Annotated in this window: 53 protein-coding genes, 1 other RNA gene and 1 pseudogene; 31 read left to right on the forward strand and 24 right to left on the reverse strand. The window is 51.9% G+C overall.

The window, feature by feature from the left end:
• From HMPREF9370_RS02315 to HMPREF9370_RS11580, 7 genes are all read left to right on the forward strand, one after another.
• Positions 1–1,653, forward strand: a 1,653-nt coding sequence (locus tag HMPREF9370_RS02315) for an SPM autocatalytic domain-containing protein (protein ID WP_040666811.1), incomplete at its 5' end; no start/stop codon positions are given.
• Positions 1,654–1,795: 142 nt separating this feature from the next.
• The gene (recJ, locus tag HMPREF9370_RS02320; protein ID WP_009115675.1) at positions 1,796–3,490 is read left to right on the forward strand and encodes a single-stranded-DNA-specific exonuclease RecJ; all 1,695 of its coding nucleotides are present in this window, start codon (positions 1,796–1,798) and stop codon (positions 3,488–3,490) included.
• A 150-nt stretch (positions 3,491–3,640) separates the two neighbouring features.
• Entirely contained in the window at positions 3,641–4,315 is a 675-nt protein-coding gene (locus HMPREF9370_RS02325; protein ID WP_009115676.1) for a histidine phosphatase family protein, read from the forward strand.
• A gap of 204 nt (positions 4,316–4,519) precedes the next feature.
• Positions 4,520–5,113 carry a Csu type fimbrial protein gene (locus tag HMPREF9370_RS02330; RefSeq protein WP_009115677.1) on the forward strand — a complete coding sequence of 198 codons (594 nt, stop codon included), beginning with the start codon at positions 4,520–4,522 and terminating at the stop codon, positions 5,111–5,113.
• A 35-nt stretch (positions 5,114–5,148) separates the two neighbouring features.
• The gene (locus tag HMPREF9370_RS02335; RefSeq protein ID WP_009115678.1) at positions 5,149–5,874 is read left to right on the forward strand and encodes a fimbrial biogenesis chaperone; all 726 of its coding nucleotides are present in this window, start codon (positions 5,149–5,151) and stop codon (positions 5,872–5,874) included.
• The gene (locus tag HMPREF9370_RS02340) at positions 5,861–8,443 is read left to right on the forward strand and encodes a fimbria/pilus outer membrane usher protein (RefSeq protein ID WP_009115679.1); all 2,583 of its coding nucleotides are present in this window, start codon (positions 5,861–5,863) and stop codon (positions 8,441–8,443) included. Before HMPREF9370_RS02335 ends, HMPREF9370_RS02340 begins: the two co-directional genes overlap by 14 nt.
• A complete protein-coding gene (locus HMPREF9370_RS11580) occupies positions 8,422–9,477 on the forward strand; it encodes a Csu type fimbrial protein (protein WP_009115680.1) in 1,056 nt (351 codons plus the stop codon). The genes HMPREF9370_RS02340 and HMPREF9370_RS11580 overlap by 22 nt, the downstream gene beginning before the upstream one ends.
• A gap of 225 nt (positions 9,478–9,702) precedes the next feature.
• Here the strand turns inward: HMPREF9370_RS11580 and dmpE are convergent, their stop codons facing one another.
• From dmpE to HMPREF9370_RS02415, 14 genes are all read right to left on the reverse strand, one after another.
• Positions 9,703–10,488: a 2-oxopent-4-enoate hydratase gene (gene dmpE, locus HMPREF9370_RS02350; RefSeq protein ID WP_009115681.1), complete on the reverse strand. Its 786-nt coding sequence runs from the start codon at positions 10,486–10,488 to the stop codon at positions 9,703–9,705.
• Between the two features lie 132 nt (positions 10,489–10,620).
• Entirely contained in the window at positions 10,621–12,081 is a 1,461-nt protein-coding gene (locus tag HMPREF9370_RS02355) for a 2-hydroxymuconic semialdehyde dehydrogenase (RefSeq protein WP_009115682.1), read from the reverse strand.
• A 316-nt stretch (positions 12,082–12,397) separates the two neighbouring features.
• On the reverse strand, positions 12,398–13,324 hold the full coding sequence (locus HMPREF9370_RS02360) for a catechol 2,3-dioxygenase (protein ID WP_009115683.1): 927 nt from the start codon (positions 13,322–13,324) through the stop codon (positions 12,398–12,400).
• Positions 13,325–13,373: 49 nt separating this feature from the next.
• On the reverse strand, positions 13,374–13,697 hold the full coding sequence (locus HMPREF9370_RS02365) for a 2Fe-2S iron-sulfur cluster-binding protein (RefSeq protein WP_009115684.1): 324 nt from the start codon (positions 13,695–13,697) through the stop codon (positions 13,374–13,376).
• Between the two features lie 82 nt (positions 13,698–13,779).
• On the reverse strand, positions 13,780–13,971 hold the full coding sequence (locus tag HMPREF9370_RS02370; protein WP_009115685.1) for a 4-oxalocrotonate tautomerase: 192 nt from the start codon (positions 13,969–13,971) through the stop codon (positions 13,780–13,782).
• 183 nt (positions 13,972–14,154) lie between these two features.
• The gene (dmpH, locus tag HMPREF9370_RS02375) at positions 14,155–14,946 is read right to left on the reverse strand and encodes a 2-oxo-3-hexenedioate decarboxylase (RefSeq protein WP_009115686.1); all 792 of its coding nucleotides are present in this window, start codon (positions 14,944–14,946) and stop codon (positions 14,155–14,157) included.
• Complete coding sequence (gene dmpG, locus HMPREF9370_RS02380; RefSeq protein WP_009115687.1) at positions 14,943–15,974, reverse strand: 4-hydroxy-2-oxovalerate aldolase; 1,032 nt, start codon at positions 15,972–15,974, stop codon at positions 14,943–14,945. The genes dmpH and dmpG overlap by 4 nt, the downstream gene beginning before the upstream one ends.
• Positions 15,975–15,984: 10 nt before the next feature.
• Complete coding sequence (locus tag HMPREF9370_RS02385) at positions 15,985–16,893, reverse strand: acetaldehyde dehydrogenase (acetylating) (protein WP_009115688.1); 909 nt, start codon at positions 16,891–16,893, stop codon at positions 15,985–15,987.
• A gap of 64 nt (positions 16,894–16,957) precedes the next feature.
• Entirely contained in the window at positions 16,958–18,019 is a 1,062-nt protein-coding gene (locus HMPREF9370_RS02390) for an NADH:ubiquinone reductase (Na(+)-transporting) subunit F (RefSeq protein ID WP_009115689.1), read from the reverse strand.
• 13 nt (positions 18,020–18,032) lie between these two features.
• Positions 18,033–18,395: a phenol hydroxylase subunit P4 gene (locus HMPREF9370_RS02395; protein ID WP_009115690.1), complete on the reverse strand. Its 363-nt coding sequence runs from the start codon at positions 18,393–18,395 to the stop codon at positions 18,033–18,035.
• A gap of 55 nt (positions 18,396–18,450) precedes the next feature.
• Positions 18,451–19,950 (reverse strand): aromatic/alkene/methane monooxygenase hydroxylase/oxygenase subunit alpha, encoded by a 1,500-nt coding sequence (locus HMPREF9370_RS02400; protein WP_009115691.1) that lies wholly within the window; start codon positions 19,948–19,950, stop codon positions 18,451–18,453.
• A gap of 140 nt (positions 19,951–20,090) precedes the next feature.
• Positions 20,091–20,363 carry an MmoB/DmpM family protein gene (locus HMPREF9370_RS02405; protein WP_009115693.1) on the reverse strand — a complete coding sequence of 91 codons (273 nt, stop codon included), beginning with the start codon at positions 20,361–20,363 and terminating at the stop codon, positions 20,091–20,093.
• A 2-nt stretch (positions 20,364–20,365) separates the two neighbouring features.
• Positions 20,366–21,370, reverse strand: a complete 1,005-nt coding sequence (locus tag HMPREF9370_RS02410) for an aromatic/alkene monooxygenase hydroxylase subunit beta (protein ID WP_009115694.1) — start codon at positions 21,368–21,370, stop codon at positions 20,366–20,368.
• Positions 21,371–21,487: 117 nt separating this feature from the next.
• The gene (locus tag HMPREF9370_RS02415; protein ID WP_009115695.1) at positions 21,488–21,742 is read right to left on the reverse strand and encodes a phenol hydroxylase subunit; all 255 of its coding nucleotides are present in this window, start codon (positions 21,740–21,742) and stop codon (positions 21,488–21,490) included.
• Between the two features lie 402 nt (positions 21,743–22,144).
• On the opposite strand from HMPREF9370_RS02415, the gene HMPREF9370_RS02420 reads away from it, so the two are divergent.
• A complete protein-coding gene (locus HMPREF9370_RS02420) occupies positions 22,145–23,839 on the forward strand; it encodes a sigma-54-dependent Fis family transcriptional regulator (RefSeq protein WP_009115697.1) in 1,695 nt (564 codons plus the stop codon).
• 91 nt (positions 23,840–23,930) lie between these two features.
• Here the strand turns inward: HMPREF9370_RS02420 and rbsB are convergent, their stop codons facing one another.
• The 7 genes and pseudogenes from rbsB to ubiG form a co-directional block, all read right to left on the reverse strand.
• Complete coding sequence (gene rbsB / locus HMPREF9370_RS02425) at positions 23,931–24,857, reverse strand: ribose ABC transporter substrate-binding protein RbsB (RefSeq protein WP_009115698.1); 927 nt, start codon at positions 24,855–24,857, stop codon at positions 23,931–23,933.
• A 36-nt stretch (positions 24,858–24,893) separates the two neighbouring features.
• Complete coding sequence (locus tag HMPREF9370_RS02430) at positions 24,894–25,832, reverse strand: ABC transporter permease (protein WP_009115699.1); 939 nt, start codon at positions 25,830–25,832, stop codon at positions 24,894–24,896.
• Entirely contained in the window at positions 25,829–27,322 is a 1,494-nt protein-coding gene (locus HMPREF9370_RS02435; protein ID WP_009115700.1) for a sugar ABC transporter ATP-binding protein, read from the reverse strand. The genes HMPREF9370_RS02430 and HMPREF9370_RS02435 overlap by 4 nt, the downstream gene beginning before the upstream one ends.
• The gene (gene rbsD, locus HMPREF9370_RS02440) at positions 27,322–27,723 is read right to left on the reverse strand and encodes a D-ribose pyranase (RefSeq protein WP_009115701.1); all 402 of its coding nucleotides are present in this window, start codon (positions 27,721–27,723) and stop codon (positions 27,322–27,324) included. The genes HMPREF9370_RS02435 and rbsD overlap by 1 nt, the downstream gene beginning before the upstream one ends.
• A 272-nt stretch (positions 27,724–27,995) precedes the next feature.
• Positions 27,996–28,544 (reverse strand): azurin, encoded by a 549-nt coding sequence (azu, locus tag HMPREF9370_RS02445; RefSeq protein WP_009115704.1) that lies wholly within the window; start codon positions 28,542–28,544, stop codon positions 27,996–27,998.
• A gap of 146 nt (positions 28,545–28,690) precedes the next feature.
• Positions 28,691–29,849, reverse strand: a pseudogene (locus tag HMPREF9370_RS02450) (cytochrome-c peroxidase).
• Positions 29,850–30,045: 196 nt separating this feature from the next.
• Positions 30,046–30,768 (reverse strand): bifunctional 2-polyprenyl-6-hydroxyphenol methylase/3-demethylubiquinol 3-O-methyltransferase UbiG, encoded by a 723-nt coding sequence (gene ubiG / locus HMPREF9370_RS02455; protein ID WP_040666814.1) that lies wholly within the window; start codon positions 30,766–30,768, stop codon positions 30,046–30,048.
• A gap of 223 nt (positions 30,769–30,991) precedes the next feature.
• Between ubiG and HMPREF9370_RS02460 the strand changes: the two genes are divergently transcribed.
• Positions 30,992–31,531, forward strand: a complete 540-nt coding sequence (locus HMPREF9370_RS02460; RefSeq protein ID WP_040666815.1) for a hypothetical protein — start codon at positions 30,992–30,994, stop codon at positions 31,529–31,531.
• A 55-nt stretch (positions 31,532–31,586) separates the two neighbouring features.
• An RNA gene (gene rnpB, locus HMPREF9370_RS11700) (RNase P RNA component class A) lies at positions 31,587–31,949 on the forward strand.
• A 93-nt stretch (positions 31,950–32,042) separates the two neighbouring features.
• Here the strand turns inward: rnpB and HMPREF9370_RS02465 are convergent.
• Together HMPREF9370_RS02465 and HMPREF9370_RS02470 are read right to left on the reverse strand one after the other, a co-directional pair.
• Positions 32,043–32,369, reverse strand: a complete 327-nt coding sequence (locus HMPREF9370_RS02465) for an FKBP-type peptidyl-prolyl cis-trans isomerase (RefSeq protein WP_009115710.1) — start codon at positions 32,367–32,369, stop codon at positions 32,043–32,045.
• A 49-nt stretch (positions 32,370–32,418) separates the two neighbouring features.
• Positions 32,419–32,649 carry a DUF2061 domain-containing protein gene (locus tag HMPREF9370_RS02470; protein ID WP_040667363.1) on the reverse strand — a complete coding sequence of 77 codons (231 nt, stop codon included), beginning with the start codon at positions 32,647–32,649 and terminating at the stop codon, positions 32,419–32,421.
• A gap of 159 nt (positions 32,650–32,808) precedes the next feature.
• On the opposite strand from HMPREF9370_RS02470, the gene HMPREF9370_RS02475 reads away from it, so the two are divergent.
• The 21 genes from HMPREF9370_RS02475 (at position 32,809) to proB (ending at position 55,207) form a co-directional block, all read left to right on the forward strand.
• Positions 32,809–33,756 carry a D-2-hydroxyacid dehydrogenase gene (locus tag HMPREF9370_RS02475; RefSeq protein ID WP_009115712.1) on the forward strand — a complete coding sequence of 316 codons (948 nt, stop codon included), beginning with the start codon at positions 32,809–32,811 and terminating at the stop codon, positions 33,754–33,756.
• Positions 33,757–33,876: 120 nt separating this feature from the next.
• The gene (dinG, locus tag HMPREF9370_RS02480) at positions 33,877–36,012 is read left to right on the forward strand and encodes an ATP-dependent DNA helicase DinG (RefSeq protein ID WP_009115713.1); all 2,136 of its coding nucleotides are present in this window, start codon (positions 33,877–33,879) and stop codon (positions 36,010–36,012) included.
• A gap of 845 nt (positions 36,013–36,857) precedes the next feature.
• Positions 36,858–37,226, forward strand: a complete 369-nt coding sequence (locus tag HMPREF9370_RS02485) for an NADH-quinone oxidoreductase subunit A (RefSeq protein WP_009115714.1) — start codon at positions 36,858–36,860, stop codon at positions 37,224–37,226.
• A complete protein-coding gene (locus HMPREF9370_RS02490) occupies positions 37,217–37,696 on the forward strand; it encodes a NuoB/complex I 20 kDa subunit family protein (RefSeq protein ID WP_009115715.1) in 480 nt (159 codons plus the stop codon). The genes HMPREF9370_RS02485 and HMPREF9370_RS02490 overlap by 10 nt, the downstream gene beginning before the upstream one ends.
• A gap of 9 nt (positions 37,697–37,705) precedes the next feature.
• Positions 37,706–38,293, forward strand: coding sequence for an NADH-quinone oxidoreductase subunit C (locus HMPREF9370_RS02495; RefSeq protein WP_009115716.1), 588 nt, complete (start codon positions 37,706–37,708; stop codon positions 38,291–38,293).
• Positions 38,286–39,542: an NADH dehydrogenase (quinone) subunit D gene (nuoD, locus tag HMPREF9370_RS02500; protein WP_009115717.1), complete on the forward strand. Its 1,257-nt coding sequence runs from the start codon at positions 38,286–38,288 to the stop codon at positions 39,540–39,542. Before HMPREF9370_RS02495 ends, nuoD begins: the two co-directional genes overlap by 8 nt.
• Positions 39,542–40,015, forward strand: a complete 474-nt coding sequence (gene nuoE, locus HMPREF9370_RS02505) for an NADH-quinone oxidoreductase subunit NuoE (protein ID WP_009115718.1) — start codon at positions 39,542–39,544, stop codon at positions 40,013–40,015. The genes nuoD and nuoE overlap by 1 nt, the downstream gene beginning before the upstream one ends.
• A gap of 100 nt (positions 40,016–40,115) precedes the next feature.
• Positions 40,116–40,523, forward strand: a complete 408-nt coding sequence (locus HMPREF9370_RS02510; RefSeq protein ID WP_009115719.1) for an ester cyclase — start codon at positions 40,116–40,118, stop codon at positions 40,521–40,523.
• A gap of 209 nt (positions 40,524–40,732) precedes the next feature.
• Complete coding sequence (locus tag HMPREF9370_RS02515; RefSeq protein WP_009115720.1) at positions 40,733–41,128, forward strand: GFA family protein; 396 nt, start codon at positions 40,733–40,735, stop codon at positions 41,126–41,128.
• A 286-nt stretch (positions 41,129–41,414) separates the two neighbouring features.
• Complete coding sequence (gene nuoF / locus HMPREF9370_RS02520; protein WP_009115722.1) at positions 41,415–42,710, forward strand: NADH-quinone oxidoreductase subunit NuoF; 1,296 nt, start codon at positions 41,415–41,417, stop codon at positions 42,708–42,710.
• A gap of 178 nt (positions 42,711–42,888) precedes the next feature.
• On the forward strand, positions 42,889–43,419 hold the full coding sequence (locus tag HMPREF9370_RS02525) for a DUF411 domain-containing protein (protein ID WP_009115723.1): 531 nt from the start codon (positions 42,889–42,891) through the stop codon (positions 43,417–43,419).
• Between the two features lie 322 nt (positions 43,420–43,741).
• Entirely contained in the window at positions 43,742–46,000 is a 2,259-nt protein-coding gene (gene nuoG / locus HMPREF9370_RS02530; protein ID WP_009115724.1) for an NADH-quinone oxidoreductase subunit NuoG, read from the forward strand.
• Between the two features lie 2 nt (positions 46,001–46,002).
• Positions 46,003–47,052: an NADH-quinone oxidoreductase subunit NuoH gene (nuoH, locus tag HMPREF9370_RS02535; protein ID WP_040666816.1), complete on the forward strand. Its 1,050-nt coding sequence runs from the start codon at positions 46,003–46,005 to the stop codon at positions 47,050–47,052.
• A gap of 14 nt (positions 47,053–47,066) precedes the next feature.
• Entirely contained in the window at positions 47,067–47,546 is a 480-nt protein-coding gene (nuoI, locus tag HMPREF9370_RS02540; RefSeq protein ID WP_009115726.1) for an NADH-quinone oxidoreductase subunit NuoI, read from the forward strand.
• A 12-nt stretch (positions 47,547–47,558) separates the two neighbouring features.
• Positions 47,559–48,218, forward strand: a complete 660-nt coding sequence (locus HMPREF9370_RS02545; RefSeq protein WP_009115727.1) for an NADH-quinone oxidoreductase subunit J — start codon at positions 47,559–47,561, stop codon at positions 48,216–48,218.
• Complete coding sequence (gene nuoK / locus HMPREF9370_RS02550) at positions 48,215–48,520, forward strand: NADH-quinone oxidoreductase subunit NuoK (protein ID WP_009115728.1); 306 nt, start codon at positions 48,215–48,217, stop codon at positions 48,518–48,520. Before HMPREF9370_RS02545 ends, nuoK begins: the two co-directional genes overlap by 4 nt.
• A gap of 18 nt (positions 48,521–48,538) precedes the next feature.
• Positions 48,539–50,557 carry an NADH-quinone oxidoreductase subunit L gene (gene nuoL / locus HMPREF9370_RS02555; protein WP_009115729.1) on the forward strand — a complete coding sequence of 673 codons (2,019 nt, stop codon included), beginning with the start codon at positions 48,539–48,541 and terminating at the stop codon, positions 50,555–50,557.
• A gap of 37 nt (positions 50,558–50,594) precedes the next feature.
• Complete coding sequence (locus HMPREF9370_RS02560; RefSeq protein ID WP_009115730.1) at positions 50,595–52,112, forward strand: NADH-quinone oxidoreductase subunit M; 1,518 nt, start codon at positions 50,595–50,597, stop codon at positions 52,110–52,112.
• A 9-nt stretch (positions 52,113–52,121) separates the two neighbouring features.
• Positions 52,122–53,573: an NADH-quinone oxidoreductase subunit NuoN gene (gene nuoN, locus HMPREF9370_RS02565; protein WP_009115731.1), complete on the forward strand. Its 1,452-nt coding sequence runs from the start codon at positions 52,122–52,124 to the stop codon at positions 53,571–53,573.
• 149 nt (positions 53,574–53,722) lie between these two features.
• On the forward strand, positions 53,723–54,022 hold the full coding sequence (locus HMPREF9370_RS02570; protein ID WP_009115732.1) for a DUF2818 family protein: 300 nt from the start codon (positions 53,723–53,725) through the stop codon (positions 54,020–54,022).
• Between the two features lie 54 nt (positions 54,023–54,076).
• Entirely contained in the window at positions 54,077–55,207 is a 1,131-nt protein-coding gene (gene proB / locus HMPREF9370_RS02575) for a glutamate 5-kinase (RefSeq protein WP_009115733.1), read from the forward strand.
• Positions 55,208–55,286: 79 nt separating this feature from the next.
• Here proB and carA read toward each other — a convergent pair whose 3' ends face one another.
• The gene (gene carA, locus HMPREF9370_RS02580) at positions 55,287–56,417 is read right to left on the reverse strand and encodes a glutamine-hydrolyzing carbamoyl-phosphate synthase small subunit (protein WP_009115734.1); all 1,131 of its coding nucleotides are present in this window, start codon (positions 56,415–56,417) and stop codon (positions 55,287–55,289) included.
• Positions 56,418–56,824 lie beyond the last annotated feature (407 nt).

A 56,824-nucleotide genomic window follows, 5' to 3' on the forward strand; every position in this document is an offset into this window, starting at 1 on the left:
AGCACCGCCCCCACAGGCTTTGCCGCATTGGCCGAATTCGACAGCAACGGCGATGGTGTGGTTGATGCCAAAGACGAAAACTTCGCCAAACTGCGCGTATGGCGCGATTTGAACCAAGACGGCTACAGCCAAAAAGACGAATTGTTTGCTTTGCAGGATGTGAATGTACAGTCTTTAAATGTGGCGCATCAAAATGCCAACCAAAATCTGGGGAACGGCAACCGCTTGGCACGCGAAGGCAGCTACACCACGGTGGACGGTAAAACCCAAAAAATGGGCGATCTGCTTTTGGCCGACGATCCGATCTATAGCCGCTTCACCGATACGGTGGAAATGACCGAAGAGCAAGCCAAAGCCGCCAATTTGCGCGGTATGGGCAGGGTGCGCGATCTGCGTGAGGCAGCAGTGTTATCCGAAGAATTGGCCGCCGATTTAAAAGCCTATTCGGCAGCCGAAACCAAAGAAGCGCAAAAAGCCATGATCGACGGTTTAATCGACAAATGGGCAAAAACCGATCCGCTTTATGGGCAGGGCGTGCAGTTTTCGGCTCCTTATATCCAAACTGCCAATGAAGGTACGGCCATTGTTCGTGCCGGTGGTGCTGGTAATGGCAATATGACGGTTAGTGGCATTTTATTGGACCCGCCAAAAGAATACCTCGACCTGATTGATTCCGCCCTCGCCAAAATTGCTGCGCTGGATTCTTTTACCGGCCGCAAGTCCAACACCATTTATGTAACCTCAAATCAGGAAATCGCCAATTTCCACCGCACCTCAACCTTAAGCTACAACCAGCTTGCCGAAGGCGTGTATAAAGGACTGTTGTTCCAAACCCGTTTGAAACCTTATCTGGAAGAAATCGGCTTTACTATTGAAAACAACGAATTCAAGCTGGATTATTCAAAAGTTTTGGCTAAGTTCAACGAAGTACACGCCAAAGACCCGCAAAAAGCGTTTGTGGATTTGGGCGAGTTCATTGCCTACAGCAAACAAGGCGCAGATTTAGGCGGATTGTCGGGATTGTTTGCTGAGTATTTTTATAAAGCATCCGAAGCAGGTAATTTAGAAAAATATACAGAAGCTTTGGGCAAAGATGCTTTAGACATCCAAAAAGGCACTGAACAGAATGATTCTTTGAGCAGTAAAAAATCACTTAATTACTTATCGGGCGGAGCAGGTGATGATTCGCTTAGCGGACAAAGTAATATTGATATTCTGGACGGCGGTTCGGGTAACGACAAACTTTACGGTTATGGCGGCGCAGATACACTAATCGGCGGAACGGGCAACGATTATATAGAAGGCGGTGGCGGAGCTGACACTTATGTGTTTGCCAAAGGTCACGGAACGGACAGAATCACTGATTTTGCCAACGGCACCAAAGAAGCCGACACCATCCGTTTTACCGATATTACGCTGGCGGAAACCAAGTTCCGCAAAGAGGGCAGCAATCTGGTTTTATCGGGTTACAACGATACCGATTCGGTAACGGTTGAGAATTTCTTCAACAGCGGTTCGTATGAAATTGAGAAATTCGAATTCAAAGACCAACAGGCGTTTAAACCTGATTTATTGAAATATCTCAATCGTGCTGATGGTAGTATTAATGCGGTAGCAGCATTTGAAGATATGGCTTCCGTTGGAGTGATTTAATATCTGGTTGGCTTTTGCATTATTCTTAACCGATGCCTGTCTGAAACCTTTCAGACAGGCGTTTGTAATTTCTGTTATGCCTGTCTGAAAATTCCTTCTAAAAAGCGTACAATACGCGTTTTCCAATTTTGTTTGAATCTGAATGTCTGTCAAAATCCAAACCCGTACATTTAATCCCGAAACCTGCAAAGCTTTGATTGCCGCCGGAGCAGATCCGTTGCTGGCGCGTTTGTGTGCGGCGCGTTCGGTGGAGCGGCCGGAGGAGCTGCAAGACAAGCTGGCGGGGTTGTTGCCGTTTGAGGGCTTGCAAAACTGTGAAGCGGCGGCGGTGCGTTTGGCGGATGCGGTGCAAAAGCGGGAGCGGATTCTGATTGTGGCCGACTATGATGCCGACGGCGCAACGGCTTGTGCGGTGGGGATGAAAGGTTTGGGCGTGATGGGCGCGCGGGTGGACTTTCTGGTGCCCAACCGTTTTGAACACGGTTATGGTTTAACGCCCGAGTTGGCGGGGTTGGCGGCGGGGCAGGGCGCGGATTTGCTGCTGACGGTGGATAACGGCATTGCCAGCACGGCGGGCGTGGCGCACGCGCAGGCTCTGGGTTTGGATGTGTTGGTTACCGATCATCATTTGCCGGGTGATGCGCTGCCGGATTGTTTGATTGTGAACCCGAACCAGCCGGGCTGCACGTTTGCCAGCAAAAATCTGGCGGGCGTGGGTGTGATTTTTTATGTGTTGATGGCTTTGCGCTCGGAGCTGCGCAGCCGTAACCATTTTTCAGACAGGCATCACGAACCGAATTTGGCTGATCTGCTGGATTTGGTGGCGTTGGGCACGGTGGCCGATGTGGTGACGCTGGATCACAATAACCGCATTTTGGTGTCGCAGGGCTTGAAGCGGATGAGGGCGGGCAAGATGTGCCACGGTATCCGCGCTTTGTTTGAGGCGGCCAAGCGCGATTGGCGCAAGGCGCAGCCTTTCGATATGGGCTTTGCGTTGGGGCCGCGCATCAATGCGGCGGGGCGTTTGGACGATATGTCGCTCGGCATTGCCTGCCTGCTCGCTGATAGCGCTGAAACGGCGCAACAGTTTGCCGCGCAACTCAATGATTTGAATATCGAGCGGCGCGAAATCGAGCAATCGATGCTGCAAGATGCGTTGGACGCGTTCCCTGAAACGTTACCGGCCGGCCAAACCACGGTTACGGCCTATCGCGAAGATTTTCATCAAGGCGTGGTCGGCATTGTTGCCAGCCGTTTGAAAGACCGTTTTTACCGCCCCGCCATTGTGTTTGCGCCGGCGGATAACGGCGAAGTGCGCGGCTCCGGCCGCTCCATCCCCAAGCTGCATTTGCGCGATGCGCTGGATTTGGTGTCGAAGCGTTATCCCGACCTGATTTTGAAATTCGGCGGCCATGCGATGGCGGCGGGCTTGAGCATCGCTGCGGAAAATGTGGGCAGGTTTCAAGAAGCATTTGAGCGCATTGTGGGTGAGCTGCTCTGTGAAGATGATTTGTCGCAAACCTATATTACCGACGGCAGCCTGCCCGCTGTGGAAATCACACTGGCGCAGGCGCAGAATCTGGCAGGGCAGGTTTGGGGGCAGGGCTTCGCGCCGCCGAGTTTTACCGATGAGTTTGCCGTTATCCGCCAGCAGGCAATGGGTGTGAACCATAAAAAAGTGTGGCTGCAAAAAGAAGGATGCCAATTTGAAGCTATGTTTTGGCGCTGCACGGAGGAAATCCCCGAGCGCATCCGCACGGTTTACCGACCGGTAGCTAATGAATGGCGCAATAATCTGGAATTGCAGCTTTACATCGATTATTGGGAAGCGGCTTGATGTGAAAGGGATTATGCCTGTCTGAACAAGCTTTCAGACAGGCATTGTTTTGTTTGTGGTAAGACGGTATTCACGTCTTAATTTAAAACGGCAGGCCGGGTATCTGCCGTTTATAATGCCTGTCTGAAAAATCAATAGAAAGGAAAAAGCATGTCTCTGCAAATCTATCTTGTGCGACACGGCAAAACCGTGTTCAACACCATAGGCCGCCTGCAAGGCTGGAGTGATTCTCCCCTCACTCAGGAAGGGCGGGATGTTGCCGCCCGTTTAGGCCGTGGTTTGGCAGTGCACAAAATCCGTTTTGATGCAGCATTTTCCAGCACCGCCCCCCGTGCCGCTGAAACTGCCCGAATTATTTTGACCTATCAAGGGCAGGCCGATTTGCCCTTGGTGCAACTGCCTGATTTGCGTGAATATTGCTTCGGTGGGTTTGAAGGAGAATTCAGCCATAAGCTGCATGAAATGATTGCCGCATCTTTAGGTTTGGCCGATGTGCAGGCATGGAAACAGGCTTATCAAAATGCCGACCACCATCTGCTGGCCGAAACCGTAGCGGCTCTGGATGAGCTGGGTTTGGCTGAAAACGAAACACAGTTTGTCACACGCTTGAAAAACGGCATGGCGGAAGTGGCCGAACGCAGCAACGGCGCGCAAAAGGTGTTGGTGGTGGCGCACGGAATAGCGATTACTTCTATTTTGAAAAATATTGATTTCAACAGCATCATTTACCGGAGTGTAGATAATGCTTCAGTATCGCGGCTTAGGTTTGAGCATGGAAAATGGCAGATCGACAGTGTGGGGGAAACTGAATTTTTGGCAGATTGAAAAGGCCGCGTGGAGAAGTTTGTCCAAAAACCCACATAAAATTTGTTTAGTTGTGTAACGATTTGAAAATAACTTGATGTTACTTTCAATTGGAATAATAATTCTGTCCGTTACCTGTGATACAAGCGGTCTGATAAATAGATTTCTGGTATCTGAATTTGTCGGGTAAAAATTAAAAATTTTAATAAATAAGGACTTAAACACATGAAAGCGGTTAAAAAATTATTCGTACTCACTTCAACTATGGCTGCATTGTCAGCATCCGGTATGGCTTATGCAGAGAGCGTAAGTTCTGAATTCCATGTGACCATCCGTATTATGCCTGTTTGCCAGGTAGAAACCAGCACAGGTAATGCACCTACTCAAGAACTAACAACGCCTTCAGCCGGAGCAGATATCGATTTCGGTGAGCATCTTTCCAACAGTACAGCCGATGTAAAACGCTTAAGCAAAGCAGGAGCAGGTGGAGGCATTCAAGTCAAATGTACCAAAGGCACGCCTTACCAAATTGCTTTAACACCGGATAGCACCAGCAGCACCACAGGAGCAGGCACAATGAGCGGTTTGACCGGTTCAGCTGCCGCTACCGCCAACGATAAAATTGCTTATACGCTCTATAAAGATGACGGTTATAGCCAAGCTTGGGGTAACCAAAAAAATGTAAATACACTGACAGGTAGAGGTGAAGGTATTGCTTCACCCATCCATCACCTTGTTTACGGCAAAGTGGCCGGAACCGAGCTGGATAAAACAGCAGGCCGCTATATTGACCGTGTGGCTGTCGAAGTTTCTTATTAATTCAATTTTTCAATCACATCAAAGCTGATACAGATATGGCAAGCCTGAAATATCAAAAGGCATGCTTGTTGGCCGGTTTGGCGCTGGGTGCAGTATCCGGCGCTTTTGCCGCCGGTCTGCAAGTCAGCCCGACCGGTTTATCCCTGCCCGTTAAACAACGGGCAGGCGTTTTCACGTTAACCAACACGGGCGGCAAACCGCTTACCGCCCAAGTGCGCGTGTACCGTTGGCACCAAGATGACAAAGGCAAAGACGTACTCACGCCCAGCGGCGACGTAGTAGCCAGCCCGCCGATGGTGAAACTGGCGGCCGGTGGCGCGCAACAATTCCGAGTTATCCGAACCAAACCTGCCGGACAACAGGAAGAGGCGTTCCGCCTGATAGTGGACGAGCTTCCTGCGCCCGAAGAAAAGCCGGGCGGCAGCCTGCAATTTGTGTTGCGTTATTCTATTCCTCTGTTTTTAAATCAAACGGATTCCCCCGAAGCCAATCTGCAATGGCGTGTTGAACGCGCGCCTGACGGCAAAGCCGTACTAACTGTTAAAAACATCGGTAAGGCTTATGCCCAATTGAGCCATCTGTCTGTCAAAACAGGTGGGAAGGAGCAGGCGTTGATCAATGGGTTGGCAGGATATGTGCTGCCGGGAAACACTTGGAAAAACACGCTGGATGCCGCACCTGCTTCATTCAAAAACGGCGGGTTGTCGGCTACGGTAAACGGTCGGCAGATAAAGCCGGAGGTTCAAGGTGCGGTACATTAATACTGCATTTCCGTTAAAACGGATTACCGCCGGCGTGTTGCTTTCTGTTTGTGCATTTCAAACATGCGCCGCACCGCCCGTTCCTAAAGCAGCCGCTTATACAGACGGGTGGCTGCCGGTGTATCCGCAAGTGTCGGTAAACGGCAGCACTTCAGACGGCCTGTTTCAATTCATGTCGCATCACGGGCGTTTGTTCGTGCAAACGGATACGCTTGTTTCTTTAGGTATCCGCGTGCCGCATTCGCATGTGCGGCAAGCCAAGCAGGCCGAAGCAAGGGCTGCCGATACCGACGGCACTGCCGTATCTGCAACCAATACGGATTCCGCCGCACATGAATCCGAAACCGAACCGACTGCTTCGGAAAGGCCGTCTGAAAACCTGCCCGAGATTGACAACCAAGAAAGCCAAACGCAGCAAACAGCCGCGGCAGGCTGGCTTGGGCTGGAAACCATACCCGATTTGGCAGTGCAATACGATGCCGCCAACCAAACCTTGGCACTGACCGCGCCTTTGGATTGGCTGAATCTGCCCGTTACCCGAATCGGCAAAGAAACCGAGCATGCCTACCATATTGCCCGCGCCGGTTTTGCGGGCGTGTTGAATTACGATTACAACATGGCGCGCAACGGCAACGGCGGGATCAGCCACGGCCTCTTGGCCGAATCGCGCCTGACCACGCCTGCCGGCTACCTGAGCCATAACCATCTTTGGAACCGGCACAAAGAAAACAGACGCAACGTCGATAAAAACGTGCGTTTGGATACTTATTGGCGCAGCACTTGGCCTGAGCAGGGCTTGGTGTTGACGGCGGGCGATATTTTGGCCGGGCAGTTGGGCGGCAGCAGCTCGCGTTTGGGCGGCATCAAGCTCGAGCATACTTACCGCACGCAGCCGTGGCGCAACACCGCCCCTTTGCGCTCTTATCTGGGCGAAACCACCCTGCCCGGCACGGTGGATTTATATTTGAACGGCGTGAAGCAATATAGCCAAGAGGTGGGTGCCGGCAAATATGAAATCACTCTGCCGCCTTCCATCAGCGGCAGCGGAACGGCGCAAGTGGTGGCCACAGACGTATTAGGCCGGCAGGTTGTGGTGGATATGCCTCTGTACCGAGGCACGGGCATGCTAGCCAAAGGCTTGAACGAATGGTCGCTGGAAGCCGGTTATTTACGGCGCGGCTATGGCCTGCGCAATTTCGATTACGACAAAAAACTGGTCGGCAGCGGCGCGGTGCGCTACGGCATCAGCCACTTTTTAACCGGCCAGCTTCATGCACAGGGCGGCGGCGGATACCGCCAGTTCGGCGCAGCGGCAAACACGGTAATCGGTTCGCTGGGGCAACTGAACCTCAGCTATGCACAAAGCCGTTTCAAACAACACAAAGGCGCGCAAAGCAGCGTGTTTTTCAGCACGCAAAAAGGCCCGTGGTCGTTTGGCGCAGGCTGGAGCCACTACGGCAACAGCTTTTCAGAATTAAGCAGAATCATTGATCAAGAAGAATTTCAGCCCGAACCCGGCCACACCCGCACAGCTTCCGCCTCGCTCGGCTGGAGCAGCCCGAAGCTGGGCGCATTTGCACTCTCTTACCTGCACAACAAACGCAGCGCCGAGCAGCAAACCGATAAAATCGGCACGTTCAACTGGAATTTTAATATCGGCAAACGCATCGGCGTGTATCTGAATGCCGCACACAATTTCAACAACAGCGAACAGCGCAGCATCTACGGCGGCGTGTCGCTCAGCTTGGATAAAGGCTACTCCGCCAACGCCAGCAGCCAGCGGGACGGCAGCAGCAACCAAACCCACCGCCTCTCTGTAAGCAAATCCTCATCAGGATTGGGCAGCCCTTCTTGGAACATCGGCTGGCAGCAGCAAAGCAGCAGCCACGCCAAGCGGCAAGGCCATCTGAACGGCTATCTGAACTACGATACCCAATACGGCGATTTCAGAGGCAGCGTATATAACACCCGCGGCGTTACCAATTGGAATGCAGGAGTGCGCGGCGGAATCGTTCTGATGCGGGGCGACGTATTCGCCACCCGCACCGTCAACGACAGCTTTGCCGTCGTCAGCGCGGGCGGCATGGCCGACGTGCCGGTGATGCTGTTTAACAACACCGTCGGCAAAACCAACCGCAAAGGCCTGCTGCTGGTGCCCAATTTATCGGCTTACCAGAAAAACACGCTCGATATCGACATTACTGATTTGCCGCAAAACGTACAGGCCGAACGCTCGCGCGTGCAGGCAGTGCCGACCGAACGCTCCGGCGTGGCCGTGGATTTCAAGTTCAGCATCATGCGCGCCGCTTCCCTGACCCTGAAATATTCAGACGGCCTCTTTGTAAAAGACGGCTCAGTAATTAACCGCGAAGACGGCACGCCCGTAGCCGTGGTCGGCTTTGACGGCCGCGCATTTATCGAACATTTGGCAGAAGGGCGCAACCGCTTCACGGTGCGGCTGCCGGAAAACGGCGGCGAATGCAGGTTTGATATAGACTATCGGGCGGAACAATATAAAGGCAGCCTGCCTGATTTAGGTGAAACGATATGTACGAACTCGACAAAATAGCGAAAAAGCCACAGCGGGTACGCAAATCCTCCCGATTATTTGCCGCCGCATTGTCCGCAACACTGCTGGGGCTGCTGCCCGCACAAGAAGCTTGGGCAAAGTGTACGGCAACGATGGAGCCGGTGAACTTCGGCAATGTCGATTGGCTTGACGGCCGGTCGTGGACAACACAGGCACAAGTAACGGTTACATGCGAGAAAACAGCCGCCCAATGGAGCCCTCAAAAATTTAATGTTTGTCTGACGGCAGATGGTGGTCGGGTAACACCGCGTGCCTTAGATCCCCGCCGTATGTGCCGCAACGGTTCCTGCGCTTCAGGGATTTTGACCTATAATCTCTATGGAGATCCGAACCATACAACTATTTTGGCAGCCACCAACCAGCGTGTCGGAAAATCTATCAATAAAGTTATCGAGGTTCCTTCCATCTTCCGTCCCCAATCCATAACGTTTCCCGTTTATGCCAAGCTGAATCCGGCTCAAACCGGCATTGCACCCGGGCGCTATACGACCAGCTTTGCCGGCAACTCTACAGCAATGACCTTCTACGAAACGTCCGAAGATACACCCAAAGCTTGCCCTGAAAGCAGTTTCGGAAATTTAAGGTTCCCATTTGAAGTATCAGCCACAGTGATTCAAAACTGCCGTGTCGACGCGCCGCAAGATATTCATTTCGGCACAGTCGGCCCGACGGCAGCCAATTTGCAGGGGCAGACTTCCTTCAACGTTACCTGCACCTCAAATACGCCTTACAACATCGGCCTGATGCCCTCAAACGGCCATTCGGACGGAGCCGGAGAAATGAGAGCCGTTCAAACAGGCAATCCCGACCGCATACCATATCAGCTGCGCTCAGCCGCCGGCATGAACGGGGCTGTGTGGGGCGATACGGCGACAAGCCGGGACATAGGCAACGGAGTGAGCGGCAGAGGCAACGGCTCGGCACAAACGTATAATGTTTACGCCACGGTTGATTCTGCCGACTATCGCGCAGGCGAATACAGAGATAAAGTCATCATCAATGTTCATTATTGAACTGGTCGGATATTGATTATCTAAACCGATATATCGTCATAATGGAATTGCCTGTCTGAAAAGGTTTCAGACAGGCATCTTTAATGTTGGCTTAGGGCAAGCAGCGTAAGCATACGAACGCTGTTTCAGATATTTATCTCCACTTCAAAACAAACGCAGGCCGTCTGAAAAATCATTCAGACGGCCTCAGTGTATCTTAATGTGATACGCTTTTTAAATCCGGCTTCAGCCAAACAACACCGAAGCGTTGCCGATGCCGCCGATGGATACCGACATGAAATCGCCTGCGCTCACGTTTTCCAGCGGCACCAGCGCGCCGGAGAGGATGATTTCGCCGACTTTGAGCGGGATGCCGAAGCTGCCGAGGGTGTTGGCGAGCCAGGCGACGCAGTTGACGGGGCTGCCGAGGGCGGCGGCGCCGGCGCCGGTGCTGATGATTTTGCCGTTTTTCTCGACAACCATGCCGCAGGTGCGCAAATCGACTTGGCGCGGGCTGACGGCGGTATCGCCGAGAATCAGGAGGCCGCAGGAGGCGTTGTCGGCGACGGTGTCTTGGATTTTGATTTGCCAGTTTTCGATGCGGGAATCGACGATTTCAAAACACGGCATCACGCATTCGGTGGCGGCGATGACGTCGGCGGCGGTCACGCCGGGGCCGTTGAGGTCTTTTTTCAGCACGAAGGCAATTTCGCCCTCGGCGCGCGGCTGCATCAGCATTTGGCTGACGGGCATGTCTTGCCCTTGGCTGAATACCATTTTGTCGGTGAGGAAGCCGAAATCGGGCTGGTCAACTTTGAGCATGGATTGGACGGCGTGCGAGGTGAGGCCGATTTTTTTGCCGATGACTTTTTCTCCGGCGTCCAAGCGGTGTTGCAGGAAGGCTTGGGAGATGTGGTAGGCGTCTTCGATGGTGATGTCGGGCGCTTGTTCGGTGAGCGGGCGGATGGCTTGGCGGCCGGTCATGGCTTGGTAGAGCATGGTGCCGAAGCGTTTGATGTCGTCTTGGGTCATGGTATTTCTCCGTGAGGCCGTCTGAAATTTCAGACGGCCTTTTGTTATGGGTTGTCGGGTTGTTGGGAGGCGGGCAGGGATGCCCGCCCTACGGTCTTTAGAACCGCACAGCCCGCTTTCAGACGGCCTGCCTTACATCTTGATGCAGATGTTTTTCAGCTCGGTGTAAAACTCGAGGCCGTGTACGCCGCCTTCGCGGCCGATGCCGGACTGTTTGGCGCCGCCGAATGCGGTGCGCAAATCGCGCAAAAACCAGCTGTTTACCCACACGATGCCGGCTTCCATCTGCTCGGCCACGCGCACGGCGCGGCTGCTGTTTTCCGTCCAGATGGCGGCGGCGAGGCCGTAGTCGGTGTCGTTGGCCAGTGCGACGGCTTCTTCTTCGGTATCGAAGGGACGGATGTGGCAGCAGGGGCCGAAGATTTCTTCGCGGATGACGCGGGCGTCGTCGGGCAGGCCTGTCCAGATGGTCGGCTCGACCCAGGCGCCGTCTTTGAGGGCTTCGCCCATGTCGGGCACGCCGCCGCCGATTTCTACGGTGGCGCCTTCTTCCACGGCCAGTTTGTAGTACGACAGCACTTTGTTGCGGTGCTCCTGGCTGACCAAGGGGCCGAAGTTGGCTTCGGGGTCTTCGGGGCGGCCGGGTTTGAGTTTGGCGGCTTCTTCTTTCATGCGGCGCACGAAGTCGTTGAACAGCGGGCGTTCTACATACACGCGCTCGGTGCCGAGGCAGACTTGGCCGCAGTTGACGAAGGCGGAGCGCATGGTGCCTTCGACGGCTTTTTCCAAATCGCAGTCGGCAAACACGATGGCGGGGTTTTTGCCGCCGCATTCCATTGAGATGTTGCGCAGGCCGACGGCGGCGGCTTTCATGATGATTTCGCCGGTGCGGGTTTCGCCGGTGAAGGTGATGGCGTCGATGCCTTTGTGTTCGGTAAGGAACGCGCCGGCGGAGTTGGGGCCGAAGCCGTGCACGACGTTGAACACGCCGGGCGGCACGCCGCATTCGTTCATCACTTCGCCCAGCAGCGTGGTGGTGGCGGGGGTTTCTTCAGACGGCTTCACAACCACGGTGTTGCCGCAGGCCAAGGCGGGGCCGACTTTCCAGGTCATTAACAGCAGCGGCAGGTTCCACGGCGCAATCACGGCGACCACGCCTTTGGGGGTGCGGTGGCCGATGTTGACGGCGCCGGTGCCGTCGGGCGTGTCGAGGCGGAAGGCTTCGGTGGGGTGGTTGGCCAGGGTTTCGGAGAAAGCTTTGAAGTTGGCGGCGCCGCGCGGGATGTCGATGTGTGCGGCCATTTTGCGCGGTTTGCCGGTGTCGCGGCATTCGGCTTCGAGAAACTCGTCGAAACGCTCGTTGATGCGGTCGGCCACTTTGTTTAAGAGCCGGATGCGTTGGGCTTGGGTGAGCTTACCCCACGAACCTTTGAGCGCGGCGCGGGCGGCGGCTACGGCGGCATCGACTTCTTCTTTGCCGGCTTCGTGCACTATGCCGATCAGGCTGTTGTCGACCGGATTGCGGTTTTCAAAGGTTTTGCCGCCGGCGGAGCCGACATATTCGCCGTTGATAAAATGTTTGAATTCTTTCATGTTGCTGCCTCTATTTTGATAGGGCAAATAAACTTATATATGTCATGCCGGATATCTTGGTTTTCGGCAACCTCGGGGGATACTCGGGTCAAGCCCGAGTATGACGCACTGCTTTGTTAAGTTTATTTGCGATAGGGTTTGTGCAAGGTTTTTTCAGACGGTCTTAGATGCCTGTCTGAAAAGAACGGTCAGACCGCTCGATACTTAATCAATAACCGTGCCGTCCTACTCGGGGATACTCGGGGCAAGCCCGAGTATGACGGCTATCCATTTTCAGACGGCCTCTTGTTTCAGACAGGCCGTCTGAACATGCAACTTAAGTCAATACGGTTAAGAAACGCTCGTTGAGCACGCGGTCATGGTAGAAAATGGCTTTGCCTAACTGCTCGGCATCCCAGGTTACGGGCGGGTGGTCGGGATAGTGATAGTCGCCGCCGGCAAACACTTCGTTGCGGTTGCCCGAGGGGTCGAAGAAATAAATCGTTTGGCCGTGGGTGAGGCCGTGGCGGGTCGGGCCGATGTCGATGGACGTGTTGGTCATGGCAATCAAGTCGCCGGCCATCAGCACGTCGTTCCACGTTTCGAGATAAAACGAGGCGTGGTGGAATTTGCCTTTTTCGGCATGGCGGATAAAGGCCACGTCGTGCGCCTTCATCGAGCAGGTGAGGAACTGCGCGGCGCGGGTGCCGTCGGGCGTGAGCACTTGCTCGGCCAAGTCGAAGCCCAATACGTTGGTGAACAAATCGTAGGTGCGGTCGAGGTCGTCGCCGTAGAGCAGGCAGTGGTCGAAACGGGTGGCTTTCATGCCTTTCAAATCGCGCGGCCAGGCTTCGGGGTTGCGCTCGCCCACGCCGTACTTACCGGGCTGGTCTTTGGTGGCAAACAGTTCGAACACATGGCCGGTGGGCGCGGTAAAGCGCACGCGGCGGCCGCAGCCTTTCAATTCGCCTGCGGGAATGTCTTCCACGTCCAGCCCGCCGAAATCGATTAATTCTTGGCGCAGTTTGTCTAAGGTGGCTTCGTCAATCACTTTGAAGGCCATGAAATCCATGCCGGCATGGTCGGTTTCGCGCAGCACGACGGAGAAGCTGTCTACTTCCGTCCAGCCTTTGAAATAGCGGCGGCCTTGTTCGTCGCTGCCGGTGGGAATCAGACCCAGCAAATCGCCGTAGTGTTTGACGGCTTCTTCCATGTCCAATACGCGGATTTGTACGTGTCCGGGACGCATTACACCTTTTCTCATGATGTCTCTCCTATTCGTTGTTCGGTTTGTGGTTGTTGTCTTGAATGAATTAAATAAACGGGTTGTAGGGCGGCGGGGGCGGCTCGCTCACGATCTCCATATCGCTTTCGGGAAAAACCCGGCACGCCAGCACCACGCCTTCGGCCAAATCCTGCTCGTTGATGTGGGTTTTGCTCATCGCTTTTTTGCGGTAGCAGCCCGACAAAATCCGTATCCGGCACACACCGCATCCGCCGCCGCGGCAACCCACCGAAATGGCGTGCTGCCCCATCTGTTCGGAAGCGGCCAGCAGGGTTTGGCCTTCATACACGGTAATACTGCGCGTGCAGGCGGCCGAACCGCTCGGGTCTTTAATACATACGGTGTAGCCCATGTTTCCTCCTTCGCGGTTTTAGCGAAACTCGCAAAGCTCGTTTTCAGACGGCCTCTTGTTTTCAGACAGGCCGTCTGAAACATCAACGCCCCTTCGCTTTGGCCGACTCGCCGCCGATGCCGAAATGCTGCTTGGGCATTTCGTTGATCAGCACGCGCACCGATTCTTTCGGCGCACCCACGGCGCGAACCATGGCTTCGGTTACTTCGCGGATGACGGCTTCTTTTTGCTCGTCGGTACGGCCTTCCATCATGTGGACTTGAATAATCGGCATGGTTGTTTCCTTTCTTTAGGTTTTTGTTTCTATTGAAACAACGATAATGAATTAGCTTAAAAACAGTTCACCCGCCATACTCGGGCTAGCCCCGGTATCTTGCGCTTCGGTCACGTTTGGAGATACTCGGGTCAAGCCCGAGTATGACGGTGCTGCTATTAAGTAACGGTTGTCGCAACAAAGTTATTCAAAACGGCCGCTGATGCTGCCCAAATCTTGGAAATGCACGCAGAACGAGTCGCCTTTTTCCACCTGCACGGCGGCGGTAATCGCGCCGATCATCACAAACGAGCCTGCCGGCAGATATTCGCCGCGCTCGGCCAGCATGTTTGCCAGCATGGCGACCGATGCCGCCGGATGCCCCAACACCGCCGCGCCCGCGCCGGTCTGCACCACTTTGCCGTTGATTTCCATTACCACGCCCAGCGTTTTCAAATCCAATTCGCTCGCGGGTTTGGCACAGCCGCCGGTAATGAAACGGCTGGAAGAAGAGTTGTCGGCAATCACCGATTTCAAATCGAATTTGAAATCTTTATAGCGCGAGTCAATCACTTCGATGGCGGGCATCACGAAATCGGTGGCGGCCAATACGTCGCCGATGTGGCAGCCGGGGCCGCGCAGGTCGGCTTTGGTTACAAACGCCAATTCCGCTTCGATTTTCGGGTGGATCAGCTCGTCGTGCTTCACCGCCGCGCCTTCGGGCACGCTGAAATAGTCGGCCAGAAAGCCGTAGCAGGGATGCTCCACGCCCATTTGGCTCATCTTCGCCCATGAGGTCAGCCCCATTTTCATGCCGACGATTTTGTTGCCGCGCGCTTCTTTGCGGCGGCGGATTTCCCATTGGATGTCGAAGGCGTCTTCGTAATCCATGTCGGGGAAATCGTCGGTGATTTTGGTGACTTCATAAGCCTGCAATTCGGCGTTTTCCAAATGTTCGGCCAGTTGTTCGATTTGTTGTTTGCTTAATGTGCTCATGCTGTTTTGCCTTTCTGCTTGGCCATAGTGAGTGCTAAATCTTCGATCATGTCTTCCTGCCCGCCGACGGTGCCGCGCTTGCCCAGCTCCACCAGAATTTCGCGGGCGGACACGCCGTATTTGGCTTCGGCGCGTTTGGCAAACAGCAGGAACGACGAATACACGCCCGCATAACCCAGCGTGAGCGCGTTGCGGTCGACGCGGATGGGGTGGTCCATAATCGGCACCACGCGGTCTTCGGCCACGTCCATCAGTTTGAATAAGTCGGTACCGTGCTCGACGCCCATGCGCTCCAACACCGCCACAAACACTTCCAGCGGCGTATTGCCCGCGCCTGCGCCCAAGCCCGCTACAGAGCCGTCGATGCGGTTGGCGCCGGCGTTGATGGCGGCCAGCGAGTTGGCGATGCCCATGCCGAGGTTGTGATGGCCGTGGAAACCCAGTTCGGTTTCGGGCTTCAGGGCTTGGCGCAGCGCACCGATTTTCTCTTCCACTTCTTCGGGCAACATGTAACCCGCCGAATCGGTGCAGTAGATGCAGTTGGCGCCGTAGCCTTCCATCAGCTTGGCCTGCTCGATCAGTTTGGCCGCGGGCACCATGTGCGCCATCATCAGAAAGCCGACGGTATCCAAGCCCAGCTCGGCGGATTTGGTGATGTGTTGTTGGGAAACGTCGGCTTCGGTGCAGTGCGTAGCCACGCGGATGCACGACACGCCCAAGTCTTTGGCCATCAAGAGGTGGTCAACGGTGCCGATGCCGGGCAAAAGCAGTGCCGACACTTTGGCCTGCTTCATTTTGGGAATCACGGCGCCGAGGTATTCTTCGTCGCTGTGGGCAGGAAAGCCGTAGTTGAGCGACGCACCGCCCAAGCCGTCGCCGTGGGTTACTTCGATCAGCGGCATACCGGATTCGTCGAGACCGGTGGCGATGTTTACCATTTCGTCTAAAGAAATCTGATGGCGTTTGGCGTGCATGCCGTCGCGCAGGCTCATATCATGCAGGGTAACTTTTTTACCTTTTAAATCCATGTCGTTCTCCTTAGCGTGCGGGCAGGGTTAAAACGCCGTTGGCCGCTTCTTCGGCAAACATTTCGGCAGTGCGCAAACCGGCGGCGGTCATGATGTCGAGGTTGCCGGCAAAAGGCGGCAGGAAGTCGCCCAAGCCTTTCACTTCGATGAAAATCGACACTTTGTTGCCGTCGAACACGGGGCCGTTGACCAGCGTGTAGCCCGGCACATAGCGTTGCACGTCGGCCACCATGCGGTGTACCGATTCGGTAATCGCGGCTTGGTCGGGTTCGCTTTCAGTGAGGCAGTGGATGGTGTCGCGCATCATCAAAGGCGGTTCGGCCGGATTGATGATGATGATGGCCTTGCCTTTTTTGGCGCCGCCCACGCTTTCCACGGCCTGCGCGGTGGTGCGGGTGAATTCGTCGATGTTGGCGCGGGTGCCGGGGCCGACCGATTTGGACGACACGGTAGCAATGATTTCTCCGTAGCTAACCGGCTGAACGCGGGAAATGGCTGCCACCATTGGCACGGTGGCTTGGCCGCCGCAGGTAACCATGTTCACGTTCATTTCCAGCTTTTCGGCGTGTGCTTTCAGATTCACGGGCGGAATGCAGAAAGGGCCGATGGCGGCGGGCGTGAGGTCGATCATGATCACGCCCTGCTCGTTGAGCTTGCGGCTGTTTTCGGCATGCACATAAGCGGACGTGGCGTCGAAGGCGATGCGGATGTCGTCTTCTTTCACATACGGCAACAGGCCGTCCACGCCCGTGTCGCTGGTTTTGATGCCCATGTCGCGGGCGCGCTTCAAGCCTTCGGATTGCGGGTCGATGCCGACCATCCACACCGGCTCTATCCACTCGGAACGCTTCATTTTCATCAGTAAGTCGGTGCCGATGTTGCCCGGCCCGATAATGGCCGCTTTAAGTTTTTTACTCACGGCTTTCTCCTCGTTATTGGTTTTGGTTTTTTCAGACGGCCTGTCCGAACATCTGAATCATGGTTTAGATTTTCTTAAACAAGGCCGAACGGGTTTGTGTTTCGCTGCCGTCGGCGGCCGTGAGGAAGCGCTCCATGTGGATGTCGCGCTCAAACAGGCGGCTTTGCATCAGCGTGGTAATGGCGGCTTCGATCATCGGCGGCGGGCCGCAGAGATAGGCTTTGTGGCCGCTGCAACGGTTGTTGAAGTAATCGGCCACGGCTTCGTGCACGAAACCGTTGAAGCCTTCCCAGTTTTCTTCCGGCAGGGCGGCGTTGAGCGCCGGGATGTAGTGGAAGTTTTCATGCTCTTCGGCCAGCTTTTCAAACAGCTCGCGGTGGTAGAGTTCGGCCACATTGCGCGCGCCTTGAAACAGGTAAATCCGGCGGCTGTCGCCTTCTTCCAGCAAATCCAAAATCATGGATTCGGGGCTGGACAAGCCCGAACCGCCGGCAATGAAAATCGCGTCTTGACCGTCGGACTTGCGCACGAAGAATTGGCCGTAAGGGCCGGAAAGCGGCAGCTCGTCGCCTTCTTTCAGGCTTTCGTGCAGCCAAGTGGTGGCCGCGCCGCCTTCTACTTTGCGCACATGCAGCTCAACCGTGTCGGCCATAGACGGCGGGTTGGCAATCGAAAAAGCGCGCGTGCCTTCCACGCCCGGCACTTGCAGGTTGATGTATTGGCCTGCCTGAAATTTCATGGGTCGGTCGAGTTTCAGGGTGATGCCGAGAATGGTGGGCGAAAGCGGCTTCAGCGCAGTGACGGTGGCGGTGTAGTCTTCCACCGTGTAGCCCAAGAAATCGGGATCGACGTCGATATCGGCTTCGATGGTCATATCCGATTCGGGCATGCAGCAGCAGGCCAGCACTTTACCTTCGTCGCGCTCGACGTCCATCAGGGCGAAGGGGGAAGCGTTGCCGAGGTCGCCGTAGCCTTCGGTAACCTGCACTTTGCAGGTACCGCAGGTGCCGTGTCCGCAGGCAAACGGCAGCCAAACGCCTTGCCGCAGCGCAGCGGCCAAAATGGTTTGGCCTTCTTCCACTTCGATCACGTCGCCGGTGGGTTCTACCGTTACTTGATAGCTCATGGTTTCCCCCTTTCTACACGCCGGTGCCGTTCCAGCCGTTCAGCCCGGGCGTTTTGAAGCGCAGCAGCGATTTGTGGTCGAAACCGAGCTGCTCCAGCGTTTTGCCGTCGTCGGGGGAGAAGGCTTGGTTGTTGAGCCGCCATTGCACTTCGTTCCACTTGATGTGTTCGAAGTCGGGGTGTTGGGCAAAGCCTTCGGGCAGCACATGCTCGCGGAAGTCTTTGAAGGTCATGGCCGGCGGAAGCGGAAACGCTTTGGCGGAGCAGAAGAGCAGGTGTTCGTCCCATCCGACATACACTAAGATGTTGCCGCCGAAGTTTTCGCGGCGGTCACGGATGTCGCCGTGGTAGTTTTCATGGATGGCTTTAGTTGGCATGGTTTCTCCTTTTATGTTGTTATTGATTGACGATGAGGCCGTCTGAAACTGCTTGTCAGGCCACGCCTTTCCATTCTTTCCAGCGCTGCTCGTCGGGCGAACCTTTCATGTCCAAATTGTCGGCGCCGACGTTGATGCGGTAATACTCGCTGAGGATTTTCTCCAGCTCGGGGCCGCCGCAGTTGCCTTGCAGAATCTGATGCACGGGCAGCCAGGATTGGGCGAATTTTTCAGGTTCTTCCACAAAGATGTCGTGGCAGCCGTCTGAACACATGTGGTAACGCTCGCCTTCAAACTCGGCGCAGCGGTAGCTGATTTCGCCGGCATCGCCGTTCATTTCGGTAAAGCCCATCGGCACTTGGCACACTTGGCAAAGCTGCGGCAGTCCGCTGGAATAGAAGCGCTTGCCTTCGGCTTCCATTTTTTTCGCCAATTCCCAACGCGGGCGGTAGTATTTGTCGAAGGTGTCGGGGTATTTTTCGCTCAGCCAATCCAGCTCTTCGTCGGCCGGAATCCAAGTGTGGAAGCCTGCCGCGTGGCCGAAGTTGTAGAAAATCCACCAAGCCTGATGTGAGATGTGCTCTTTTTCTTTTTCGATTACGTCGCTGTATTTGGGCATGCGGATGCCGTAACGCTCGAGGTCTTTAAACAGCGCGCCGCCGGCTTCTTCGAAATACACTTCCCATGCTTCTTTCCACGACATCACTTTGTTCGGCAGCATGTAGTCCATCATCATGGCCACGATGGAGAGCAGGCGGGTGCCGCGCCAGAACCATTTGTCGATCCATTTCTGCACGATGGGCAGGTTGTCTTCGTGTTGCTCAAGCAGGAACTTGATGATTTCGAGACCGAGCGTCATGTGGCGGGCTTCGTCGGATTGGGCGCTGAAGCCGAAGGTAACGGTGGCCATGTCGCCGTTGTGCGCCGCGCCCGACATAAACGGTACGAACAAGAGGTTGGTCAGCACATATTCGAAGGCGAAGCTGATGGCGAGCAGGAATTCAAACGGCCCGGCCGAACGGGCGTCTTCAAAGAATGACTTCGGCACGGAGAGATACCACACGCGGTCGTGCATGTGGCTCCAGTCTTGGAAGCCGTCGAAATACTTGTTGTAGTGGCTCATGGCATGGATTTGGGTTTGCACATGGCGCAATTCGTCGATGGACTGCATTTGCGATGCGATGCGCGCACCGATGCCGCTAAACTGGCGGCCCACATGGGCGTAGCCTTGATAAGCCTGATATTCGAGCGGGGTAACGCCGGTCAGGAAGATTTTGATGGCGTTGACGTAGCGCGGGTCTGAGATGTTTAACTGGCCGTTGTTTTGGGCAAACGCATCAAAAATGGCATACAGTTTTTTCTCTTTTTCGGCCTGATACTTCCAATAGGCATCCATGGTGAGGCGGAACGGGTCTTCCCATTTCGACCAGTCGGTGATTTTGATGCCTTCGAAGTCTTCATACGGAAACGCTTCTTTGCGGTCTTGATAGGAAAAATCCCAATCCAAATCGCGCGTGAGCAAACGGTATTTGTCTTTTAAATTCAGTTTTGCCATTGTTTTTTCTCCTCTTTATTCTCAAGCGGTATGGTTAATGGCAAATAAACTTATTTCTGATACAAGGCAGCAAGCCGAAGACAGTACAGGTAGTACGGCAAGGCGCAGCAACGCCGTAGCAGAAATTAAAGTTTATTTGCTCAGCGGTTCCAGCTTAAGGTGAGTTGTTCATCATCCTCATCCACATTGCCGCCGATGGTGACCAAATTCAGATGCAGCTCCTGCACGTCCCAGCTTTGACCCATTTTTTCTTCCACGGTGGCCTTCTTAACAACCAATTGCCCTTCGCATTCCATGCGGATCATGGCGGGCTGGTGGATGACCACCACGTCGGGGTTGTCTTGCTCGATGGCTTCTACGATGTAGCGGGAAGTGTCGTTGTCTTGCAGGGCGAGATAAACTTTTGAACTCATGCTTATTTTCCTTTTTCGATTAATCCGGTTTTCGCGGCGCGCTGTTGGATTTGGGCGGCGGTTTCGGCCAATATGTTTTCGGCTTCGCCGCCAAACAGGTCGGCAATGATGGGGCGGTAGGCGGCAAAGGCTTTTTCCTGCCATTTTTCCATCCAGCTCTTGAGCTGTTCGCGGTTGGCTTCGTTTTCGGCGGCCAGCGTTTTCAATACGTTGTCTGCCCAGCCGGCTTGGTCTTTCAGACAGGACTGCATGAATTCGGTCAACATGGAAATATCGCGCGCGCCGTTGGCAGAAAGCCAGTTGTCGAAGTGCTGATAGAAAACGATGTTCAGCAAGGTATCCACCACCAGATTTTGGGCAACGAACAATTCGCCCCAGTCTTTATGCACCAGCAGCTCTTCGCACAAAGCGCGCACGCCCTGCCACGCGGGGTCTTCCATCCATGCTTTTTTGGCCACGGCCAAAGATTCGCCGCTGTTGTCGTCCAACGAGAGGCCGATGCGCGAGAGGTATTGGGCGATGCCCAAGCGGTCCATCGCGGCATATAAGCAGGCTTGGGTTAAAGCGGTGCCGTAGCCGTAGGCGCAGCACGACATCATGTTCAGGTTGGCGGTTTGCTCGACATGGCGCAGCGGCAACAGGCCGGTGATGATGCGCGTTTTCACACTTTCTTCAATCAGCGAAGCTAGATTGCGCTTTTCAAAAAAGGCATAGTTGCTCTCGGCCGTGTCCTGCATCTTGGCGCGGTTTTGCACATAAGCACCGTAGTAAAACTGGCGCGGGTCTTTCAGCGCGTACCAGTCCTGCATGGTCAGCGCGGTGTGAGTGGGATCGTTCAGCTCTTTTTCGGGCATCCAGAGCGGGCGGTAATGGAAATTGACGGCGGCTTGGGCGTCGTAAGTGGCTTCCTGATAGCGGGAAGCGGGCTTCTCGCCGAAGCGGCGGGCGATGTGCGCGTAGGTTTGGCGCACGGGGTCGATGGTGGCGGTTTTGATTTCCAAAGACATTCTGTTTCTCCTTCTCCTCGGGGGATGGTTATGGCTGCGGAGCTAACTGTTTTCAGACGGCCTTCACTTAAATGCCTGTCTGAAACCGTGTGCCTCAGCTATTGTGGTGTTGGCGGTTTACCGCAGCTCGGCTTCGGTGCCGTAGCGCCATTTGGCGGCTTCTTCGTCGTTTTTCTCCGCTTGCTCTTCGGTCATGTACACAACTTCGTTGCGTCGGCAGAACACATCAAAACAGTCTTTCGGCATGATGAGCTCCACAAACAGCGACGGGTCGTTAATCGCAAAGTCAAATTCGACAAAACGGGCATCCGGCTCGCTGCGTACCCGGACATACTTGACAAATCTGGCCGGTGCAGTTGTTTGCATATTCATCCACTTCCTTTCTTAAACGGGCAGGCCGTATGAAAGACCTAGCATTTTTGATGCCAAACCCAACTTTCAATCACAATTTATTGATAATTAGAAGAATAAAAATTTGATGGGCAAATATGCGGCAGAGATATGAAAGACAAGCAGGGAAAATATTTCATCATTTGGTGAAGCGCAGCAGCCGTTTTCACCAAATAATCAAACAGGATTGAAAATATGTATATAAAACATAGTGATACAAGTTATAAAAATCATTGAAATATTTGACAAAATATTGATAGGTGTGAATATTAGTAAGCAGGGCGCCATCAAATGCCTGTCTGAAAACCGTTTTTTCAGACAGGCATTCAGATACAAACAAACGAATAAAGGCCGTCTGAATCATGCTTACAAAGGAGCAATGCTATGTCACCGCACCAAACAGGGCAGATAGACAAACAAGACCTGATCGATCAAATCAGGTTTGATGTAGAGAACGGAAAAATATGGTTTTGCGAACAGCGCATGCTGCTGAGCCACGCCTACGCCTTATGGCGGCTGCGCGAAGATTTGGTCGAATCTTTGGGCAAAGAGCGGGCCAAACGCTTTTTCATGCGCTACGGCTATTACGCCGGCGTGCAGGATGCCGAAATCGCCAAAAAAGTGCGTTCCAGCAGCGACCCGAAAGACGCATTTCTGGTCGGCCCCCAGCTGCACACCACCCGCGGCATGGTAAAAGTGACGCCCGTTACACTCGATATCGACATCGAGCACGGCAAGTTTTACGGCGTGTTTGCATGGGAAGATTCGTTTGAAGTGGCCTATCACAAAAAGAAAAACGGCATCAGCCAAGAGCCGGTGTGCTGGACTTTACTCGGCTATGCCAGCGGGTACAGCAGCTATTTCATGGGCAAACAGATTGCCTTTACCGAAACCCAATGCGAAGCTATGGGGCATACCCACTGCCACATCATCGGCAAACCGATAGAAGAATGGGACGAAACCACCGATTTGGAACGCTCCATGCTGCCCGATCCAGTGGAAGAAGAATTGTTCAGTCTGCGCAGCGAGTTGGATGAACTCAAACACCGCAAGCAAAACGACCTGCTCGAGCAAGACAGCCTGTTTGACGCCGTGGGCGAATCCCCCGCCTTCCGCCACGTGTGCGAGATGCTCAACAAAGCCTCCAAAAGCAAAGCCGCCGTGTTGCTCGAAGGCGAAACCGGCGTCGGCAAAGAAGCCTTTGCCAAAGGGCTGCACGCCGGCAGCGACCGCAGCAATCAGCCTTTCGTCGCCATCAACTGCGCCTGCATCCCGCCCGAGCTGATTGAAGCCGAACTCTTCGGTGTCGAGCGCGGCGCCTTTACCGGCGCCACACAAAGCAAAGCCGGCAAATTCGAACGCGCCGACAAAGGCACGATTTTCCTCGACGAAGTCGCCGAACTGTCGCCGCGCGCACAAGCCGCGTTATTACGGGTTTTGCAGGAAGGCGAACTGGAGCGCGTAGGCGGCGCACAAGTACGCAAAGTCGATGTGCGGCTGGTGGCCGCCACCAACGAAAGCCTCGCCGACGCCGTAGCCGCCGGCAAATTCCGCGCCGACCTCTATTACCGCCTCAACACTTTCCCCGTCTATATCCCGCCCCTGCGCGAACGAAGGCAGGATATTCCTTTGCTCATCAAATACTTTCTCGAAAAATACAGCGCGATTTACCAGAAAAAAATACTCGGCATCAGCGATCAGGGGCGCGAGCTTCTGCTCAAACACCAATGGCCGGGCAACATCCGCGAATTGGAAAACGTGATAGAACGCGGCATCATCCTGACCGAACACAACCATGTTGTTGAAGCGCAAAACCTGTTTCCCCATTTTACGCCCGGTTCCGATTATTTCAGTATTGCCGGCGACGCACTTTCTGCCAGCATGGAAGCAAACCGCAAAGATGCGTATATCGGCCAGCTGCTGGAGCAGGGTTTTGACTTGGAAAATTGGGTTGCCGACATTCTTCAGGAAGCTGTGCGCCGCAGCGGCGGCAATATTTCCGAAGCCGCGCGTAAACTGAATATCAGCCGCGCTACGCTGGCTTATCAGTTAAAGAAATACAGTTTGCATTCTGAATAAATACGGCTCAATATGACCGGCATAACAATGCCTGTCTGAACATTATTCAGACAGGCATTGTTGAATTCAGATGTGCCGTTGTGGCAATGGTTTATTGCTTGATCAACTCCAATTCCACAGGAATCGATTTTTCCACGGTTTCGCCGGCAATCACTTTTTTCGCAGTATCTACACCGATTTCGCCGATTTTGGCCGGTTTTTGAGCAACGGTAGCGGCCATTTTTCCGGCTTTAACTGCGGCTTGAGCGTCGTCGGTGGCATCAAAACCTACTACGATCACGTCTTTCTTATTCGCTGCTTCCAAAGCTTTTACCGCGCCCAAAGCCATTTCGTCGTTATGCGCAAATACGGCTTTGACGTTCGGATGGCTTTGCAAAATGTTTTCCATCACAGTCAAGCCTTTGGTGCGGTCGAAGTCGGCCGGTTGTTTGGCAACGATTTTGATTTTTTGCTGTGCGTCCATCACTTGGTGGAAACCTTCGCCGCGTTCGCGGGCGGCAGAAGAGCCGGGAATGCCTTCCAATTCAACCATTTCGCCGCCTTCGGGCAATTTGCTTACGATAAACTCGGCCGCCATTTTACCGCCGGCAACGTTGTCGGATGCCACATGGGAAACCACATCGGCACCTTTCACGGAGCGGTCGATCGAAATCACGGGAATACCTGCTTTGGCAGCGCGGTTTACAGAAGCGGCCGCAGCCTCGGAGTCGGTCGGGTTGATCAGCAGCACTTTGATATTTTGTTGCAGCAAATCGTCAACACCGGCGGCTTGTTTGCCGGAATCGTCGTTGGCGTCAACCACTACCAGTTTCAAACCGTGTTTGTCGGCTTGGGCTTGCGCACCTTCTTTCAGGCTGACGAAAAACGGGTTGTTTTGGGTGGAAATCGCCAAGCCTACGGTGTCGCCGGTAGCGGTTGCAGAAGAGGCGGCGGTTTTATTGTCGGCTTGCTGTTGGCCGCAGGCAGCCAGCAAAACGCCGGTAATCAATAAGGCTGAAGCTTTGCGTAAAAATTTCATGGTGGTTCTCCATTTGAGATTGGGGTGGGGTAAAAATCAAGCGTTTTTGCGGTCGAGCAATACGGCAAACAAGATGACCGCACCTTTGATAATCAATTGGTAATTGGCCGATACGTTCAACAAATTCAGGCCGTTGCTCAATACGCCGAGCAACACCACGCCGACCAATGTGCCGAACAGCCAGCCGCGCCCGCCCGACAAACTGGTGCCGCCCAGCACAACGGCGGCAATCGCGTCCAATTCGTACATCACGCCGGCATTGGGGCTGGCGGAAGAAAGGCGGCTGGTGACTACCAGAGCGGCCACGGCGGAAAGAATGCCCGACAGGGTATAAACCCAAAGTTTCAGGCTTTTGACTTTCAGGCCGGAAATACGGGCGACGTCTTCGCTGCCGCCGAGTGCGTAAACATGGCGGCCGAAACGGGTTTTCTTCAATACAAACCATAAGATAAAGTAAACGGCCAGCATCAACACGACCGGTGTGGGAAAGGTGTTGAAAAGATAGCCCGAGCCGATGTCGTTAAAGAAGCCGTCCACATTGATGGTGATGGGTTTGGATTGGGAATATTCCTGCGCGATTCCGCGGAAGAGAATCATGGTTGCCAGTGTGGCGATAAAAGGGGCGATGCGGCCTACCGATACCAACAGCCCGTTAACCGCACCGCAGGCGGCACCGAGCAAAATGCCGATGCAGGAAGCCAAAATCGGATCCATGCCTGTCTGAATCAGGCTGGCGGTGATGATGCCGACCAAAGCCAGAATCGCGCCGACCGATAAATCGATGCCGCCGATCAGAATCACAAACGTCATGCCGAAAGCCAGCAGGCCGCTGTATGTGACTTGGCGCAATACGCTGAATAAGTTGTTGGAAGTCAGAAAGTTGGGCGTGGCCGCACTCAATACGGCCGACAACACCACCAAACCCAATAAAGGCCCCATTTTTTTGACGGTGGCGCCGATAGACAATTGTTTCATGCTGCGTTTCCTCCGGCTGCCAATGCCATGATTTTTTCCTGGTCAGCCTCTTTGGTATTCAAAATGCCGTTCAGACGGCCTTCGCACATCACCGCCACGCGGTCGGACACGCCGAGCACTTCCGGCAGCTCCGACGAAATCATGATGATGGCCACGCCTTCACGGCTTAATTCATTGATAATCCGATAAATTTCGGCTTTTCCGCCCACATCCACGCCGCGCGTAGGCTCGTCGAGAATCAGAATTTCCGGCAGCTCCATCAACCATTTGGCCAACACCACTTTTTGCTGGTTGCCGCCGGAAAGACGGCGCACGGCTTCTTCGGTGTCGGCCACTTTGATTTTCAGCTTCTCAACCGCTTGTTTGATGTAGCTTTTCTCGTGGGCGCGGTCGACCATGCCGTTTTTCACGGGCAGATGCACCAACGTGCTGTTTTCGCGCACGCTCATGTCGAGAATCAAACCTTTGGCTTTGCGGTCTTCGGTAACGTAAGCGATTTTGTGGTCGATGGCGTGGCGCGGGCTTTTAATCTGCACGGGCTTGCCGTTGATTTTGATTTCGCCTTCCGTCTGCGGGGAGAGGCCGAACAAGGTATTGGCGATTTCCGTCCGGCCTGAGCCGATGAGTCCGGCGAACGCCAAAATTTCGCCGGCGCGAACCTCAAAGCTGATGCCGCTGATATTGAGGCCGTCTGAAAGATTGCTGACTTCCAGTTTCACTTCTCCGATGCGGCTGTCGCGCTCCGGGAAACGCTCGTTCAGTTCCCGCCCCACCATCATGCGGACAACATCGTCGAAATGCGTGTCGGCAATTTCTTTGGTGCCGACTGAAATACCGTCGCGCAATACGGTAATGCGTTGGCAGATTTGGAAAATTTCCTCCATACGGTGCGATACATAAACCAAACCGACGCCTTTTTCGGCAAGCTGACGCACAATCACAAACAGCCGCTGGATTTCAGGCTCGGTTAAGGCTGCGGTCGGCTCGTCCATGATGATGACTTTCGCATCAATGGAAAGCGCACGGGCGATTTCCACCAACTGCTGCTGTCCTACCGACAACTCTTTAATTAAGGTATCAGGGCCGAAATTGGCCTGCAAAGCGGCAAGCTGCTCGGTCACAATCTTGGCCATTTCCTGCTTTTGCAGCACGCCGTGTTTGACGATTTCGCGCCCTAGAAAAAAGTTTTCCGCCACCGTCATTTCCGGCAGCAGGTTGAGTTCTTGGTGGATGATGGCAATGCCGAGCTTTTGTGCGTCAACCGGTGTTTTGATGGTTTCTTCACGTCCGTCAATCAATACCCGGCCTTCTTCGGCCTGATAAATGCCGGTAAGTATTTTCATCAAAGTGGATTTGCCTGCACCGTTTTCACCCATCAGGGCATGCACTTCGCCGGCGCGCAAATCAAAGTCCACACCGCGCAGCACCTGCACGGGGCCGAACGATTTGTTGATTTGCCGCATCTCCACCAATAATCTTGGCTGGTTCATTAAAACGGCACTCCGGAATGAAGAATAATATTGGTGTAAGGCGTTATATCGCCGGTGCGCACGACGGCGCGGGAGGTTTGGGAAAGCTGTTTGAGCGTTTCGTGGGTAACTTTGTCGGTTTGAATCTGCTTATTTTCTGCATGATCACGGGCAAAACGCCATAAATCGGGGCTGCGTTTTTCGGTTTCTTCAGCCAGCGTAATCTTTTCCAAGCAGATTTCCTGCAACACCGCATCCAGCACTTGACGCAGCGTGGGCACGCCTAAGCTGACGGCCAAATCGATGCAGGGCACGCTGGGGGGAACGGGCAAACCGGCATCGCCGATCACCAGCATGTCGCCGTGCCCTAAAGTGGCAATGAGTTTGGACAGCTCCGCGTTGAGTACGCCTGTCTGTTTCATGATGGTTCCTTCGCGTAAATTCTCTGTTTCAGTGCTTTTATGGCAGTGGGCGTTTGCGCGGGCTGCCGAAGCACTTGATTTTTCGATAGCAATTGGGATTACTTCCGATTACAAAGCGTAAGTATAATGGTTGGCTTGACTGTATTTCAACGAATATTTAGGAAACAGCTGGTTTTTGTTAAGGCGGCTTTGCAAAGTATGGGCATCAAAAATGCCTGTCTGAAAAACTTTTCAGACAGGCATGTGCTTATTGTCAAACGGGATTGGAAAACTTAGTCAACCAATTTGATTTTGCCGCGCATGCTGGCTAAATGGCCGGGGAATGAGCAGAAGAAATCATAGCTTTCTCCGGCGGCAAGTTTAGCGGGATCGAGATTGAGGGAAGCTTCTTCACCGCCGCCTACAAGAGGTGTGTTGGCAATCACGCGGGTATCGCCGGGCTTCAGGAAGTTTTGTTCGGCACCGGCCGATGCGCCTTCGCTTATGACGGCCTCAACATCTGAAGTGCGGGCGATTACGATGTCGTGCCCCATGGATGCTTTGGGCAGGGTGCCGGTGTTTTTCAGCTTGACGGTAAATGAGGGGCAGGCTTTGCTGATGGTGATTTCGGCGGTGTTGTATTTCATGGTGTCGTTTGCTTCCACAGTGGCCGAGCAAGCTGCCGAAGCGGCAGGGGCGGACGCCGCGGTGCTTGCAGGTGCGGTTTGCGTTTCGGAAGCGGTGGGGGCTGGTGTTGGGGTTTCGGCTGGTGCGGCAGGCTCTTGGGAGCATGCGCTTAAACCTATGAGGGCGGCCGCGATTAGGGTGAGATGATATTTCATATGTATTCCTTTCTTGTCTATAAAGCGGATGGTTCCTGCCGGCTTTGTTCCGCCTTGTATGGAAATGTTTATAGCTGGATTGGTATGGTTTTGATGAACGTAAGGCCTGTCTGAAAACCAGTCGGTTTCAGACAGGCATACGGAGGTTAGTTATTGTCCGGTCGGGATTGCGGCGAATAAGCGGGCGGCAATTCCGGTAGCACGAGCGCTTCTTTGGGCACACTGCCGGACAAGGTGTTTAAGAAGGCAACAATATTGCGCACTTCTTCTTCCGGCAGTTTTTTGCCCAGTTGGGCCTCGCCCATGATGCCCACGGCTTTTTCCAGCTCACACACGCTGCCGTCGTGGAAATAGGGATAGGTTTTGGCCACATTGCGCAGGCCGGGCACGCGGAACACGAATTTGTCGTTTTCGGCTTTGGTTACTTCAAAACGGCCCTCGTCATGCTTTTTGCTGCCGGTAAACTGCCAGTAAGGGCCTTTAACCAAACCGAATTTTTTGGAAAGAATTGCCGCCGAGGTTAACGCCTTGGTGGCAGGCAATGCAGCCGTTGTTGATAAACGAGCGCACACCTTTGCGCTCTTCGGGCGAAAGGGCGTTGATGTTGCCTTTCAGATAATCATCCCATTTTGTGGGCGTGATCAGAGTGCGTTCAAACGCGGCGATGGCATCGGTAATGTTGGCAAAAGACACGGCTCCGCCGTTTTCGCCGTAAGCTTTTTTGAATAAAGCTTGATATTCGGGAATTTCAGCAATTTTCTTTTCAACCGATGCTTCGTTGGTATTGGCCATTTCCACAGGATTGAGCAGCGGGCCGCCGGCTTGCTCTTCAACTGTGGCGGCGCGGCCGTCCCAAAACTGGCTGCCGAGCAAAGCGGCGTTTAATACCGTGGGCGAGTTGCGGCCGCCGAACTGGCCTTTATGGCCTTGGCTGGTCGACATATTGTCTACGCCGGCGCTGGCTAAGTTGTGGCAGGAATTGCAGCTGACCGTATTGCCGCGCGAAAGGCGGGGATCGTGCCAAAGCTGGCGGCCGAGTTTGACTTGTTCTTCGCTAAATGGATGGGCTTTCTGCATCTCTTCCAATGAGGGCAGCGGTTGGAAAATCCCTTGGGCTTGTTTCAGCAGGGCTTTGTCTTCTTCTGATGCGTTGCCTGCGTCTGCAACAGCCGGGGCGGATGCGGGAGCCGGAGCTTTGGATGAAGTTTGCGGCGCTTGTTCTGCTTTCTTGTCGGTTTTGGATTCGCCGCAGGCGGCCAATAATGCCAGCAGGGTCAAACTGCCGATTTTTACGGTATGGTTCATGATGGTTCCTTTGAGTTATGTTTATTTTTGGTATCGTTTGCGCTGTTTCTTATGACAAACGCAAGCTTAAGTGTAAACTTTGTAAAAAACCGTCGGTTGATTTAAGTCAATGGGTTTGGATTTTGATGCGGAATGAATAATGCCTGTCTGAAAACCAATTCAGACAGGCATTGTTGTGTTGAAGTGTGGGGGAAGCCTACACTGGTTTGCAGGCAATCATGTAGTTCACGTCGGTATTGTCGTTTAGCGAGTAAACTTTGGTCAGCGGGTTGTAGCCCATGCCTTTGGTGTCCACCACGTCAAGCCCGGCTTGGCGGCACATGCGCGCAAGTTCGGCGGGGGTGATGAATTTTTTCCAGTCGTGCGTGCCTTTGGGCACGAGGTTTAAAATGTATTCGGCACCGAGAATGGCGTGAACGTAGGATTTCGGGTTGCGGTTGATGGTGGAGAAAAACACCATGCCGTCGGGTTTCACCAATTTGGCGCAGGCGCGGATGATGGAATCGGGGTCGGGAACGTGCTCCATCATTTCCATGCAGGTTACGATGTCGTAGCCGTGCGGGGCTTCGGCAGCCAAGTCTTCCACGCTGATGCAGCGGTATTTCAGATTCCCTACACCTGATTCAAGCGCGTGCAATTCAGCGATTTTCAGCGATTTTTCAGCCATATCGATGCCGGTTACGGCTTCCGCCCCCAGTTTGGCCATGCTTTCGGAAAGAATGCCGCCGCCGCAGCCGACATCCAGCACGGTTTTTCCGGCCAGCTGCCCGTGCCGGTCGATATAGCCCAGCCGCAGGGGATTAATGTCGTGCAGCGGTTTGAATTCGCCGGCGGTATCCCACCATTTGTGGGCGAGGCGGCTGAATTTGTCGATTTCGGCATCGTCTACATTGCGTTCGGGTTCGGTATGCTGATCCATGTTTTGCTCATTGGGGTAATGAAAGATTGGCGGTATTTTAACCCAGATTGCGCGGGGGTGCAGGCTGGTTGATGCCTGTCTGAAAGTTTTCAGACAGGCATTCTTAAATTGGCACAGTCGGGTAAGTAAGCGGGAAATACCGCCCCCATTCAACCAATCAACTATACCGCGCCGGATAATGGTACACTTGCCGCCTTGTTGCCAAGAGTGAAACCATTTGAAAATGAGAAGAATATTGTCGTCGCTGCCGGTGTGGATTGTGTTGGCGGATATGCTTTACGGATTTTCGGCCAACCTGGCCAAAAGCCTGCACCTGAACAAACAGGAGCTGCCCAAAGACGGGCTGCCGGTTGCACCCGAAATCGCGTTTAACGGCTTGCAGGTGCTGGCAAACGGCGGCATGGTGCTGATTGTGGGCTTCGGGCTGCTGGTGTTGCTGCGGCTCAACCGCACCGTGCTGCAAAAGCGCGTGATGCACATCGGCTTTTTCTCCACGCTGGGCTTGCTTGCCGTGTTGGCATTTTCATTGGGTTCGCTATGGGAATGGGCTTGGGCTTTGGTGAAAATGGCGGGCGGGCAGCAAGTGGTGTCGTTTTCTAATCCGCGCTATCTGATTGTGGCGCTTTGCCTGCCTTGGATTGCCATACTTACTATCCTGCGCTTGGCGGGCTGGTACCGCTTGAGCAGGCGGCAGGAGCGGTTGGCGGCAGCCCAAGCAGATTATGCGACAAGCGGAGAGGAAACGCCGCCGCAAAACGGATAATGCCTGTCTGAAACCGAATGCCGCCGCCACTTCATGCTATAATCGCCGCCGCATACAGGTAGAACAGGCAATCGCCGCGCAAGGCTTCGTGCCTTGCGGGGAGGAAAGTCCGGGCTCCGCAGAGCAGAATGCCGGCTAACGGCCGGGCGCGGTAACGCGACGGAAAGTGGAACAGAAAGCAATACCGCCGATGGCTGCTTCGGGCAGCACAGGTAAGGGTGAAAAGGTGCGGTAAGAGCGCACCGTGCACTTGGTAACAAGGCGCAGCAGGCTAAACCCCATTCGGAGCAAGACCAAACAGAACACCACGACGCTGCTCGCCGAGTGTTCGGGTAGGTTGCTGGAGCGCATCAGCAATGGTGCGCCTAGAGGAATGATTGCCCAACGACAGAACCCGGCTTATCGTTTTGCCTGTATGCCTTTATTTTTTATCTTGAATTAAACAATGCCTGTCTGAAAACAAGCTAAGTAAGTTTTCAGACAGGCATTGGCTTATCGGTGGTAAAACCGATCAATCGTGCACTTTCAGCAGCTCCACCTCGAATACCAGCGTGGCATTGGGCGGAATCACGCCGCCTGCTCCGCGCGCGCCATAACCCATTTCCGGCGGAATGGTCAGCTTGCGTTTGCCGCCTTCTTTCATGCCGCCGAAGCCTTCGTCCCAGCCGGCAATCACTTGGCCCACGCCCAAAGTGATGGTGAGCGGCTGGCTGCGGTCGAGGCTGGAATCGAACTTTGTGCCGTCTTCCAGCCAGCCGGTGTAATGCACGGTAATTTCTTTACCTTTTACGGCTTCTTTGCCGCTGCCGGTTTCGATGTCTTCAATCTTCAGGCTCATAAACGCTCCTTGCTGTTGCGGGTTGGAAATGCCCGAAGCGTAACACAGTTCAGCTGCCTACGCATTGGTGCAGCGGGATTTTGCTTTTTTGGGGAGAGCGGATGCCTTTTTTGCGTTCATAGCGGTTCCATGCTTTTTCATGGAAATAAAACACCACTGTGTTGGCAAGCGGTTCAATCAGCGCCACGGCGCTGGAAATGCCGATGCTGCCGGTAAGCAGATAAGCGATGCTGAAGGCAACGCCGAAGTGTAAAATAGCAAAAGTGATGGTTTTTAACATAATCTTAAGTGCGGTTTGTGTTTTAATAATGAAACACAATATCATTTGCCGCCGCAGAAGCCCATGTGATTTTCTCAATCTGATGTTAGTTAAAATAAATCGTTATTCTTTTTAAGATTTAAAATGCTAAAAACATAGCCTTCAATAAAGGAGCAAAGCATGCTCAATATCGTGATTCTCGACCGTGATACCTTACCCGACCAAGCTTTCCAACCCAAATGCCCGCACACGCTCACCGAATATCCTTACACCGAGCCGGAAGACACAGCCGAACGGATTGCCGGTGCCGATGTCATCATCACCAATAAAGTGGTGATTAATGCGCAACATATCGCCGATAATCCGCAGCTCAAGCTGATTGCCATTGCCGCTACCGGTTATGACAATGTGGATATTCAAGCCGCCAAAGCAGCGGGCATTACCGTGTGCAACATCCGCGCTTACGGCAATGAATCGGTGGCCGAACATGCGTTTATGCTAATGATTGCCCTGATGCGCAATCTGCCCGCCTATCAGCGCGACGTAGCGGCCGGAGTGTGGGAGCAGGCGCGTTTCTTTTGCCATTTCGGTGCACCCATGCGTGATTTGAACGGCAAAACGCTGGCGATTTTCGGGCGCGGCAACATCGGCAAGATGCTGGCCGGTTACGCGGAGGCGTTTAAAATGAACGTGGTGTTCGGGGAACACAAACATGCTTCAACCGTGCGTGAAGGGTATGTGCCATTTGAAGAAGCCATCCGCAGAGCCGACGTGGTTTCCCTGCATTGCCCGCTCAATCCGCAAACGCGCAACATGATAGGCGAAGCCGAGCTGCAAAACATGAAACCCGGCGCTATCCTGATTAACTGCGGACGCGGCGGCCTGGTTGACGAACATGCCCTGATTGCCGCGCTGAAATACGGCACGCTGGGCGGCGCCGGTTTCGACGTGCTCACCGAAGAGCCGCCGCGCAACGGCAACCCGCTGCTCAAAACCCGCTTGCCCAACCTGATTGTCACGCCGCATATGGCCTGGGGCAGCATCGAAGCGCGCAACCGCCTGTTTGACATCCTGCGTGAAAATGTGGAGCGCTTTGCAGAGGGCAAGCCGCAGAACGTGGTGGTGTAGTTGAATGATGCCTGTCTGAAAAGATGGATTCAGACAGGCATAGTGTTCAATGTTAAAATACCGGCTTGATACACTCAGGGTGCGGGCTTTCTTGCCCGCCCGCTTTTTATTGCTGCCAACATGCTGACCGACCTAGAAAAAAACGCCATCCGCGACCACTACCGCGCCATTTCCGAAAACCTGCCGCAGTTCACGCCGCGACCCTCGCAGCGCGAAATGATTGCGGCTGTGGCCAACGCGTTTTCACGCAGCAAAGTGCGGGAAGAGGGCGAAGAAGCGCCCGAGCGCGAGGGCGAGAGCATCGCCGTTATCGAAGGGCCCACCGGCGTGGGCAAATCGCTGGCTTATCTGCTGGCGGGCGGCATTATGGCGCAAACGCGCGGCAAACGTCTGATTGTGTCGAGCGCTACCGTGGCTTTGCAGGAGCAATTGGTCAACCGGGATTTGCCTTTTCTGGTGGAAAAAAGCGGCCTTGAACTCAGCTTTGCCCTCGCCAAAGGGCGCGGCCGTTATTTGTGCCCCTATAAGCTTTACCAGCTCACCCAAACCAATGCGCAAACCAACCTTTTGGGTTTTGAAGACCTGCCTTCCGTGATGTTCAGCGACAAGCCGAGCGCGCAAGATTTGGACACTTTGCGCAAGCTGGCGGACGAATTTGCCGCCCGCCGCTTCAACGGCGACCGCGACACGTGGCCGGAAAAAATCCCCGATAAACTGTGGTTTCAAATTACCAACGACCGGCACGGCTGTCTGAAAGCCGCCTGCCCCAACCGCCCCGAATGCCCATTTTTCCTAGCGCGCGAAACATTGGAAACCGTAGATGTGGTGGTGGCCAACCATGATTTGCTGCTTTCCGACATCAGCATGGGCGGCGGCGTGATTCTGCCTGCGCCTGAAAACAGTTTCTACTGTATCGACGAAGCCCACCATCTGCCCAAAAAAGCCCTCAGCCGCTTTGCCGCCGAACATTCGGTAAACCTGGCGTTGTGGACGGTGGAAAAGCTGCCCGCCATTGTGAACAAAGTGGCCGCGTTAACCGACAAAACCGAGCCCGCCAACCTGGCCGACGAAGCCGCCGCCGGTCTGCAGGAAAGCCTGTCTGAATGGCTGTTCCACCTCGGCAGCGAACCGAAGTTGGATTTAAGCGGCAAAGACAACGATCCCGTTTGGCTCTGGGAAGACGGAAAAATTCCGCCCGACTTGGCTTTGCTGGTTTCCAACACGAATACCGCCGCCAAAAGCCTGCTTAAAAACATATATAGCTTAAGCGACGCGCTGGCCGCCGCCCGCCGCGACAAAGACAAAGACGGCCCGCTAATCGACCGCCTTACCGGAGAATTAGGCCTTTTTGTCGCGCGCGTCGAACAAATCGCCGCCGTGTGGGAACTGATGGCGACCGAGCCGGAGGAAGGGCAGGAGCCGTTGGCCAAATGGGTGGAGCGGAAAACCGGCGACAAAAACGACTATATATTCAATGCCAGCCCCATTAGCAGCGCAGGCCATCTGGCCAACGGTTTGTGGCGCCGCGCCGCAGGTGCATTGTTAACCTCGGCTACCTTGCGTTCACTAGGTAATTTCGACCTGCTGCTGCGCCAAACCGGTCTGATATGGCTTCCCGACACCACCACGCTGGCCCTACAAAGCCCGTTTAATTTCGCAGAGCAGGGCGAGCTCTATATTCCGCCGCTAGCCGCCAGCCCGAAAACGCCGGATGCCCACACCGACGCCATTGTCGAATGGCTGCCCAAACTCATATCCGCCGAAGAAGCCATTGGTACGCTGGTGTTGTTTACCTCGAAAAAACAGATGAATGAAGTGGCCATGCGCTTGCCGGAAAGCCATTTGCCTTATCTTTTAATACAGGGTGAAATTCCCAAAGCCGTGCTGCTGCAAAAGCATTACGAAGCAATTGCAGCAGGCCGACCCAGCATTATTTTCGGGCTGGACAGCTTCGCCGAAGGCTTGGATTTGCCCGGCGAAGCCTGCGTACAGGTCATCATTGCCAAACTCCCGTTTTCCATGCCCGACAACCCGATTGAAAAAACGCAAAGCCGCTGGATTGAGCAGCGCGGCGGCACACCGTTTATAGAAATTACCGTACCGGAAGCCAGCATCAAGTTGGTGCAGGCCGTGGGCAGGCTTATCCGTACAGAGCGCGACTACGGCCGTGTAACCATCCTCGATACCCGCATCCAAACCCATTCCTACGGCAAACGCCTGCTCGCCTGCCTGCCGCCGTTTAAGCGGATAGGTTGATGAGTTTGACGGTGTTAGATCCAACATAAGGCAACCGTATTTTCAGACAGGCATTCCCATAATCTCAGCCATTTGCCGTTATACTCGGGTTAAGCCCGAGTATGCTATAAAGTGTGCTATTTTCAAGTTGATTCACTATTGTTCGGAAGCTTCATGCCTGTCTGAAAAATCCGGTGCAGATTACATGAAGTTACATAAGCTTCTACTTCACTGTATACAGTGAAATTTCCATAACTGTTGTGCAGTTGCCCTGTATTTTCCGCACCTGATTATCTGTGGTTTGCTGCCTTATCCGAAAGCAATTTTCACAGCTATGCCGTTTATTTAAACATTCATAAAATCAGATGCTTCTGAGTAATTAGCAAGCGCAAAAAACAAGTGCAACATGCCTGTCTGAAAGAAGCATTTTTTCTTAAATTGCTTTCTATATTTCCGAATAGTGATAATTGAAACATTTAGCTAATTATTTTTTAGCTAAATTGAGCATAAAATTCCAAAAAATGAAAAAATAAAACTTTCTGGGCTTTAAGCAGGAAAGCTGCGTATTTTTTAGGCAAGAAATAAAGCAATGAAAGCAGGTGATGTGCTATGCATATTGAAAATATTAAGAAAAGTTAAATTGAATTAAATACAGTTTAAAATAATCTCATCTGAAAACGCTTAAAAAATAAGCAAAATAATTTCAGAAAAAAATTTAATGAGAATCGTTATCATAAAAGTATTGAAATTATTGAACTTTTTCAAAAAAATCGAGAGTGTTTAACTTTTAATCACAAGCAAATTTGGCTACAATAACCTACATTTATTTTATCTATTTGTGCTTAACAAAACAGGTGTAAAAAACCATGTTAGCTAACTATTTTCCCGTTTTAATCTTTTTGATTGTCGGTTTGGCAGCGGGCATTTTGTTTTTGGTGCTGGGCAACGTGCTCGGCCCGAAACGCCATTATCATGAAAAAGATACGCCGTTTGAATGTGGCTTCGAAGCATTTGAAAACGCCCGCATGAAATTTGACGTGCGTTATTACTTGGTGGCGATTCTGTTTATTTTGTTTGATTTGGAAGTTGCATTCATGATTCCGTGGGCCGTGGTGTTTAAAGACCTGATGATGTCGCACGGGCAGTTTGCCTTCTGGTCGATGTTTGTGTTCATCGTGGTGCTCACGGTGGGCTTTATCTATGAATGGAAAAAAGGTGCGCTGGAATGGGAATAGAAGGCGTTTTGAATAAAGGCTTCGTAACCGCCAGCGCGGATACGGTGTTGAATTATGTGCGCACAGGTTCGTTGTGGCCGGTAACGTTCGGTTTGGCCTGCTGTGCGGTTGAAATGATGCAGGCGGGTGCTTCCCGTTACGACCTTGACCGCTTCGGCATTATTTTCCGTCCGTCTCCGCGCCAGTCCGACTTGATGATTGTGGCCGGTACGCTGTGTAACAAAATGGCGCCTGCCCTGCGCCGCGTGTACGACCAAATGGCCGAGCCGCGCTGGGTGTTGTCGATGGGTTCTTGCGCCAACGGCGGCGGCTACTACCATTATTCCTATTCCGTGGTGCGCGGTTGCGACCGTATCGTACCTGTCGACGTGTATGTGCCGGGTTGCCCGCCGACTGCCGAAGCCCTGATTTACGGCTTGATTCAGCTGCAAGGCAAAATCAAACGCACTTACACCATTGCCCGCAACTAGGAGAACAAGATGCATGTAAACGATTTGTATCCGGTTGTCCAAAATGTGTTGGGCGACAAAGCCAGCAAGGTGATTCTCGCATTGGGTGAGATTACCGTTGAATGCCTGCCTGAAAACTATCTGAACGTAATGACTACGCTGCGCGATCATGCCGATCTGCATTTTGAATCCTTGGTGGATTTGTGCGGTGTGGATTACAGCACCTACAAAAACGAACCGTGGGAAGGCAAGCGTTTTGCCGTGGTCAGCCAACTGGTTTCCGTAAAAAACAACCAGCGTATCCGCGTGCGCGTATGGGCGGCCGAAGATGATTTCCCTGTGGTCGATTCCGTGGTGGATATTTACAACAGCGCCGATTGGTACGAGCGCGAAGCATTCGACCTGTTCGGCATCCTGTTCAACAACCACCCCGATTTGCGCCGTATCCTGACGGATTATGGCTTTGTCGGCCATCCTTTCCGCAAAGATTTCCCGATTTCAGGCTATGTAGAAATGCGTTACGACGAAGCTGAGAAACGCGTGATTTACCAACCAGTAACCATCGAGCCGCGCGAAATTACTCCGCGCATCGTCCGCGAGGAGAACTACGGTGGCTAATAAATTAAGAAACTACACCATCAACTTCGGCCCGCAGCACCCCGCTGCCCACGGCGTATTGCGTATGATTTTGGAGTTGGAGGGCGAAACCATCGTCCGCGCCGACCCGCATATCGGCCTGCTTCACCGCGGTACCGAAAAACTGGCCGAAACCCGCACTTATCTGCAAGCCCTGCCTTATATGGACCGCTTGGACTACGTTTCCATGATGGTCAACGAACAAGCCTATTGTTTGGCGGTAGAAAAACTGACCGGTGTCGAAGTGCCGATCCGCGCCCAATACATCCGCGTGATGTTTGCCGAAGTGACCCGTATTTTGAACCATTTGATGGGTATCGGTTCGCACGCGCTCGATATCGGCGCGATGACTGTATTCCTGTATGCCTTCCGTGAGCGTGAAGAGCTGATGGACTTATACGAAGCCGTATCCGGTGCGCGTATGCACGCGGCTTATTTCCGCCCCGGCGGCGTGTACCGCGATTTGCCCGATTTCATGCCTAAGTATGAATCCAGCAAATTCCGCAATGCCAAAGTGTTGAAAAAGCTGAACGAATCGCGCGAAGGTACGATGCTCGACTTTATCGAAGCCTTTACCGATCGCTTCCCTTCTTGCGTAGATGAATACGAAAGCCTGCTGACCGACAACCGTATTTGGAAGCAGCGTACCGTCGGCATCGGCGTGGTTTCTCCCGAGCGCGCGCTGCAAAAAGGCTTTACCGGCGTGATGCTTCGCGGTTCCGGTGTGGAGTGGGATATCCGCAAAAAAGCACCGTATGATGCCTATGCCAATGTTGATTTCGACATTCCCGTCGGCGTAAACGGCGACTGCTACGACCGTTACCTCTGCCGTATCAACGAAATGCGCGAATCCAACCGCATCATCAAGCAATGCGTGCAATGGCTCAAAGCCAACCCCGGCCCCGTGATTGTCGATAACCACAAAGTCGCTCCGCCCAAACGTACCGAAATGAAAATGGGTATGGAAGACTTGATCCACCATTTCAAACTGTTTACCGAAGGCATGCACGTGCCCGAAGGTGAAACCTACACTGCCGTCGAACACCCCAAAGGCGAGTTCGGCATTTACATGATTTCAGACGGCGCCAACAAACCCTACCGCCTGAAAATCCGCGCACCCGGCTTCGCCCACCTGCAAGGCATGGACGAAATGGCACGCGGCCACATGTTGGCCGACGTGGTGGCCATCATCGGTACGCAAGACATCGTATTCGGGGAGGTAGACCGATAATGTTATCCGCAGAATCTTTAAAACAAATCGACGTCGAGCTGGCGAAATACCCGGCCGACCAACGCCGTTCCGCCATCATGGGCGCATTGCGTATCGCCCAAGTGGAAAAACGCTGGCTCACGCCTGAAATCATTGAATTCGTTGCCAACTATGTCGGCATCGCACCGGCTGCCGCCTACGAAGTGGCAACTTTCTACAATATGTACGATCTGCATCCGGTAGGCAAATACAAACTGACCGTCTGCACCAACCTGCCTTGCGCCCTGCGCGGCGGAGTGAATGCCGCCGAATACCTGAAACAGAAACTCGGCATCGGCTTCGGCGAAACCACTTCAGACGGCCTCTATACCTTAGTGGAAGGCGAGTGCATGGGCGCGTGCGGCGATGCCCCCGTTATGTTGGTAAACAACCATAAAATGTGCAGCTTTATGACCGAAGAAGCGATTGAAGCGAAATTGACGGAATTGCAGTAAAGGCTACCTGAAAAGTAGAAGATTGAAGTTGGCTTAAAAACCCGGCAACACCGCAAAGACCGTCTGTAAAAAGTGGGTCAATTAAGTTGTTAAGCAGGTTATGAACTCAAAAGAATTGGTGAAATATTTTTATGAGCAGATTTTTTCGAGAAATCTGGTGGATGAAATCGAAAATTATGTTGATAAAAAATGTAATTTGAGAGTGGGGACAGAAATATTTCCAATAGGCTTAGATGGTATGAAAAAGCACATTTCAGATGTGCGGGAAACGTATCCTGATTTTACAATCCAAGTTATTAACCAATTCTCAGAAAAAGAGTATGTAATTTCGGAAATTATTGCAACGGGAACCCATAAAGGCGTGTTTTTGGGAATACAGCCGACAAACAGAAAATTGACTTTTACTGGAATTGATGTCGATAAAGTTGAGAATGGTAAGATTGTAGAGCACAGCGGGGCAATCAATACTTTTGAAACTTTTATCCAAGAAAATATTATAAAGATTTGAATAAATAGCAAGCCGTAGGTCGGATTCTTGAATCCGACAGAAGGTTTTAACTCGAACAAACTGTCGGATTCGAGAATCCGACCTACAAAACGTCAAAGGTGTTCGAATCCACTACGGCGAAACAGTTTAAACACTTTAAAAAATCCTTTTCAGACGGCCTCAACAAGGCTACCTGAAAGGCTGTCTGAAAACAAAGAAAGGAAGCAGAAATGGAAGCGAAATGTTTGTGCGGTAAAGTATCGCTAAAAGTCGAAGCCGAGCGCAAGCTGCACGCTTGCCATTGCGGCAAATGCCGTACTTGGGGTAGCGGTGCAAATTTTTCCGTAACCGCCAAAACACCTGAAATCCACGGTGGCGAATATATCGGACGCTACCGTTCGTCCGAATGGGCGGAACGCTGTTTCTGCAAACAATGCGGTACGCACCTGTTTGTGCAGGTGGGCGACGATTATTACATCAATGCGGGATTATTTGCCGATAACGCCGATTTTGAGCTAGAAAGTCAAATCTTTATCGACTGCAAAGCACCGTATTACGAGTTGGCTGACGATACGCCGAAACTGACGGAAAGCGAATTTTTGGCCATGATAGGCGCGGCGGAGTAGCCGTAGGTCGGATTCTTGAATCCGACATCAACAAGGTTTTAACTCGGACAAACTGTCGGATTCGAGAATCCGACCTACAAAACGTCAAAGGTGTTCGAATCCACTACGGCGAAGCATTTTAAACACTTTAAAAAACGCTTTTCAGACGGCCTCAAGGCTACCTGAAAGGCCGTCTGAAAAATTTTTCAGACAGGCATAACAAAACAAACAATAAGTACATACGCACAACAGCAGTTGGGCGGTAAAGTAAAAAGATTGAAGAAGTTAACCGATTAGGGCTAAGCAAATGGCTATTTTCCAATCAGGCGTGATTTTTGAGAACGTCGATACCCATAATCCGAGCTGCTGGAAGCTGGACGAATACGTTAAGCGCGGCGGTTATCAGGCTTTGCGCAAAATCCTGACTGAAAACATGTCGCAAGACGATGTGATTTCAGAAGTAAAAACTTCGGGCTTGCGCGGCCGTGGCGGTGCGGGCTTTCCCACCGGTTTGAAATGGAGCTTTATGCCCCGTTCTTTCCCCGGTGCGAAATACGTTGTCTGCAACACCGACGAAGGCGAACCCGGCACATTCAAAGACCGCGACATCATCAACTTCAACCCGCATTCTTTGATTGAGGGCATGATTATTGCCGGTTACGCGATGGGTGCCGAAGCGGGTTACAACTATATCCACGGCGAGATTTTTGAAGGCTATCAACGCTTTGAAGCCGCCTTGCAGGAAGCACGCGACGCCGGCTTTTTAGGCAAAAACATCATGGGCACGGACTTCTCATTCGAGCTGTTTGCCCATCATGGTTACGGCGCATATATCTGCGGCGAAGAAACCGCTCTGCTGGAATCGCTGGAGGGCAAAAAAGGCCAGCCGCGCTTCAAACCGCCGTTCCCCGCTTCATACGGCCTGTACGGCAAGCCAACCACCATCAACAACACCGAAACCTTTGCTTCCGTGCCGTTTATTATCCGCGACAGCGGTCAGGCGTTTGCCGACAAAGGCATTGAAAACGCAGGCGGTACCAAGCTGTTTTCCATTTCCGGCCATGTTGAACGCCCGGGCAACTATGAAGTGCCGCTCGGTACGCCGTTTGCCAAACTGCTCGAAATGGCCGGCGGCATGAAAGACGGCAAAAAACTCAAAGCCGTGATTCCCGGCGGTTCGTCTGCGCCCGTACTGCCCGGCGAAGTAATGATGACCTTGAACATGGACTACGATTCCATCGCCAAAGCAGGCTCTATGTTGGGTTCCGGTGCGATTATCGTGATGGACGAAGACGTGTGCATGGTCAAAGCGCTTGAACGCTTGAGCTACTTCTACCACGAAGAATCCTGCGGCCAATGCACCCCCTGCCGCGAGGGTACAGGCTGGCTGTACCGCGTGGTGCACCGCATTGCCGAAGGCAAAGGCCGCCCCGAAGATTTGGACTTGCTGGATTCGGTCGGCAACAATATGGCCGGCCGCACCATCTGTGCCTTGGCTGATGCCGCCGTGTTCCCCGTGCGCAGCTTTACCAAGCATTTCCGCCATGAATTTGAACACTATATCGAGCATGGCAAACCGGCTAAAGAGCATAAGTGGTGTTAGTAAAAGCCGGCTGGTTGGAAAGTAGTGCCTTTTCAATAATAAGGTTGGTTTTTTTCATTGATTGATTCAGTTTGGTTTTTATAAAACTTCAATGTGAAAATGTTGGTTGATTATAGTCAAAATATTTCTCTCGAATTGGTCTAATTGGCTGCTTAAATTTTAATTTGAGGATGAGATTGTGAAAAAAATAAAATTCTTTTCTAAGCAAACAGCTTGGGTTTTTACTGTATCTGTTGCTGTTTCAGCAGTGGTATTTGGCTTGGTGTCCGAGTCTAATCATCGGCAACAAATGGATTACGCAGATTTGGCGGATAAGGATTTGCTTTCACATCAACATAAAGTGGAGGTGTGGAAGGATCCCAATTGCGGTTGTTGTACTGAATGGGTTAAGCATATGGAGGATAACGGCTTCCAAGTGGTTGTACACAATACTGGTAATCGTGAAGCGAGAGATGAGTTAGGGATGCCGCAAAAATATGGGGCGTGCCATACAGCCAAAGTAGATGGTTATGTTATAGAAGGACATACACCTGCAACGGATATTCGCCGTTTGCTCAAAGAAAAACCAGAGGCTTTGGGTTTGGCAACACCTGGTATGCCGTTGGGTTCTCCTGGTATGGATGGAGAAATGTATCAAAATCGGAAGCATCCTTATGATGTGTTATTGGTCGCTAAAAACGGGAGTAATCAAATTTATCAATCTTACTAATATGTAAGAGAAGGTTGGGTTATTAATTCCAGTAAGAGTAGGTTGGGTTGTAAAACCCAACACAAATATCAGGCCGTCTGAAACATTGGGTTTAAAACCCAATCTACTTACATGATTGATTCCCTTTCAATCAGGCAGAATTTGCCTTGAAGCTTTAAAAAACTAATTAATGAAGTCGGAATTGAAAAACAGGCTACCTGAAACACAGTCAAAAATAAAATGCCTGTCTGAAAACTTGGTAAACGTATACAACAAATAAAAAAACAGTATTTCAGACGGCCTTATTTAAATTTTTAATAAAACCGTAACTAGGAAACACACCATGTTACAAATTGAAATCGACGGTAAACAGATTGCAGTCAAGCAGGGTGCGACCGTAATGGAAGCGGCGCACGAGCTGGGCACTTATATCCCGCATTTCTGCTACCACAAAAAATTATCCATTGCCGCCAACTGCCGCATGTGCCTGGTGGAGGTGGAAAAAGCCCCGAAACCCTTGCCTGCCTGTGCCACGCCGGTAACAGACGGCATGGTGGTGCATACCCATTCCGCCAAGGCCAAGCAGGCGCAGGAAGGCGTGATGGAATTTCTGCTCATCAACCACCCGCTGGATTGCCCGATTTGCGACCAGGGCGGTGAGTGTCAGTTGCAGGATTTGGCCGTGGGTTACGGTAAATCGTCGAGCCGTTATCAAGAAGAAAAACGCTCGGTTGTGCCCAAAGATATGGGGCCGTTGGTGTCGGCGGAAGAAATGAGCCGCTGTATCCACTGTACCCGCTGTGTGCGCTTTACCGAAGAGATTGCCGGTTTGCAGGAAATCGCTATGGCCAATCGCGGCGAGTTTTCCGAAATCATGCCGTTTATCGGCAAAGCGGTGGAAACCGAATTGTCCGGCAACGTGATTGATTTGTGTCCGGTGGGTGCCTTAACCAGCAAACCGTTCCGCTACGATGCCCGCTCCTGGGAATTGAGCCGCCGCAAAACCATTTCCGCGCATGATGCTTTGGGCAGCAATTTAATCGTGCAAACCAAAGACCACACCGTGCGCCGCGTGTTGCCGTTGGAAAACGAAGCTGTTAACGAATGCTGGATTTCCGACCGCGACCGCTTCGCCTACGAAGGCCTCTATCATGAAAGCCGTCTGAAAACACCGAAAATCAAGCATGGCGGCGAATGGCATGAAGTGGATTGGCAAACTGCGCTGGAATATGTGCGCAAAACTTTAGACTGTATTGCCAAAGAAGGCGGCAAAGAGCAAATCGGTATTTGGGCAAACCCGATGAATACCGTAGAAGAGCTGCACTTAGCGAAAAAACTGGCCAACGGTTTGGGCATCAAACATTTCGATACCCGCCTGCAACAGCAAGACAATCGTTTAACAGGCCGTCTGAAAGGTGCGCAATGGTTGGGTCAAAGCATTGAAGATTTAGGCAACAGCGATGCCGTGCTGGTCGTGGGTGCCAACCTGCGTAAAGAACAGCCGCTGTTAACCGCCCGTTTGCGCCGTGCTGCCAAGTCTTATATGGCGTTGAGCATTATTGCCGGCAGCAAAGAAGAATTGCACATGCCGTTGCTGGCGCAAGAAGCGGTACACCCGAATGAATGGGCAGGCCGTTTGAAAAACTTGGCGCAGGATTTGGAACAAGGCGTAGCCGCCAGCCTGAAAAATGCCGAAAAAGCCGCGATTGTGTTGGGTGCCGAAGTACAAAACCACCCTGATTATGCGGCGATTTATGCTGCCGCTCAGGAATTGGCTGCGGCCACCGGTGCGGTTTTGGGTATTCTGCCGCAAGCTGCAAACAGCGTCGGTGCGGATATCTTGGGCGTGAACAGAGGCAACAGCATTCAAGAAATGTTGGCGCAACCGAAAAAGGCCGTATTGCTGTTGAATGTGGAGCCTGAAATCGATGTAGCAAACGGCGGTAAAGCAGTGGCTGCATTGAAGCAAGCTCAAAGCGTAATGGCGTTTACTCCGTTTGAAAGCGAAACCTTGCGTGAAGTGTGTGATGTGATGCTGCCTATTGCGCCGTTCACCGAAACTTCAGGTAGCTTCATCAGCATGGAAGGCCGTCTGCAATCGTTCCACGGCGTGGTAAAAGGCTTTGCCGATTCACGCCCGTTGTGGAAAGTGCTGCGTGTGTTGGGCAATGTGTTTGAACTGGAAGGTTTTGAGTTCGACAGCAGCGAGCAAGTGCTGAAAGAAGCCGTCAATAAAGAAGGCCTGTCTGAAAAACTGAATAACGCTGCCGATATTCAAGTGCAGGCGAATCAGGCTGCGGGCCAATTGGTGCGTGTGGGCGGTGTCGGTATTTACCATACCGATCCGATTGTGCGCCGTTCTGCTCCGCTGCAGGCAACCAGCCATGCACAAGTGCCGGCAGCGTGTGTGCACCCCAACACATTGGCTGCGTTGGGTTTGCAAGATGGTGCAACCGTACAAGCAGGGCAGGGCGCGGAGCGTATCAACGTAACAGTTGTTGCCGATAAAGGCCTGTCTGAAAATGTGGTGTATCTGCCGCTGCATTCTGAAAATGCCGCGTTGGGTGCGTTGATGAACACGATTGAATTGGCGGGAGCTTAATGATGCAAGAGTGGTTCCAATCCTTATTGGGGAATGATATCGGCTTGGTTGTGTCGATTCTGGTCAAAATCGTTTTGATTTTGGCACCGCTGATTCTGACCGTGGCTTATCTGACTTACTTTGAACGCAAAGTGATCGGCTATATGCAATTGCGTGTCGGCCCCAACGTTACCGGCCCGTTTGGTTTGATTCAGCCGTTTGCCGACGTGTTGAAGCTTCTGTTTAAAGAAGTTACCCGTCCGAAATTGTCGAACAAAGCTTTGTTTTATATCGGACCGATGATGTCGCTGATGCCGGCTTTTGCTGCTTGGGCGGTGATTCCTTTTTCCGATGAATGGCTGTTGACCAATGTCGATGCGGGCTTGCTGTATATTCTGATGATCACTTCTTTGTCTGTATATGGTGTGATCATTGCAGGTTGGGCGTCCAACTCCAAATATTCATTTTTGGGTGCGATGCGTTCGTCTGCACAAACTATTTCCTATGAAATTGCTATGGGTGCAGCTTTGGTATGCGTGGTTATGGTTTCGGGAAGTATGAACTTCAACGAAATTGTTGCCAGCCAAGCCAAAGGGATTGCAGGCGGTTCGATTTTCTCTTGGAACTGGTTTGCATTGTTCCCGGTGTTTATCGTGTATCTGATTTCCGCCGTAGCCGAAACCAACCGCGCACCGTTTGACGTGGCAGAGGGTGAGTCTGAGATTGTGGCCGGTTTCCATGTGGAATATTCCGGTTTCGCCTTCGCCTTATTCTTCTTGGCCGAATACATTTTCATGATTTTGATCGGTGCGCTCACCGCCATCATGTTCTTGGGCGGTTGGTTGTCTCCGTTCCCGCAAAGCTGGGGCATTATCGGCACGCCGAGTGCGTTTTGGATGTTCCTGAAAATGGCCTTTATTTTGTACGGCTATCTGTGGATTCGCGCTACTTTCCCGCGTTACCGCTATGACCAAATCATGCGTTTGGGTTGGAAAGTGCTGATTCCGGTAACGTTCGTATGTATTGTGCTGCTCGGTTTGTGGATGATTTCACCCTTGTCGCTGTGGAAATAAGGGGAGAGTGAATTATGGCTAATTTAGTAAAAACCTTTTTGTTGGGTGAGCTGGTAAAAGGCATGGGTGTTACGCTCAAAAACTTTTTCGCCCGCAAAGAAACGATTATGTTTCCCGAAGAGAAAACGCCCCAATCCGTGCGTTTCCGCGGTTTGCATGCGCAACGCCGCTATCCGAACGGGGAAGAACGCTGCATTGCCTGTAAATTGTGCGAAGCAGTATGCCCGGCAATGGCAATCAACATCGAATCTGAGCAGCGTGAAGACGGCAGCCGCCGCACCACGCGCTACGATATTGATTTGACCAAATGCATTTTCTGCGGCTTCTGTGAAGAAGCCTGCCCCACCGATGCCATTGTGGAAACCCATATTTTGGAATACCACGGCGAAAAACGCGGTGATCTGCATTACACCAAACCGATGCTGCTGGCCATTGGCGATAAATACGAAGCTGAGATTGCCAAACGCAAAGCGGCCGACGCGCCTTACCGTTAAAGGAGCAGAACCATGACTTTTTCACTGATTATGTTCTATGTTCTGGCGGCGGTTATTCTGTTTGGTGCGGTAAAAACCGTTACCGCTAAAAACCCTGTACACGCTTCTTTATATTTGGTACTGACCTTCTGTATGTCGGCCATGATGTGGATGCTGATGCAGGCAGAGTTTCTCGGTATTACGCTGGTGGTCGTGTATGTGGGTGCCGTGATGGTGCTGTTCCTGTTCGTCGTAATGATGCTGAACATCGACATCGAAGAAATGCGTGCCGGTTTCTGGCGTAATGCGCCCGTGGCGTTTACTGTGGGTGTGTTAATGGCTGTGGTGTTAATCATGATTCTGATGGCTCCGGATACCAATTTGGCGGCATTCGGCTCTATGAAAGACATCCCTGCCGATTACAGCAACGTACGTGACTTGGGTAGCCAAATTTATACTACTTATCTGTTACCGTTTGAATTGGCTGCAGTATTGTTGGTACTCGGTATGGTGGCTGCAATTGCTTTGGTGCACCGTAAAACGGTTAATCCGAAATACATTAATCCTGCCGATCAAGTAAAAGTAAATGCAAAAGAAGGCCGTATGCGCATGGTGAAAATGGAAGCTGTGGTGCTGCAACCTACTCAACCTGAAAACGATTCAGACGGCCAAGCAGAGGAGGGCAAAGCATGATTACGATTACGCATTATTTGGTGCTTGCCGCCCTATTGTTCGGTATCAGTGCCATGGGCATCTTCATGAACCGCAAAAACGTATTGGTGCTGTTGATGTCGATAGAGCTGATGCTGCTGGCCGTGAATTTCAATTTCATCGCTTTTTCGCAATATTTAGGCGATACCGCCGGCCAGATTTTCGTGTTTTTCGTATTGACTGTGGCTGCTGCCGAATCGGCAATCGGTTTGGCGATTATGGTTTTGGTGTTCCGTAACCGTAATACGATTAATGTTGCAGATTTGAACAGTTTGAAGGGCTAATCGGGAGAATAAGAAAAAATGAACGATATGACTTTATATCTGGCGATTGCCCTGATTCCTTTGGCCGGTTCGCTTTTGGCCGGTTTGTTCGGCAACAAAATCGGCCGTGCAGGCGCTCATTCGGTAACGATTCTCGGCGTGGCAATCTCTGCCGTACTGTCCGGCTATGTGTTGTGGGGCTTTATTGACGGCACGCGCACCAAATTTGATGAGAATGTGTACACATGGTTAACCATGGGTGGCGTTGATTTCTCTGTCGGTTTCTTGGTAGATACCTTAACCGCCATGATGATGGTGGTGGTTACCAGCGTTTCTTTAATGGTACATATCTATACCATTGGGTATATGCACGATGAGAAAGTAGGCTATCAACGCTTCTTCAGCTATATCTCGCTGTTTACTTTTTCCATGCTGATGTTGGTGATGAGCAATAACTTTGTTCAATTGTTCTTCGGCTGGGAGGCAGTGGGTTTGGTGTCTTATCTGCTGATCGGTTTTTACTTCAAGCGTGAAAGTGCTATTTTCGCCAACTTGAAAGCCTTTTTGGTCAACCGTGTCGGTGACTTCGGTTTTATCTTAGGCATCGGTTTGGTGCTGGCTTATTTCGGCGGCAGCTTGCGCTATCAAGATGTGTTTGCTTACTTGCCCAATGTGGTCGGCATGCAGATTTTCGGTTGGGATTTAATTACCGTAACTTGTTTATTGCTGTTTGTTGGTGCAATGGGTAAATCGGCACAATTTCCGCTGCATGTGTGGCTTCCTGATTCTATGGAAGGCCCTACGCCGATTTCTGCATTGATTCACGCGGCAACCATGGTAACGGCAGGTTTGTTTATGGTGTCCCGCATGTCGCCGATTTATGAGCTTTCTACTACTGCGTTAAGTGTGATTATGGTGGTAGGTGCGATTACCGCGCTGTTTATGGGCTTTTTGGGCACTATTCAAAACGATATCAAACGTGTGGTGGCTTATTCGACTTTGTCGCAATTGGGCTATATGACCGTGGCTTTGGGTGTGTCTGCTTACTCAATCGCCATGTTCCATGTGATGACCCATGCTTTCTTTAAAGCCTTGCTGTTCTTGGCAGCAGGTAGCGCGATTATCGGTATGCATCACGATCAAGATATGCGCCATATGGGTAATTTGAAAAAATATATGCCCATTACATGGATTACAATGCTTATTGGTAATTTGTCGCTGATCGGTACGCCGCTGTTCGCTGGTTTTTACTCTAAAGATTCGATTATCGAAGCCGTACATTTCAGCAACTTGCCGGGCAGCGGTTTTGCTTACTTTGCCGTGTTGGCCAGCGTATTTGTTACCGCTTTCTACGCTTTCCGCCAATATTTCATGGTATTCCATGGCAAAGAAAAATGGCGTGAAATCCATCACGATCACCATTCAGACGGCCACGATGACGAACACCACCACGGCTTGGGCAAAAACGATAATCCGCATGAAAGCCCTTGGGTTGTCACCCTGCCTTTGGTTTTGTTGGCGATTCCCTCAGTGATGATCGGTTATGTAGCCATTGAGCCGATGCTGTATGGCGACTTCTTTAAAGATGTAATTCATGTGAATCATGAAGCGCATCCGGTTATGACTCAAATGAAAGAAGCCTTCCACGGCCCGTTGGCAATGGTTTCACATAGCCTGCATACCCCGGTTCTGTATTTGGCAATCGGCGGTGTTGTAGCGGCGTGGTTCCTGTATGTGAAAGCGCCTCATCTGCCGGCTAAGATTGCTTCTGCATTCAGCCCGATTTACAAACTGCTGGACAACAAATACTACCTTGATGTGATTTATTTCAATGTATTTGCCAAAGGCAGCCGCGCATTGGGTAACTTCTTCTGGAAAGCGATTGATACGGCCATTATTGATAATGGCTTGGTTAATGGCAGTGCGAAGTTGGTTGGCGGCATTGCTGCTCAGGTTCGTAAATTTCAGACAGGCTTTATCTACACTTATGCCGCATTTATGGTATTCGGTGTGTTGGCTCTGATTGTGACCTTCTTTTGGGGTCTGTTTGTGAAGTAATGGTACGAATTCAATTTTAGAATAACAGGTTACGAATATGTTTGATAACTTACTCAGCTTGGCAATTTGGGTGCCGATAATTGCCGGTGTGCTGGTCTTGGCGACAGGATCAGACCAGCGTGCGGGCTTGGCGCGTATTCTTGCTTTGGTAGGTTCGCTGGCAGGTTTTTTGGTAACACTGCCGCTGTTTACTCAATTTGATCGGTTGAGCGGCGGTTACCAGTTTACCGAATTCCATAGTTGGATTCCTATCTTGAACATTAATTATGCCTTGGGTGTCGACGGTATTTCCGTTCTGTTTATTATCCTAAATGCTTTTATTACTTTGATGGTGGTATTGGCGGGTTGGGAAGTGATTCAGAAGCGTCCGGCGCAGTATATGGCGGCATTCTTAATTATGTCTGGTTTGATTAATGGTGCATTTGCCGCACAAGATGCCATTCTTTTCTATGTATTCTTTGAAGGCATGTTGATTCCTCTCTACCTGATTATCGGTATGTGGGGTGGCCCGCGCCGTGTGTATGCTTCTGTGAAGCTGTTTCTATATACTTTGCTGGGTTCGTTGTTGATGCTGGTAGCTTTGGTTTATTTGTCATACCAAGCAGGTGGCAGCTTCTCAATCGTAGAATTCCAAAATCTGAAGCAGATTCCTTTGGGCATCCAGCAATTGCTGTTTATTGCCTTCTTCCTGTCTTTTGCAGTGAAAGTGCCTATGTGGCCGGTACATACTTGGCTGCCTGATGCGCACGTTGAAGCACCTACCGGCGGTTCTATGGTGTTGGCAGCGATTACCCTGAAAGTAGGTGCATACGGTTTCTTGCGCTTTATCCTGCCGATTCTGCCAGACGCTTCGCGTTATTTTGCACCGGTAATTATTGTGCTCAGCCTGATTGCGGTGATCTATATCGGTATGGTGGCTTTGGTGCAAACCGATATGAAAAAACTGGTGGCGTATTCATCCATTAGCCACATGGGCTTTGTAACATTAGGTATTTTTCTGTTCAGCGGCATGTTTTCCGGCGCTAATTTGGGTGAATTGAACGACTGGGGCCTGAAAGGTGCGATTGTGCAGATGATTTCCCACGGTTTTGTATCGGCTGCTATGTTTATGTGTATCGGTGTAATGTATGACCGTTTGCACAGCCGCAATATCGCCGATTACGGCGGTGTGGTAAACGTGATGCCTAAGTTTGCTGCTTTTATGATGCTCTTCGGCATGGCCAATGCCGGCCTGCCTGCTACTTCGGGCTTCGTAGGTGAGTTTATGGTAATCATGGGTGCTGTGGAAGTGAATTTCTGGGTGGGAGCGTTGGCTGCCATTACCTTGATTTACGGTGCATCTTATACCTTATGGATGTATAAACGGGTGATTTTCGGTGAAATCAAGAACCCGGAAGTCAAAGAGATGAAAGACATCAACTGCCGCGAGTTTGCTATTTTGGCGATTTTGGCAGTAGCCGTGCTGGGTATGGGTTTGTGGCCGCAACCTTTTATTGAAGTCGTACATCAAGCTGCGAATGATTTGATTGTACAAGTAGCGCAAAGTAAGATTTGAGGTGTGTGAATGAACTGGACTGATTTAAATTTAAATATCGCCATGCCTGAAATTGTGCTGCTTTCGGCATTATTTATCGTGTTGCTGGCGGATTTATGGATTAGTGATGCTAATCGTAAAATCACACATTATCTGAGCCTGCTGACTTTGGTATTGGCTGCAGGTGCGCAATATATGGTGTGGTCACCTGCGAGCACTCTGGCATTCAATGGCTTCTATGTGGCAGACAGTATGTCGCAATTGGCAAAAATGGTGATGTATGCCACCGTATTTGCAATATTTGTTTATGCCAAGCCTTATAACCAAGTGCGCGGTATTTTCAAAGGTGAATTTTATACCTTATCGCTGTTTGCGCTCGCCGGTACCAGCATCATGGTCAGCTCAGCCCATTTCCTGACTGCTTATTTGGGTTTGGAGCTTCTCTCCTTGGCTCTTTACGCTTTGATTGCTTTGCGCCGCCATTCTGCGAATGCTGCCGAGGCTGCGTTGAAATACTTTGTTTTGGGCGCCTTAGGTTCGGGCTTGCTGCTTTACGGTATTTCTATGGTTTACGGTGCAACAGGTTCGCTTGCTTTTGCGGATATTCTGGCGCAGACCCATGTAATGGGCGGCTCTCCATGGCTGCTTAAGTTGGGTTTGGTATTCATTGTGGTTGCCGTTGCATTCAAATTGGGTGCAGTTCCCTTCCACATGTGGGTGCCGGATGTTTACCAAGGTGCGCCAACTTCCGTGGCTGCTTTGGTAGGTACTGCGCCCAAGATTGCAGCGGTGCTGTTTGCGTTCCGTATTTTGGTGGGCGGTTTGGATACCATGTCTGCCGACTGGAGCAAAATGCTGATTATTTTGGCTGTTGCTTCATTGGTGATCGGTAATTTGGCTGCCATTATGCAAACCAATATCAAACGCATGCTGGCTTATTCAACCGTGTCACACATGGGTTTTATCTTGTTGGCGTTTACTGCAAGCATGGTAGGATTTGCTTCTGCACTTTATTACGCACTGGCTTATATTGTGATGAGCTTGGTAGCGTTCGGCGTGTTGATGCTGCTTTCTAACGAAGAGCATGAATGTGAAGAAATCAATGATTTAGCCGGCCTGAACCAGCGTAATGCTTGGTATGCTTTTCTGATGTTGTTGACCATGTTCTCAATGGCCGGTATTCCGCCTCTAATGGGCTTCTATGCGAAATTTACAGTTATTAATGCCATGCTTGGCGTTGGCCATATTTGGTTGGCTGTGTTCGCTGTGGTGATGTCGCTGATTGGCGCTTTCTATTATCTGCGTGTTGTGAAAGTGATGTATTTCGAGAAAGCGGAAACCGAGCGTCCGGTTGAAAGCGGTTTGCCGGTGAAGGCTTTGTTATCTGTGAATGCATTTTTACTGTTACTGTGGGGCGTATTGCCGGATAGCGTGATGCAATGGTGTATTGCTGCTGTCCGCCAGGCTGTGGCCATGCAGTAAACAATGCCTGTCTGAAAAATAAAACGGCAACCATAGGGTTGCCGTTTTTGTTAATATAATGCCTTATTTAAAGATATTTCAGACAGGCATTGTATTGTTGGGCGGTTGGTTTGAACAATGCCTGTCTGAAACGCAAAGCATAAGGAATTATGAACGCATCTATGTATATTTTGTTGGTGTTGGCGCTGATTTTTGCCAACGCTCCGTTTTTAACCCAACGCTGGTTTGGCTTGATCAAACTGAAGCCTAAACATTTTGGCCACCATTTGGTCGAACTGGCGGCAGGCTTCGGTTTCACAGCTTTTCTCGCTTTTTTTCTGGAAAACCGCTCGGGCACGGTGCATCCCCAAGGTTGGGAGTTTTACGCGGTTGTGGTGTGCTTGTACTTGGTGTTTGCCTTTCCTTGTTTCGTGTGGCGTTATTTCTGGCATGCGAAAAATCAAGATTAAACATTGAAATATAGCTGTTTGTGAATTGTGTCTTTCTTCAAAAGAGATAACGCTATGCAAAAGACAACCCATAATCTGGCCGAGGCCAAAACAATCGTTGTAAAAGCAGGCTCCAGTTTGGTTACTGCGGAAGGCCGCGGGATTGATCAGGCTGCTTTGGATAATTGGGCGGCGCAAATTGCAGCGCTGAGAAGTCAGGGTATTGAAGTGGTGTTCGTATCCAGCGGTGCCATTGCAGAAGGCATTAAGAGGCTGGGTTGGCCCAAGCGGCCTAAAGCCGTAAACGAATTGCAAGCCGCCGCCGCAGTAGGGCAGATGGGCATTGCTCAGGCATATGAAACAGCGTTTTCACCCCACCGCATACATACGGCGCAAATTCTGCTGACCCACGATGATTTGAGCAACCGTACACGCTACCTGAATGCGCGTAGCACATTGAAAACCCTGTTGGCAAAGGGCATTGTGCCCATCATTAATGAAAACGACACCGTAACCACTGATGAAATCAAATTGGGTGATAACGATACCCTCGGTGCATTGGTGGCCAACTTAATCGAAGCAGATGCCCTGATTATCCTGACTGATCAGCAAGGGCTTTATGATAGTGACCCGCGTAAGAACCAGCAAGCCAAATTTATCCGGCAGATTTCTGCCGCGCATCCTGATTTAGAAAGTATGGCCGGAGGTGTGGGCAGCAGCGTGGGTACCGGCGGCATGTATACGAAAGTGCTGGCTGCGAAACGCGCCGCCTTAAGCGGTGCGGCCACAGTGATTGCGTCGGGCAGGGAAGAAAACGTGTTGCTGCGTTTGCTAAAAGGCGAGAGCATAGGCACATTGTTTACCAGCGAGCAAAGCCGAATCAATGCGCGCAAACAGTGGTTGCTCGGGCATGTGCAGATGGTGGGAAGCGTTGTGGTTGATCAAGGCGCGGAAAAGGCGGTTGCCGAGCAACACACCAGTTTGTTGCCGGTAGGCTGCATCAGAGTAAACGGCCATTTTTACCGTGGCGAATTGGTTGCGGTGTTAAATAAAGAGGGCAAAGAAATTGCGCGCGGGTTGGTTAATTACAGCAGCGAGGAAACGGCTAAAATTTTGCAGACTCCATCCGGTAAAATTGCCGATCGGCTGGGCTATGCGCATGAAGACGAATTGATTCACAGAGACAATATGGCGCTTCATTGGTAAGCATAAAACGGAAAATGCCTGTCTGAAAACGAGCAACGCGAGTTTTCAGACAGGCATTTTCTATTCTTTACAACACAAATCAGGCTTTTGCAGCACGCATATTATCAATAAATTTATCAAACAGATAAGCTACATCATGCGGGCCGGGGCTGGCCTCGGGATGGCCTTGGAAGCTGAATACCGCACGGTCGGTAAGCTCGATGCCTTGCAGCGAACCGTCAAACAGTGAACGGTGGGTAACTTTAACATGTGCAGGTAGGCTGTCTGCGTCCACTTCAAAACCGTGGTTTTGGCTGGTGATCGCAACTCTGCCGTTTTCCAAATCTTGTACGGGATGGTTGCCGCCGTGGTGGCCGAAAGCCATTTTGCGGGTTTTGCCGCCAACAGCCAGCCCTAATAATTGGTGGCCTAAGCAAATACCGAAAACAGGTTTTTTGCTTTCCAGCAATTCTTTCACCGCTGCAACTGCATAATCGCATGGCTCGGGGTCGCCCGGGCCGTTGGACAGGAACACACCATCTGGGTTCATGGCCAAAACATCTTTGGCCGGTGTTTGCGCAGGCACTACGGTTAAGCGGCAGCCGCGTTCGGCCAACATGCGCAAGATATTGGTTTTTACGCCGAAATCATAAGCTACCACATGATAAGGCTGTTCTTCGGGAGTTTGGAAACCTTTGCCCAATTTCCATTCGCCTTCGGTCCATTCGTAAGGCTCGGTGCAGCTCACTTCTTTTGCCAAGTCTTTGCCGACCATGCTGCCGAATGCGGCAATCAGTTCGCGCGCTTTTTCTTCCGTGGCGTCTTCTCCGGTAAGGATGGCGCCGGCCTGAGCGCCTTTGTCGCGCAGAATGCGGGTGAGGCGGCGGGTATCGATGTCGGCAATGGCTACGGTTTGGTTGCGTACCAAATATTCCTGCAAACTTTCTTTACTGCGGAAATTGCTGTGTAAAAGCGGTAGGTCGCGGATAATCAGGCCTGCCGCATATACAGAGCGGCTTTCCACATCTTCTTCATTGGTGCCTGTGTTGCCGATGTGCGGATAAGTAAGGGTAACGATTTGTTTGCAGTAAGAAGGGTCAGTAAGGATTTCCTGATAGCCGGTCATGGATGTGTTGAATACGACTTCGCCGGAGGTCGAGCCTGCGTGGCCGATTGAAGTACCGCGAAATACGCTGCCGTCTGCGAGAACCAAGATTGCGGGGGTTGTCATGATGGATTCCTGTTTAATCTTTAATGAATCTGATGCGGCTTGGCAAGCAAAGGGAAACCAAGCGGCCGGTAACGGCTGAAAAAAAACACGCTTCGCAACTTGCAGCCAAGTTGTGTGACGTGCTTTAGCTAAAACGGTTTAAATGTTTTAGAAGCGGTTTATTTTAGAATAAATCATGTTTCTGCTCAAGGGAGCAAAAGTAAATAAGGCATGATGCCATGCAAAAAACAATGGATACGTTATGAGATGAATGGATGCTAACTTGGGCTAAGCGGCATGAATTCCAATCAAAACTATGGAACAGCATAGTTTGCGCTTAGAAAAGCGAAACCTTTTTATCGGAATCGGGTCAGTTATACTTAGGTTGAAGAACCAAAATAATCATTTTCAATCAAGCCCGGCAAACT

It is taken from the genome of Neisseria wadsworthii 9715, assembly GCF_000227765.1.
GTDB classification, from domain to species: Bacteria; Pseudomonadota; Gammaproteobacteria; order Burkholderiales; family Neisseriaceae; genus Neisseria; species Neisseria wadsworthii.

Excerpts from the sequence above, each read along its gene's own strand:
- dinG (WP_009115713.1), top strand. The coding sequence starts at position 33,877 with ATGCTGACCGACCTAGAAAAAAACGCCATCCGCGACCACTACCGCGCC.
- dmpE (WP_009115681.1), bottom strand. The coding sequence starts at position 10,488 with ATGACCCAAGACGACATCAAACGCTTCGGCACCATGCTCTACCAAGCC.
- nuoN (WP_009115731.1), top strand. The coding sequence starts at position 52,122 with ATGAACTGGACTGATTTAAATTTAAATATCGCCATGCCTGAAATTGTG.
- HMPREF9370_RS02435 (WP_009115700.1), bottom strand. The coding sequence starts at position 27,322 with ATGAACCAGCCAAGATTATTGGTGGAGATGCGGCAAATCAACAAATCG.
- rbsB (WP_009115698.1), bottom strand. The coding sequence starts at position 24,857 with ATGAAATTTTTACGCAAAGCTTCAGCCTTATTGATTACCGGCGTTTTG.
- HMPREF9370_RS02355 (WP_009115682.1), bottom strand. The coding sequence starts at position 12,081 with ATGAAAGAATTCAAACATTTTATCAACGGCGAATATGTCGGCTCCGCC.
- recJ (WP_009115675.1), top strand. The coding sequence starts at position 1,796 with ATGTCTGTCAAAATCCAAACCCGTACATTTAATCCCGAAACCTGCAAA.
- nuoL (WP_009115729.1), top strand. The coding sequence starts at position 48,539 with ATGAACGATATGACTTTATATCTGGCGATTGCCCTGATTCCTTTGGCC.
- rbsD (WP_009115701.1), bottom strand. The coding sequence starts at position 27,723 with ATGAAACAGACAGGCGTACTCAACGCGGAGCTGTCCAAACTCATTGCC.
- HMPREF9370_RS02365 (WP_009115684.1), bottom strand. The coding sequence starts at position 13,697 with ATGGGCTACACCGTATGTATTAAAGACCCGAGCGGTTCGGCCGCCTGC.
- HMPREF9370_RS02510 (WP_009115719.1), top strand. The coding sequence starts at position 40,116 with ATGAACTCAAAAGAATTGGTGAAATATTTTTATGAGCAGATTTTTTCG.
- nuoG (WP_009115724.1), top strand. The coding sequence starts at position 43,742 with ATGTTACAAATTGAAATCGACGGTAAACAGATTGCAGTCAAGCAGGGT.
- carA (WP_009115734.1), bottom strand. The coding sequence starts at position 56,417 with ATGACAACCCCCGCAATCTTGGTTCTCGCAGACGGCAGCGTATTTCGC.
- proB (WP_009115733.1), top strand. The coding sequence starts at position 54,077 with ATGCAAAAGACAACCCATAATCTGGCCGAGGCCAAAACAATCGTTGTA.
- HMPREF9370_RS02545 (WP_009115727.1), top strand. The coding sequence starts at position 47,559 with ATGACTTTTTCACTGATTATGTTCTATGTTCTGGCGGCGGTTATTCTG.
- HMPREF9370_RS02395 (WP_009115690.1), bottom strand. The coding sequence starts at position 18,395 with ATGCCAACTAAAGCCATCCATGAAAACTACCACGGCGACATCCGTGAC.
- nuoH (WP_040666816.1), top strand. The coding sequence starts at position 46,003 with ATGCAAGAGTGGTTCCAATCCTTATTGGGGAATGATATCGGCTTGGTT.
- HMPREF9370_RS02420 (WP_009115697.1), top strand. The coding sequence starts at position 22,145 with ATGTCACCGCACCAAACAGGGCAGATAGACAAACAAGACCTGATCGAT.
- nuoK (WP_009115728.1), top strand. The coding sequence starts at position 48,215 with ATGATTACGATTACGCATTATTTGGTGCTTGCCGCCCTATTGTTCGGT.
- HMPREF9370_RS02430 (WP_009115699.1), bottom strand. The coding sequence starts at position 25,832 with ATGAAACAATTGTCTATCGGCGCCACCGTCAAAAAAATGGGGCCTTTA.
- HMPREF9370_RS02465 (WP_009115710.1), bottom strand. The coding sequence starts at position 32,369 with ATGAGCCTGAAGATTGAAGACATCGAAACCGGCAGCGGCAAAGAAGCC.
- HMPREF9370_RS02410 (WP_009115694.1), bottom strand. The coding sequence starts at position 21,370 with ATGTCTTTGGAAATCAAAACCGCCACCATCGACCCCGTGCGCCAAACC.
- nuoF (WP_009115722.1), top strand. The coding sequence starts at position 41,415 with ATGGCTATTTTCCAATCAGGCGTGATTTTTGAGAACGTCGATACCCAT.
- HMPREF9370_RS02470 (WP_040667363.1), bottom strand. The coding sequence starts at position 32,649 with ATGTTAAAAACCATCACTTTTGCTATTTTACACTTCGGCGTTGCCTTC.
- HMPREF9370_RS11580 (WP_009115680.1), top strand. The coding sequence starts at position 8,422 with ATGTACGAACTCGACAAAATAGCGAAAAAGCCACAGCGGGTACGCAAA.
- HMPREF9370_RS02485 (WP_009115714.1), top strand. The coding sequence starts at position 36,858 with ATGTTAGCTAACTATTTTCCCGTTTTAATCTTTTTGATTGTCGGTTTG.
- HMPREF9370_RS02515 (WP_009115720.1), top strand. The coding sequence starts at position 40,733 with ATGGAAGCGAAATGTTTGTGCGGTAAAGTATCGCTAAAAGTCGAAGCC.
- HMPREF9370_RS02495 (WP_009115716.1), top strand. The coding sequence starts at position 37,706 with ATGCATGTAAACGATTTGTATCCGGTTGTCCAAAATGTGTTGGGCGAC.
- HMPREF9370_RS02360 (WP_009115683.1), bottom strand. The coding sequence starts at position 13,324 with ATGAGAAAAGGTGTAATGCGTCCCGGACACGTACAAATCCGCGTATTG.
- dmpH (WP_009115686.1), bottom strand. The coding sequence starts at position 14,946 with ATGAGCACATTAAGCAAACAACAAATCGAACAACTGGCCGAACATTTG.
- HMPREF9370_RS02475 (WP_009115712.1), top strand. The coding sequence starts at position 32,809 with ATGCTCAATATCGTGATTCTCGACCGTGATACCTTACCCGACCAAGCT.
- HMPREF9370_RS02460 (WP_040666815.1), top strand. The coding sequence starts at position 30,992 with ATGAGAAGAATATTGTCGTCGCTGCCGGTGTGGATTGTGTTGGCGGAT.
- HMPREF9370_RS02570 (WP_009115732.1), top strand. The coding sequence starts at position 53,723 with ATGAACGCATCTATGTATATTTTGTTGGTGTTGGCGCTGATTTTTGCC.
- HMPREF9370_RS02405 (WP_009115693.1), bottom strand. The coding sequence starts at position 20,363 with ATGAGTTCAAAAGTTTATCTCGCCCTGCAAGACAACGACACTTCCCGC.
- dmpG (WP_009115687.1), bottom strand. The coding sequence starts at position 15,974 with ATGGATTTAAAAGGTAAAAAAGTTACCCTGCATGATATGAGCCTGCGC.
- HMPREF9370_RS02490 (WP_009115715.1), top strand. The coding sequence starts at position 37,217 with ATGGGAATAGAAGGCGTTTTGAATAAAGGCTTCGTAACCGCCAGCGCG.
- HMPREF9370_RS02415 (WP_009115695.1), bottom strand. The coding sequence starts at position 21,742 with ATGAATATGCAAACAACTGCACCGGCCAGATTTGTCAAGTATGTCCGG.
- HMPREF9370_RS02560 (WP_009115730.1), top strand. The coding sequence starts at position 50,595 with ATGTTTGATAACTTACTCAGCTTGGCAATTTGGGTGCCGATAATTGCC.
- nuoE (WP_009115718.1), top strand. The coding sequence starts at position 39,542 with ATGTTATCCGCAGAATCTTTAAAACAAATCGACGTCGAGCTGGCGAAA.
- HMPREF9370_RS02325 (WP_009115676.1), top strand. The coding sequence starts at position 3,641 with ATGTCTCTGCAAATCTATCTTGTGCGACACGGCAAAACCGTGTTCAAC.
- ubiG (WP_040666814.1), bottom strand. The coding sequence starts at position 30,768 with ATGGATCAGCATACCGAACCCGAACGCAATGTAGACGATGCCGAAATC.
- HMPREF9370_RS02390 (WP_009115689.1), bottom strand. The coding sequence starts at position 18,019 with ATGAGCTATCAAGTAACGGTAGAACCCACCGGCGACGTGATCGAAGTG.
- azu (WP_009115704.1), bottom strand. The coding sequence starts at position 28,544 with ATGAAATATCATCTCACCCTAATCGCGGCCGCCCTCATAGGTTTAAGC.
- HMPREF9370_RS02400 (WP_009115691.1), bottom strand. The coding sequence starts at position 19,950 with ATGGCAAAACTGAATTTAAAAGACAAATACCGTTTGCTCACGCGCGAT.
- HMPREF9370_RS02370 (WP_009115685.1), bottom strand. The coding sequence starts at position 13,971 with ATGCCGATTATTCAAGTCCACATGATGGAAGGCCGTACCGACGAGCAA.
- nuoI (WP_009115726.1), top strand. The coding sequence starts at position 47,067 with ATGGCTAATTTAGTAAAAACCTTTTTGTTGGGTGAGCTGGTAAAAGGC.
- HMPREF9370_RS02335 (WP_009115678.1), top strand. The coding sequence starts at position 5,149 with ATGGCAAGCCTGAAATATCAAAAGGCATGCTTGTTGGCCGGTTTGGCG.
- HMPREF9370_RS02330 (WP_009115677.1), top strand. The coding sequence starts at position 4,520 with ATGAAAGCGGTTAAAAAATTATTCGTACTCACTTCAACTATGGCTGCA.